This window comes from Paenibacillus flagellatus, from assembly GCF_003217775.1.
Lineage (GTDB): Bacteria > Bacillota > Bacilli > Paenibacillales > NBRC-103111 > Paenibacillus_AB > Paenibacillus_AB flagellatus.
The window spans coordinates 114,301-155,647 of sequence record NZ_QJVJ01000016.1 but is presented as its reverse complement, the minus strand read 5'-3'; the positions used below and the strand labels follow the sequence as shown (position 1 = coordinate 155,647).

The window sequence follows — 41,347 nt, the reverse complement described above, 5'->3', positions numbered from 1 at the left end:
GCAATCCGTTTGGTGATGATGGCGGAGGGGATCCACGCGTTCCCATCCCGAACACGACCGTTAAGCCCTCCAGCGCCGATGGTACTTGGACCGCAGGGTCCTGGGAGAGTAGGACGTTGCCAAGCGGGTTACCTTATTCCCTGATAGCTCAGTCGGTAGAGCACTCGGCTGTTAACCGAGTTGTCACAGGTTCGAGTCCTGTTCGGGGAGCCATATGGAGAGATGTCCGAGTGGTCGAAGGAGCACGATTGGAAATCGTGTAGGCGTCAAAAGCGTCTCGAGGGTTCGAATCCCTCTCTCTCCGTAGCAACAACTTTAGCATGGCCCGTTGGTCAAGGGGTTAAGACACCTCCCTTTCACGGAGGTAACAGGGGTTCGAATCCCCTACGGGTCACTTTCTCTTAATTAACACTTGCTTTTTGGATGAAGATTTGTTATATTAAACATTGTGACTTTAACATTATGGACGCTTAGCTCAGCTGGGAGAGCATCTGCCTTACAAGCAGAGGGTCGGCGGTTCGATCCCGTCAGCGTCCACCATATCGTTTTTTACTGACGCGGGGTGGAGCAGCCCGGTAGCTCGTCGGGCTCATAACCCGAAGGCCGCAGGTTCAAATCCTGCCCCCGCAATGAACATGGAGCTGTGGTGTAGAGGCCTAACATGCCTGCCTGTCACGCAGGAGACCGCGGGTTCGAATCCCGTCAGCTCCGCCATTATGTTCTTGACATGACAACCTCATAATCATGAGGCTCGGTAGCTCAGTTGGTAGAGCAGAGGACTGAAAATCCTCGTGTCGGCGGTTCGATTCCGTCCCGAGCCACCACTTAGGTTAGCACGGCGAAGTCGGTGCGAACCCAAGCATGAGCCGGTGTAGCTCAATTGGTAGAGCAACTGACTTGTAATCAGTAGGTTGGGGGTTCAAGTCCTCTCGCCGGCACCATTCATGGAGGATTAGCGAAGTGGCCAAACGCAGCAGACTGTAAATCTGTTCTCTGACGAGTTCGGTGGTTCGAATCCATCATCCTCCACCATTTTTAATTACGTTCGGTATTACCGATCCAATATAGGGGCATAGTTTAAAGGTAGAACAGCGGTCTCCAAAACCGTTAGTGTGGGTTCAATTCCTGCTGCCCCTGCCAGTCGAATACAGCGTGGCGGTCGTGGCGAAGGGGTTAACGCACCGGATTGTGGCTCCGGCATTCGTGGGTTCAAGTCCCATCGATCGCCCCATTTTTTACTCAGTATTGGGGATTAGCCAAGCGGTAAGGCAACGGACTTTGACTCCGTCATTCCTAGGTTCGAATCCTAGATCCCCAGGTTTTCCAGATTGTGCGCCAAAGCGGCAATCTTCATGCGGACGTGGCTCAGTGGTAGAGCATCGCCTTGCCAAGGCGAGGGTCGCGAGTTCGAATCTCGTCGTCCGCTCCATTTTCATTTTCGGCGCCATAGCCAAGTGGTAAGGCAAAGCTCTGCAAAAGCTCTACCCCCAGTTCGAATCTGGGTGGCGCCTCCACAATCGTTTTCATATGTGCCCTTAGCTCAGCCGGATAGAGCGTTTGACTACGAATCAAAAGGTCAGGAGTTCGAATCTCTTAGGGCACGCTTCTTTTGCCGGTGTGGCGGAATTGGCAGACGCGCGCGACTCAAAATCGTGAGGGAAACCGTGGGGGTTCGAGTCCCTTCACCGGCATCGCACAGAGCGCTCAAGATCGTATGATCTTGGGCGCTCTGTTTTTATTTGGCTACTGCTTCTTGGAATCCGTGCGAAGACAATGCGGCCGTGCCGGCCCGCATTCCCGGCGTTGGAGCGTGCCTAAAGCGCTAGAGCCTGCTTTTGACGGACTTGGCGTATTCGGAAGGAGTCATATCGGTCGACCGCTTGAACGCCTTGGAGAAGACATGCACGCTGCTGAAGCCGAGCAGGGCGGCGATCTCGGTAAAGTTGCACGACGCTTCGCGGATGAGCTGCTTCGCTTGCTCGATCTTGAGCAGGGCGAAGTATTCCATGACGCTGTGTCCCGTGTTGCGCTTGAACGCATCCTTCAAATGTGTCTTGGAGACGCCCAGGGCGTCGCTCAGCTGCGCAAGCGTCACCGGAGAGCCGATGGATCGTCGAAGCAAATCGATCGTCCGGCGGGTCACGTCGTCGTCGTCCTTCGCCTTGGCCGGCAGGACGAGCGGTTTGGCCTCCGAATACCAAGCGTCCGCCCGGCGCAGCAGGCGCACCAGCAGCGTTTCGAGATACATTCGCACCATCTGTTCCGCTCCGATCGGAGCGTCTTCTCGACGAACCAACGGATGCCGGAACGGGAACTCGAACGCCGCCATCCCTTCCTTGACGACACACGCAAGCAGATTGCGCTCCTCATCGTCAAGACGAATCACCGCGTCGGCGAACCGATTCATCGCATCGGAGCGGCAATCGAACGTCATGACGATGACGTTGGGCGCTTTGTCGTTCTGCGCGTAAAAGCGATGAAATTCGTTCGGCTTATGGAAAATGATAGTCCCTTGGCCGATCCGGTAAGAGCGGTCGTCGGCCCACACCTCGAGCTCGCCCTTATCCACATATAAAAACTCCCAAAAGTCGTGGGATTCTCCGCGGAAGACGTAATGCTTGCCGAATTCGAAATAGTACATCGTAATAATGCTCGGGATGTCGATCGCCGGTTGAAGCCGGGTTCTTTGAAAAGTGATCATACGGTTCCTCGGGACGGCTTTTCTTTTCATCATACCGCATTACCCGCTCTCCCGGAAGCGGACAACCGCTACGCGATCATGGCAAAAATTTCGGCTGATGAGACAAAGATTTGCCGGCCGTTTGTTTCTACAATGGGGGTGTAACCATTAGCGCTACGCTACCAAAAGGAGGCGTCACCGATGAAATTGGGGGTAATCGGCTACGGCGGCCGGATCAAGTCGGTCATCCAATCGATCCGAAAACAACATGCCGAATGCGTCGTCGAGGCGATCGCGGACATTCGTCAAGATGCGCTCGGCCCGAGCGAGGCGGGGCAGGTGCGACAGTACGCCACCCCGGAACAGATGCTGGCGGAAGAACGACTGGACGGAGTGTTGATCGGAACGCGCTGCTCGCTGCATACGGACATGGCGTTGAAGGTGCTGCCGACCGGCATTCCGCTGTTTCTGGAAAAGCCGGTAGCCACTACGATGGCCGATGTCCATCGACTCAAAGCGGGGTATGAGGCCGGGAAAAGCAAGGTGGTGGTCTCGTTTCCGCTGCGGGTGACGTCGATCGTACAGCTGGTCAAGGAAATTATCGATTCCGGCAAAATCGGTACGGTGGAGCATGTGCAGGCCGTCAATAACGTGCCGTACGGAGGCGTCTACTTCCACAACTGGTACCGCGACGAGAACGAGACGGGCGGACTGTTTTTGCAGAAGGCGACCCACGACTTCGACTATATCAACTATGTGCTCGGGCGGAAGCCGACGCAAGTATGCGCCATGACGTCGAAGCAAATTTTCAAGGGCACGAAGCCGGCGGGCTTGAAATGCGTCGATTGCGACGAAAACCGGACTTGTCCGGAAAGCCTCGTCCACGGACACGAAAAAAACAACAACTGGGAATATTGCTGCTTCGCCGAAGATACCGGCAACGAGGATTCCGGCAGCGCGCTCATTCGGTACGACACGGGCATGCATGTGTCGTATTCGCAAAACTTTTTCGCGCGGCGTTCGGCGGCGGCCCGTGGAGCCCGATTCATCGGCTACAAAGGAACGGTCGATTTCGACTTCTACACGAACGAGGTTAAAGTGATTTTGCACCAAAGCGCGCGCGTCGAAACGCACCGATTCGAATCGACCAACGATCATTTCGGCGGGGACGCGGCTCTCGCGCAAAATTATATCGATTTGATGCGCGACGAGGCCGAATCGGTCAGCCCGCTCGAAGCGGGATTGGACAGTGCGCTGCTGTGCCTGAAAGCGAAGCAATCCGCGGAAACCGGTACGTTCCAATCGATAAGCTGGCAATAACGCAAGCCAGTCGGACAATGGCCAAAAGCCGCCCTTTCTCGAAGGAAGGGCGGCTCTTTTTGTCGGAAAGAAGGTCGGTTTCGTTATCGCTTGTTTGAAATTTCTTTAAAGTTTTTTTGATTCGGCCTTTAACTAACGGATTGGAAAAAACGATATAATGATGTCAATAGGATGCAGTCGCGGATGGTTTTGTCGAATAGTGAGGACGCTCGCCGGCCGGTTTTGTCGTTTTCCGCGATAACGCCCGCTCCAAGGCGAGCTTCACGCGATCTTTCAACAGCGGCTTGGCGATGAAATCGACCGCACCCGCCCGGACGGATTCGATGACCTGATGATGGTGGGACATGGCGGAGATCATGACGACCTTCGCGCCCGGATCGAGCCGGATCAGCTTGCGCAGCGCGGTAATGCCGTCCATCTCCGGCATCGTAATATCCATGGTGACCAGGTCCGGCTTGACGATGTTGTATACGGCGACCGCTTCCGCGCCGCCGGCAGCCTCCGAGGCCTCCCAGCCGAGCTCGACCACGATATCTTTAATAATCGCCCGCATAAAAGCGGCATCGTCCACGATCATGACTTTGGGCATACCGAGCCCTCCTCCGTTCGCGAATCCGTGATGCGATGGCAATGGTGCACTTCCATTAAAGCGCATGAAGACCCGGTTGACCAGTGACCGGGGTCATGATTGCGGTCATTGAAATTTCCACCATTTGGGACAAAAGGAGCGAGACCGGATGCCTAGAATCCTGATTGCCGACGAACAGACGCTCATGCGCGAAGGGTTGAAGATGATCCTCGATCCGGAGGAGGATATGGAAGTGGTAGCGCTAGCCGCAAGCGGAGCGGAGGCGTACGAGCTGGTCGCGCGGCATCGGCCGGACGTCGTCCTGATGGACATTCGGACGTCGGAGGCGGACGGCATGGCGTCCACCCGCAAAATCAAGAGCGATTATCCCGATACGGTCGTCCTCTTCCTGACGACGTCCGCGGACGACGGAAATATCGTGGACGGCTTCGCCAGTGGGGCGAGCGGCTTCCTGCTCAAGGACATGCAAGGCGTGAAATTCGTCAATGCGGTACGGGACGCGGCGAAGGGCGAGCTGATGGTGCCGGCCGTCATCGCGGCCAGGCTCGCGACCAAGCTGTCCGGCCTGTTCGCCTCGACGCATTCGGAGCTGCTGGCCAACCGGTGGCGAAGCCGGGGGATCGCCCTCTCCGAACGGGAAAATCAAATCGCGATGCTGCTCGTACAAGGCTACAACAATCGACAAATCGCGAAGGCGCTCAATTTCAGCGAAGGCACCGTCAAAAATTACATCAGTTCGATTTACGGCAAAATCGGCGTCCGTGATCGTCCGAACGCGATTTTAGTTTTGCAGGACAAAGAGCTAAGGCGGTCCGCCGTTCCCAACGGTTGAAGAAGGGATATTGGCGGGTCTGTACTTCAAAAAAGACAAGCGGTCAGGTAGGTGTACCCGAGTGGAAATCGATAACCTGATCGGCTGCAAACTGAAAAAAGACCTCATGATGGGGAACGGCCTCGTGTTGATTCCCGGCGACACCGTGTTAACCAGGGAGCATGCCGAGTTTATTCGACGACATCACATCCCGCTCGATCGGCTGGAGCTGGTGGACGCCTCCGAAGAACCGACCAACGAGCCGCTCATTTTCCGGGCGACGGAAGAAATTCGGGAAGTGTTCCACTATATGCGCCGCAAAGAGTCGGTGCCGATCGAGGAAGTGCGACGGAATATCATCCCGACGATTCATCAGGCGTCGGAGTTCCCGAGTCTGTACAGCGTTTTGTCGGGCCTGCAGGCCAAGGACGACTATACGTACCGCCACAATATCGGCGTCGGCGTCATCGCCACGCTGATCGGCAAGTGGCTGAAGATGGGCGAGGAAGAGCTCGGCCAGCTGACGACGGCGGCAACGCTTCACGATGTGGGGAAAATCCGCATCCACGACGATATTCTGAACAAGCCCGGACGCTACACGGAAGAAGAGTATGCGATTATGAAAAAGCATACGGTGTTCGGCTACGATATTATCCGCAACACCGCCGGCGTGGACCCGGTCACCGCATTGGTAGCGCTTCAGCATCACGAGCGCGAGGACGGGCGAGGCTACCCGCACGGCATCCCGGGGAGCAAGATCGCCTATTTCAGCAAAATCGTCGGGGTCGCCGACGTCTTTCACGCGATGACGTCCAAAAGGGTGTACAAGGAAGCGACGCCATTTTACCAAGTGATGCAGCAAATGGTGACGGACGGCTTCGGCAAGCTCGACCCGGTCATCTGCAACGTATTCGTCCAACGGATGATGGACATGTCCGTAGGCAGCGAGGTGCTGCTCACGGACGGACGGCAGGCGAGAATATTGATCGTGCATGCGGGAGACCCGATCAACCCTACGGTTTTGGCCGGGAGTGAATATATCGATCTGCGAAAGCGGCACGAGCTGAATATCGATCGGCTTGTCGGATAGGGAGGACGCCATGGACATGAAACGAAACGATACTTTCGGGCGAGCCGCGTCCGAGCTGTTGGAGCGAAGCGACGTGCTGCGTCATCTGCTGCAAGCCGTCGCCGATACGATGATCATTCTCTACGATTCCGGCGAAATCGCGCATGCCGTTTCGCATCATCCGGTTTTGTCGGCGCCGCCTACCGTCCGCGAGCTTCTGGAGCGCGTTCACGACGGCTACCGGAACGACGTGACCCGGGCTTTTTTTCGGGTCAAGGCGCGAGGCAAGCCGTTCTCGGCTCAATACCAGTATCGATCGGACAACGGAGACTGGATCTGGGTCGAATCGACCGGCATCCCGATGGCGGGGGATCATGAAGATCTTTCCTATATCGCCGTATTGACGAAAGACATTACGAAGCAGAAAAGGACGGAGGAATCGCTGCGCACGATGGCGTTCCACGATTCGTTGACCGGATTGCCGAACCGCCGGCTGTTCAAGGAGCATTTGCTCCACTCGCTCGCTCAGGCGAAGCGCAACCGCGGTCTGCTCGGTCTGCTTTACCTCGATATCGACGACTTCAAGCGAATCAACGACACGATGGGACACGAGACGGGGGACGAGTTTTTGAAGGCGTTCGCGAAACGGGTGAAGGGGTGCATTCGCGAAATCGACATGGTCGCGCGGATGGGCGGAGACGAATTTACGGTTCTGCTGCCGACGGTCGATTCCGCGGCCAACGTGGATAAAGTCGCGAAGCGCATTTTGGCCGCCATCTCCGCGCCGTGGGAATCGCACGGCCATCAGTTCCACGCGACCGTCAGCGGGGGAATCGTCGTCTATCCGGAGAACGGGGAGGATGCAACCACGCTGCTCCGGCATGTCGATATGGCGCTGTACAGCGTGAAGGGCTCCGGCCGCAACAATTTCGTCTTTTATGACCCGGCGATGCCGGAGGGGGGCTCCGCGAACTAGCGAGTCCGTCAAACAGCCTGTGGGGAACGGGCTGTTTTTTCGTTTTTCTTCCAGACCGGCGGGGAACGTGTCGGAACGGCCGGAAAGGTGATACAATACTAGAAACGGATTCGAGAGACGGAAGGGGGGCGGAAGCGTATGGACAACCGACTCGTCGACAAGTTCGGGCGGGTGCACGATTATTTGCGCATTTCCGTGACGGACCGGTGCAACCTGCGCTGCGTGTACTGCATGCCGGAGGAAGGGATGGAGTTCGAGCCGGACGAGCGGATCATGACGTTCGAGGAAATCGAGGCGGTCGTCCGGGTGCTGGCGCGGCGAGGCGTGCGCAAGCTCCGTTTGACCGGCGGGGAGCCGCTCGTCCGCAAACGGTTGGAGCAGCTCGTCGCAATACTGTCCGCCATACCCGGCATCGAAGACATCGCGCTTACGACGAACGGCATCCATTTGGCGCCGCGGGCCGAGAAGCTGCGCGAAGCCGGGGTGACGCGCGTCAATATCAGTCTCGACTCGCTTCGGGCCGACCGGTTCGCACTCGTCACGCGGGGCGGCGACATCCGGAAAGTATTGGCAGGCCTCGAGGCAAGCGAGCGTGTCGGGTTCGATCCGATCAAGCTGAACGTCGTTCTGATGAAAGGCATCAACGACGACGAGATCGGCGACTTTCTGCGGATGACGATGGAGCGCCCCCTGACGGTCCGCTTCATCGAATACATGCCGATTGGGCACGACGACGACGGCTGGCGCAGCCGGTATTTGCCGCTGTCGGCGGTGCTCGAGCGCTGCGCCGAGCTCGGCTGGACGGCCGAGCCGACGGAAGCCGTGTACGGCAACGGACCGAGCCGCAATTACCGGATTGCCGGCGCGCGCGGTTCGTTCGGGCTGATCCACCCGGTCAGCGATCATTTTTGCCAGACGTGCAACCGGCTGCGGCTGACGGCGGACGGCAACATCAAGCCGTGCCTGTATTGGACCGACGAATTCAACGTGCGCAAGGCGATCGGGGACGACGAGGCGATCGAGCGGCTGTTTCTCCGCGCGCTGGACATCAAGCCGGAAAATCACGAGATGGCGCAGGCGCTCGCTCGGGAGGATCAGTCGCATACGCCGACGACCCGGCGCATGTCTCAGATCGGAGGCTGAAGCGGAGCCGCATGGCGCCGATGCGCCGCCGCCCGCGGTATCCACTCTCGCGGATCGGCGGCTACGGAAGACCGTACGCGGCGGCATCCCGGCGTTTTAGTAGAAGATCGGCAGGGTGAAGCAGATCGTGCAGCCGCGGCCGACTTCGCTCTCGGCCCATATGCGTCCTCCGTGGTATTCCACGATTTCTTTGGCGATCGCGAGCCCGAGGCCGCTTCCTTTGTTGGAATTGTTCCGCGGCGTTCCTTTGTAGAACCGGTCGAATATGTAGGGCAAATCTTCCTGGGCGATACCGGTCCCGGTGTCCGCGACCTTGACGAGCAGGTCGTCCTTGAACGCGCGTCCGCTTCGCTTCTCGAAGCCGATCGAGATCGTCCCGTCCAGCTTCGAATGTTTCAGGGCGTTGAAGATCAAGTTTGCGAACACTTGATCGAGCCGGTCCGGATCGACGTTCAGGATGACCGGATGGGACAGCGTGCTGCCGACCTCGAACCGGACGCCGTGGGCGTTCACGTCGAGCTCGAACTTCTCCTTCACCTGCCGGACGAGAGCGGACGCCGGCACTTCCCGCATCCGGAACGCCGCTTGGCGGGACTCGAGCTGGGCCAGCTCGAATAGATCCTGGATGAGCCGGTTCAGCGTCAGCGACTTCGAATGGATGAGCCGCAAATATTTGCTCGTCTCGTCCGGGTCGGTGACGACCCCGTCCAATATCGCTTCGATGTAGCCTTGAATCGACGTGATCGGCGTCCGCAAATCGTGGGACACGTTGGTCAACAGCCGGATGCGCGACCGCTCGATTCGCTCCAGGTTTTCGTTCATCGTCTCCAGCTGCTGCTTCGAACGCTGCAGCGACAACGTCCGCTCGGCAATTTTCTCCTCGAGGCCGTTGTTCCACTCGGTCAGCCTCCGGTTCAGCTTCTCCAGCTCCTCGGCGTGCCGCGTCGCCTCGCGAATCGACCGCTTCAACGTGAGCAGCGTCTTGACCCGGGTGAGCAGCTCTTTCTTGTCGATCGGCTTCATCATGTAATCGTTGACGCCGGCGTCGAACCCTTCATAGACGATTTCCTGCTGCTTTTTCGAATATAGCATCAAGATGGGCAAGTCCAGCATCGAATAGTGAAGCCGTATCGTGCGGCACGTCTCGAACCCGGACATCTTCGGCATGATCGCGTCGAGAATGACGAGGTCGATTCCCGGCGTCTCGCGAATCGTCCGGATCGCTTGCTGCCCGGTCGTCGCGGTCAGTACCGAATACGACTCGGGCGACAGCCGATTGTAGAGTAGCTGGAGCTGGGCGGGATCGTCGTCCACGATCAGGATGCGCGCCGTCCTCCCGCCCGTGTCGTGATCGCGCCCCATGTGCGCGATTACATGATCGAGGGTGCGCAAGCCTTGGTCGATGTCGCCATCCGGCATCGCGTGCGCCTCGGCGCGCGGCAGCGTGAACCGGAACGTCATCCCCCGCTCCGCCGTCGGCTCGGCGACAAATTCGCCGCCGTGCAGCTCGACGATCTCGCGTGTCGTCGCCAGATGATATTCCGTATCGCCGGCTCCGGGCTTAACGGCCGCGTCCGTCTCGCGCAGCTCGTGCGGCTGCTCCTGCGTCGGCGGAGCGCTTTCGGCCGCGACGACCACCTCGACCATGGCGCCCCGTTCCCGTGCCGATACCGAGACGAGGCCGGAACGGATCTGCCGGGCGGAGTAGGCGATCAGATGGACAAGCAGCTGCTGCAGGCGGGATTCGTCGGCGGAGACGTACGGAATGTCCGGACCGACAGCGTTGAGCAGCCCGATGTTGCGGCCGGCGGCGAGCGATTTGTTGGCGGAGAGGACGATCTGTGTCATTTGCTGCAAATCGACCGGCCGTTTGAGCAGCGCATCGACCGTTTTATCGCGAAGCTGGTAAAAGTCGGTCAGGTCGTCGACGAGCGCCGCCAGCTTTTTGCCGCTCTCCGCGATGACCGACAAATTCGAACGCTGCGCGGGCCCGAGCCCCGTTGCCGCGCTTTCGAGCATCGATTCGGCGATGCCGACGATCGTGCCGAGCGGGACGCGGAGCTCTTGGGACGTATGGTTCAAGAAGTCGAATGTGCCGGAGAACGTCCGGGCGAGCATGTAGCTTTGGGCAAGAACGAAGACGAGCAGGCCGTACGGCGACCAGCTGCCCGTCCCGATCAAGCCGTCGTAATACAGCACATCGTTGACGACGCTGGCGACGTAGATCGCGCCGGCCGCCGCGAACGGGACGGCGCCGTTGCGGCGGCGTCGGATCGCTTGGACGAACGCGAAGAGCGCGTAAAGAACGGCGGCCAGCATGAACGCCTGGAAGCCGTACAACAGCCGCGTATAAACCGAGGCGGGGAACGCGAGCACCGTCGTAATGGAGACGGCCGCGCCGATTTGGGTATACCGGACCCAACGCTTCGATATTTCGGCCGGAAAAGCGTGGTACAAAAACAGGATGAAGACGGGGGGAGCGGCCAGCATCGTCGCGTATTCGATTTTGCGGGCCGGCTCCCAAGGGAAATCGGGGGCGATTCGGCCGATCCACATTTCCCCGACGAACAAAATGCGAATGCACGTGATAAGGCAGTACAATCCGAAAAACAAGGCGAGCTTGTTTTTTCTCCGGTATAAGTAAAGGCCGAAATGATAAAGGCCGGCCAGCAGCAGGCAGCCGAACAAAAACGACTCGAACGCGCTCGCGCGAACGGCCCGTTCGGTCATGAGCTTATCCGGGCCGAGCTCGATCGCCTCCCAGATGCCGCCTTTGCGCTGAACGAAATTAGACAGCTGGACGACGATTTCGGCGTTCGGTCCCGCGGCATGGAACGCGACGGTTTGTACCGACTCGTCAGGCTCCATCTCGTCGCGCGCGGGACCGACGCGCCCGCTTTCGGCGACGGGACGTCCGTCTACCCATAGGCGGTAGGCGGAGGCGATGGCCGGCACCTTCAGCGCCAGCAGATCCGCTCCTTCCGGCAGATGGACGGTCAGCCGAAACGTCGCATAGCCGAAGCCGGCCGGCGATCGGGAGCCGGAAGCTTGCTTGTCCCACGCTTGGGGTACGGTGAAGTAATCGGGGGCGGGCCAGTCCGCACCGGCGATCCGGCCGGGCTCGAGCAGACGGCTCCAGTACGCCTCCCATTCGCCGTTCAGCTGGATCGGGCCGGACCGGCCGAAGTTCCACGACGATGCGTCCAGGACGCCTCGCTCCGCTTTCGGGGGGGGGGAGTGGGCCGGTTGAAAAGGCGAATAGACGGCCAAGGTAAGAAGCAGCAGCACGACGGCCGTAATGATCGGATTGAGCCTCTTGTTCATCGTTCTCCTCGGTGGGGTGTCGAATAATGGCGGCGTTACCACCCTATTTTAGCATAAAATAGGAGAAAACCGGAGAACATGTCGTTCTCCGGCCTCGTCAGGATGTCGCGTGAAGCGTCGCTTAGATCCACCCCGCACGGCTAACGATGACAAGCAGGATGAAGAGAACCAGAATTACACCCGTCGTTGTGAAGTAACCGCCAACAGCACTCATTCGGCATCCTCCTTTCCGGAACAGATAATATACCATATTCGCTGTACCGGATCGCGGTATGGACGGATGCCCGGGTGGGGCGCCCGGATTTCGGAAAACCGGTTCCGATTCCGGGTCTTGGAGCAAACGAAAAACGGCCGCCCGCGAACGGACGGCCCTGCAGCCGGTTCGTTTCGTGGGGAGAGCCGCCTTGCGGCGCGCTCCGCCGAACGAAAACCGGTATTTTTTCTCGAGCTTGCGGCGGTGGAGTCGACCTCAAAACGCGCTGCCGCCGAACAGGAAGCGGTACTCCCAGCTCTTGCCGACGATGCTGTCTGTTCGAACGCCCCCCGAGCTGATAGAATAGGTGTGAAGCACTTCGCCGTTGCCCAAGTAGATGCCGACGTGGGTCACCCGGGCGGACGACTTGTCGATTCCGCTGTAGTCGGACGCCTTCGAGCCTTGATACGACATGAAAAACATCAGGTCGCCGCGCTTCAGCTGACGCCAGTCGGTCGTCGCTTTGCCGATCCCTTTCACGTATTGGGCTTGGCTTCGGGAATCGCCGGGCAGCTGCAGACGGATGCCGTCGAGGAACGATTGCCGGACGAAATCGGAGCAATCGAACGTCGTCGTCGTATAGCGGCTGGAGCCGAACTCGTAAGGGGTTCCCCAATATTCCATGCCCGCATCGATGACCTTCTCGACCGCGACGGCCGGGTCCAATTGCTTGTACGCCTCCACGTATTGGCTGTCGATGTAAGTCGGGCTCGTGCTGACGTAGCCGACGGTTCCGTTATGGTCGATCGCTTTGTACCAATAGCTGTTCGGCTTGTCGATGATGAGCAGCTTCTCGCCGCTTTGAAGGTAGCGGATCCGGGAGTCGTCGGTGGACGGGCCGGCACGGAACGACACCGATTTGACGACGGTCGCGTTCGGCGTTGCCGGGAACGCCGCTTCTTCCTTCGTATCTTCGTCGGACGTCTCGTTCGGTTCGGCGGATTGGCCGAACGTCGTGCTTATGTATTTCGCGTTCGTGCTGATATAGCCGGTTACGCCGTTCTTATCGGTGATTTTGTACCAATAGGAGTTCGTCTTCTCCGTAATCCACACCGCTTCGCCCGGCTGCAGGTAGCGGATCCGCTCGTTATCGGTCGAAGGCCCGGTCCGGAACGAAACGGAGCTGACGATCGTGCCGTTCGGCTCGGCCTGGACGGGGGGCGGCTGAAGCTCCACATATTTATCCGAGGAGCTGACGTAGCCGGTTTGGCCGTTGGCGTCGCGGACGTTGAGCCAATAGTCGTTGACGACGGACAAGACGTCCAGCACTTCGCCGGGCTGCAAATACCGGATTCGGGAAGAGTCGGTGTCCGGCCCTGTCCGGAAATTGACGGTTTGCACGACGCTCGCCTTGGCGGCCGTCGCCGGGGTCGAGGCGGCCATCGCGCCGGAAGGGAGGACCGACGATGCGAGGACGAACAGGGTGCCAACGGTCAAAAGCTTTTTCTTCATGAAAACGCCTCCTCTTGGACGTATGCGATTGTCGAACGGTGGAACCGGTTCCGTCGGTTGCAACGCTTACACCCACAATATAACATATCGCTTGTCCTCCATTTAGTTGTAAAAAATGACAGCCGCCCGCGAAAAACGGCCGGTCGAGCCGTTATTTTGGGTACCCGGATGCGGGGAATTCGGAGGCAACCTTCTCGAGTACGACCGGGTTATAGTTCTTTCGAATCAATTTTGTCGAAATTCGGCCGAAAGCATTCTTCGAATTTGTGTCGGTGACTTTAGTACCGTTTTTATTGCGCGGGCTTCGTGCCCGTAACGCAACGATGGAAAGTCGGGCAGACGGACGAGACGGAGCCCGCGGAAAGGAGGACGGTCGTGAACGAAATTCGCACGTTGAAGCCGGAAGAGCTGGACGACAGCATCACGTTGTCCTGCTTCGCCTTTCAATACGACGTAACGCCGGAGGAGAGAGAGGATCGGAAGCGGCGGATGAACCCGGATCGGATCTGGGGGTATTTCGTCGACGGACGGATGGCGGCGAAAATGCACATTCACGATATGCGCATGTACGTGCAAGGCGTTCCCGTGCGCATGGGAGGAGTCGCCAGCGTGGCGACGTGGCCGGAGCACCGGCGCCGGGGGATGGTGGCGCAGCTTCTGGAGCGGGGTCTTCGCGAAATGAAAGAGGACGGGCAGACGCTGTCGTGCCTCCATCCGTTTTCGGTGCCGTTTTACCGCAAATACGGCTGGGAGCTGTACGCCGATTACAAGAAGTACGAGCTGACCGCGGGTCAGCTGCCGGCCTTCGATACCGGCGAGGGGCGGATCGAACGGACGGACGGCGACTGGGCGCTGCTGAACCGGGTATACGACAAATACGCGCGGCAGTACAACGGGACGCTCATCCGCGACGAAGCCTGGTGGGTTCACACGGTTTTCAGGCAAAAAGGGAGACAGGCCGCCGTCTACTTCGACGGGACGGGCGAGCCGCGTGGGTATGTGCTGTACAAGGTCAAGCAGCGGGTGATGGACGTCGGGGAGATGGCTTTCTCGGACGAGGCCGCGCGAAAAGCGCTATGGCGGTTCATCGCCAACCACGATTCGATGTGCGATACGGTCAAGCTGACCGCTCCGGCCGACGACGACTTGCCGTTTCTGCTGCCGGACCCGCGAATCGGGCAGGAGACGGAGCCGTATTTCATGGCCCGGATCGTCGATTTCCGTTCGTTCGCGGAGGGATATCCGTTCGTCGCTACGGGACGGGAAGAGAGGCTGGTCGTCAAGCTGGCCGATCCCCTAGCACCGTGGAACGACGGGACGTTCCGCCTGGCCGTCGATCCGTCCGGACGGGCGACGGTCGAGCCGGCGCCGGGTGAAGACGGGACGGCCGTCGCTTCATGCGGTATCGGGACGATGACGGCGATGCTGATGGGGTACAAGCGGCCGCGCTTTCTGCATCGCGCGGGACTGCTCGCGGGTGATGCCGGCGAAGCGGAGCGGTGGGAGCGGCTCGTGCCGGATCGGATCGGATATTTCCCGGACTACTATTAAGCACCGCTGACGGAAGCGGGCTGAGGAGGTCGGATTGATGAAGGTGAAACGAATCGTTGCGAATATCGAGACGAACCGGATCGAGGACGCCGCCCGATTTTACCGGGATGCGCTCGGCCTCGAGCTGTGGATGGACCACGGCTGGATCGCCACATACGGCGCAAGCGGGGAGATGAACGTCCAGATCAGCTTTGCCTCGCAAGGGGGCTCGAATACGCCGACGCCCGACCTGTCGATCGAAGTGGACGACGTCGACGAAGCGCTTGCCCGCATGAAGGAGGCCGGGTTTCCGATCGAATACGGCCCGGCCGACGAGCCTTGGGGAGTGCGGCGGTTTTACGTCCGGGACCCGTTCGGCAAGCTCGTCAACGTTTTGGCTCACGCCGAGTGACTGATTCGAGCGGCGCCTTCGGGTATGCAAGCAAAGGCGTAACCGTGAACGGAGCCGAAAGAGCCCTTCGGGGCTCTTTAAGCTTTCCAGAAACGGTCCCGCAGGGAAAAGCCATCCTTATGCGGCGGGGCGGTCTTCGACCTTCCCGGGCTTTGAAAAGCTTTGATTACGGTCTTGCCGCTTCGGCAAGACCTTTGTTTTTCCGCTTGCCCCACGGTTTTTTGACGGATATCAGCACGACGGTTACCAGTAAAAGCAATTGGCCCGCACCGAAAAGAAGAAGCATAAGCCGGTCATGCAAATACGCAGGGCTGTTAAGGGCGGCCATCCGCTCGGTTAGCGTAATCCGAATGGCATCCTGCACCCAGATGTTGAGTACGCCTCCTGATGCGATAAGGATCAATGCGATCACTTCTTTGGAAATAATCCAATAATATTTCGTCAGCCCCCAATGGGTCCGCACGGACAGGACGATCCCCGTAATGACGACTCCTAACGCGCCCGGAATAATGAGAGCCAGGTCGAAAATATGCATGAAGGAATGCGCCGCGTACAGGAACTCCCCGCTCGACGTCAGGTGAATGAGAACAATCATGACAATCTGGGTACAGCCGCCTCCGATCCACATCGCGGTAAACAGCAGATGGGAAATGAGCCACCCGTTTTTTTGATTTTGCGTAAATTTTTTGGACATGACGCACACTCCTTTTTTTGTTCGGACGTGAAATGGTATAATGGGTTTAGGTGTTTTATCTCTCGAGATAAATTATTTATCTCGCGAGATAAGATAATTATAAGCAGGGAGGTTTTCCGATGTCAACAAACGAAAGGGAAAATCTGCTCCACCTTCTCAATGAACAATTGAGGCATTTCAGCACCGATACCATTTTGTTTCATCAAGCCGTGGCCGAAAAGCTCGGATTAAACTCGACGGACCATAAATGCTTGGACATTATATTGCGGAATCAACCGATTACGGCGGGGAAGCTTTCGGATTTGACGGGGCTGACGACCGGAACGGTTACGGGAGTGATAGACCGCCTCGAAAAAGCGGGGTATGTGTTCCGTGAAAAGGACCCGGAAGATCGCAGAAAAGTGATAGTCCGCGTCCATATGGAAAAGGCGGAGGGCGAAATCATGGCGCACTTGCAATCGTTCGGACAATCGATGAAAGCGATGCTCGAGCAGTATGATAACGAACAAATCAAGCTCCTCTTCGACTTTTTCGAAAGGAGCCGGGATATTACCCGGAACGAGACGTTGAAGCTCAAAAAATAAAACCTAGGGAGAGATGCGATTGGCCGCCGATTTGCCCAGAGACAATGCAAGGCGGACCAGCATCCCCCCCGCGGACGGTTCCAATCGGCATCATTCACGGATCCAAGAATATATTTCTTCCGTGAACTTTTTCGAAATGACCATTCTGACCGACCATGGCAAATAGCGGCAGCACCTCCCCGCATTCGCTCCTCGAGCCGCCTTCTCCGCAAACTTCCGCCAGGGTAGGTATTCCAAGGAGGCTCTTAATGATGAGGAAGAGTAGAAATTCGGGTAGAAGGTCCGCCGTAATTGCCGGGGTGCTGCTAATAGCCGGGTTCGTTACGGGTATAGGAAGCGTCGTTCCGGTTATCGATGGGGCGGATTACCTCGTCGAAGCTTCCGCCAATGGCAGTCAGGTACTAATAGGTGCGTTTTTCCAGCTGTTAATGGTGGCTGCCTATGCCGGTATTCCCATTTTGCTGTATCCGATTCTAAGAAAGCATAATCAAGGCTTGGCTCTCGGATCCGTCGCTTTCGGCATCATTGCGGGTGTGTTCATTATTATTGGAGTCATCGTTCTTCTGCTGCTATTGACCTTAAGCCAAGAATTCGCAAAAGGCGGAGCTCCGAATATATCGTACTTCCAGGTCCTGGGCGGGTTGCTGCGGGAAGGACGCGATTTGGTAAACCATGTGGCAACGACACTGTCGTTTGTATGGGCTATGTTCTTGTTTAACCGCATATTTTACCAGGCTCGATTGGTTCCACGCTGGTTGTCGGTTTGGGGGCTTCTTGGATCGGCATTGTCCATAGCGGCAAGCTTATTGTTTATGATACGCTTCATCGGTCTGGATGCAGCCTACATGATGTTGAACATTCCGATCGCCTTTCAGCAATTGGTTTTGGCGATATGGCTAATCGGTAAAGGATTTAACCCAACGGAACGGGATTCCGTCTCTTGATACCTTATCGAGGGTTTCCGTCTAAAAGCACCGGATTCGGGCAATCGCTCGAAATACCTGCATGTTTTCCCGCTAACGTCCCTCCGTCCGGAACCGTTCCACGTATGGCCCGACATTCGCGCCGATGACAAACACGCGAACGGAGCCGTCCCGCCCGAGCAGCAGAAGCCGCGTATCTCCCGGCGCCTTCGGATCCCACATCGCGTAGAGTTCCTTTACTTCGCCCCGGTACCAAACGCTGTCCGTAAACAACGGCGGCTCGAACGGCACCTTCACGATATAGCCGCTCCGCGGCTCGGGGCGGAGCCCGCCCCAAACGCCGCGGATCGAAGCGATCCACGAGGCGGCCACCCGGCGCAGCTCCGGCGTATTCGGCGCGGTGCGGATCACCTCGCCCCGGCTTACGTCGAACAGCTGCGCGGGCTCGGGCGCCCGACCGGCGCTTTCCGCCGCCGATTCCGCCCCGGCCGACGGCATCCCGGCCGAGACGGCCGCCGCGGCTTCCCCGCCCGGCGCGCATGCAAGCGCCACCGCCAACCACCCTATGAGCAGCCGTCGACCGGCTGCTTGCTTCGCATCGCTTCCGTTCATCCTCGTCTCTTCCTTTCGAATGCGCAGGCCGTACTTGTGCGGCCGTATCTTCCATAGCCGGACATCGTTCGCTACGATTACCGTTTCCCCGACATCGCCGGTTTATGCGGCGCCGGTGTATCGGCCGAAGCCGGTCCGGGCGCGGAATCCGCACAGCGGCGCGGGCGGACGGGCCGTCCGCGGGTCGTAACGGGCGGTACCTCGAGACGGTCTTCGGCGCCCGACCTAGGTCCAGTGTCAAAAACCGTCGCGGGTCCGTTTTGACCGACCCCGGATTCGCCTACAATGAGTACATAAGCGAACGACATACACGAAAGGCGGTGAACACATGAAACTGAACAAAAACAGCGGACTCGCGATTCTTCTGATCGCCTGCGGTGCGCTGATCCTGCTCGGCAAAGTCGGATTCGGCATCGGCCACCTGATGAGCTACCTGCTCCCGGTCGCGATGCTCGGCCTCGGGTACCTCGGAATCCGGAACGGCAGCAAGTTTTTCGGATGGGTCATCTTCGTAATCGGCCTGTTCGCGCTGATCGGCAAGTTTTCCGGCCTGTTCGCCATCCTCTTCGCGGCGGGGCTGATCTACTTCGGCATCACGATCCTGAAGAAGAAGCAAAGCATGCTATAATCGCCCGATATGCCGGTACTTACACATAGATTCGCAATCGAAAAGGAGGATGCCCGATGAGCCTGATGAGGCGGATGAGAGACATCACCGTCGCCACGCTGAACGAGCGGCTGGAGCAGGCGGAAGACCCGATCAAGCTGATCGATCAATACTTGGCGGCTCAAAAGGAACAAATCGTAGAATCGGAGAAGCTGCACTGCCACATGATGGCGCACGCCGGATCGCTTCGCCAGCAAGTCGCTTCGGCGGAGCAATTGAGAGACAAGCGCGAGCAGCAAGCGATGATCGCCCTGAAAGCGGGGGAGGAGCACGTCGCCAAGATGGCGCTTCAAGAGAAGCTGCTGCAGGAAGAGAAGTACGAGCAGTTCAAAGGGTTGTACGAGCAAAGCAAGCAGGCGATCGTCGAGCTGGAGGAGCAAATCGACCAGTACAAGCGAGATTTCGACGAAGTGCTGAGCAAACGGCAATATTACATGGCCCGCCTCGAGTCGGTCCGGCTGCAAAAACGGATGAACGAATCGATGCGCGGCGGCTACCCCGGGGTCAACGGCCGGACGTTCAGCCGGCTCGAGGAGCGCATCTCCGACCTGGAGATCGAAGCAAAGTCGCTGCGGGACGTCCGCCAGCTCGGACGGGAGCTCGCCCATGCGGGAAGCGCGATGCAGCAAACGCTGGAGCATGAGCTGTCCCAGCTGCGCAACAAGCTGGAGAAGGAAGGTTGGTTGAAATGAAGAAGCTGTACCGTTCCCAGCGGGACAAAAAGCTGTTCGGCATATGCGGCGGCTTGGCCGAGCTGCTGAACGTGGACTCGACGCTGCTGCGGCTCGTCATCGTCGTGACGACCTTCTTCACGGGCGGCGCCCTCATTCCGATCTACCTGATCGCGGCGCTCGTCATCCCGAAGGAGCCGACGTTCGACAATCCGCTGATGAGCGGCGCGGGCTGGACGCACTACGGTCACGGCGCCGGCCATACGGGCTACACCGCTACCCCGGGCGGCTACGGCTTCAACGGCGCGGCGGGCTACGCGGCGGCTCCGAAAGCGGCTCCGGCTGCGGTCCCGCAGACGGAATCGAATATCGATCACATGATGAAGGACATCGAGAGCAAAGCGATGTGGAACGAAATACAAGACCTGAAGGCCAAACTGGCCAAATACGAGAAGGGAGACGTGTAAACAATGGGAGTTTTCAAACGGATCAAGGATATGACGAAGGCATCGGTGCATGAGCTGTTGGATAAGGTGGAGGACCCGGTCGTCATGCTGAACCAGTACATCCGCGACATGGAGGAGGAAATCGCTCAAGCCGAAGTGACGGTCGCCCGTCAAATCGCCAACGAGCGCAAGCTGCTGGAGCGGTTGAACGAATCGGTTCGGCTCAGTGCGGACCGCGAGGCGAAAGCGGCCGAGGCGCTCAAAAACGGCCACGAGGCGCTCGCTCGCCAGGCGCTCGAGGAGAAGCTGTACTACGATCAGAAGACGGTCGAATATTCCGACATGCATACGCAATCGAAAGGCCAAGCCGACGAGCTGATGTCGCAGCTGCACGCGATGAAGGACGAGTTCTACAAAATGCGCAACAAGCGCAACGAGCTGGCCAGCCGTGCGGAACTCGCGAAGGCGAAGAAGCAAATGGCGCAGGTGACGACGACGAATTCGATCGAATCCGGCAACGCGTCCCGCGGCTTCCAACGGATGGAGGAGAAAATCATCCAGCTCGAGGTCGAAGCCGAAATCGCCCGCACGCCTTACGTCCCGGCGTCCGCGCTCCAATCGGTCAAGACGATCGACGCGGCGAAGCAGCAAAAAATCGACGAGCAGCTGCTCGCATTGAAAGAAAAGCTGTCCGTGAACAGCGCAGCCGCCGAATAATCTTTTGAAGCGGTAGACGAATTGTGATATTCTAATCAGGGAACAAAGCCATAGGGCGGAGCGAAACGCGCTATGGCTTTTCCCGTATACCGCTTCGGGCACAAGGCGAACGCAAAGGAGGTGCGGCAATGGAAAATCGCAACCGCAACACGGCAATCGTGCTCATCGCGGCGGGGCTGTTCATCTTGATCGAGCATTACGTCAGTTTTTTTACCATTGCCGCCCTGTTGTTCATCGCCCTCGGCATCTATAAAATCCGATCGTCCCCGGACAAGACCGGTTATGTGCTGCTCGCCGTCGGAGTCATACTCGTGTTCAGCAGCCACTTCACGTTTATCCTGTCCGTGGTGCTTATCTCGCTCGGACTGTTCTATATGAAGTCGAAGCAGGCGCACCGGGACGATTCCTACACCCAGAAGCAGAGCATTCTCGAGAGCTTCAAGCGGGACAAGGAGCCGTGGGAGCTGAAAAATACGAGCATGTGGAACGTAGTCGGCGAGATCTATATGGACATGTCGCTCGTCATGCTCGACCAGAAGGAAACGACGATCGTCCTGCAAGGCGTGTTCGGGGACGTCGACATCGTCGTGCCGGAGTTTCTCGGCGTCAGCGTGCAAGCTTCCGCGCTCGTCGGGCAAATCAACGTCGGCAACGAGAAGGAGACCGGGCTCGTCAACAAAGTGGTTTGGCAATCGCCGAACTACGAGACGAGCGATCAAAAGGTGAAGCTCCTGGTGTCGTATCTCGTAGGGGATATCGACATCAAGATCGTATAAATAGACTGCGCATCGGGTTGCGAGGAGGGTCGGGCTTGAACAAAAAATTGACGAACATGATATGGCGCAGCATGGGCGAGTCGATCCTTCTCAGCCTTTTTTTGTTCGGTACGGTCGTTTACGTGCTTAATTATTACGGTTACATAAGGCCGTTCACCGATTGGAAGGAAGGCATCAAGATCAGTCTTATTCTGATCGGCATCGTCGCCGTGACGGGCGCCGGATACGGCTATTGGGCGAGCAGCCGGACGACGCGCCGGCTCGAGCTGCTGCAGGACGCGATGCTGCATCTGGAGAAAGGCAACTTCCGGCCGATCCCGCCGCTCGGCCAGGACGAAATCGGGCGTATCGCCGACCAGCTCGGCCGGATCAGCACGAAGTGGGAGGAGCAGGTCACGTCGCTCCAGCGGCTGTCGACGAACAACGCCGAGCTTGCGGAGAAGGCGAAGCTGACCGCGGTCGTGGAGGAGCGGCAGCGGCTCGCGCGAGAGCTGCACGACGCCGTCAGCCAGCAGCTGTTCGCGATCTCGATGACGGCGACGGCGGTCGGCCGGACGCTGGACAAAGATTTCGACCGGGCGAAGCGGCAAATCGCGCTGATCGAGGAGATGTCCTCCGTCGCCCAGTCGGAGATGCGGGCGCTGCTGCTCCATCTTCGGCCGGTCCATCTGGAGGGCAAGCGTCTGTCGCAAGGGCTCATCGAGCTGCTGCAGGAGCTGCAGGCGAAGGTGCCGATCGAGATCGCTTGGGATATGGACGAGGGGATCCGGCTGCCGAAAGGCATCGAGGACCATCTGTTCCGGATCGTGCAGGAGGCGCTGTCGAACACGCTGCGCCATTCGAAGGCGACGCAGATGGAGCTGAAGCTGTACCGGCCGGGGGACAGCATCCGTCTCTCGATCCGCGACAACGGCGTCGGCTTCGAGCTGGACGAGAAGAAGCACGCGTCGTACGGCCTGCAGTCGATGAAGGAGCGGATCAACGAGGTCGGCGGGTCGATCCAGTTCGTCACCGCGCCGGGCAAAGGAACCCGGATCGAAATCCGCGTGCCCATTTTGACCGAAGAAGATGGAGGAGGAGCAACCGATGGAATCGGAGATCAAAGTGCTGTTGGTGGATGACCATGAAATGGTGCGCATCGGCTTGGCGGCCGTGCTCGGCACCGAGGACGGAATCGAGGTGGTCGGCGAAGCGAGCAACGGCGCGGAAGGCATCCGGCTCGCCCAGGAGTACAATCCCGACGTCGTCCTGATGGACCTGGTCATGGAAGGGATGGACGGCATCGAGACGACCCGCAAGCTGCTCCAGCAAATGCCGCATATCAAGGTCATCGTGCTGACGAGCTTTTTGGACGACGAGAAAATGTACCCGGTTATCGAAGCGGGCGCGTTCAGCTATTTGCTCAAAACGTCGCGCGCCTCGGAAATCGCACAAGCGATCCGTGCGGCCGTCAAAGGACAGTCGGTGCTCGAGCAGCAGGTGGCGGCGAAGATGATGAACCGGTTCCGCCAGCCGAAGCCGGCCGCCGAGCCGCATCACGAGCTGACCGACCGGGAAATGGAAGTGCTGCGGCTGATCGCCGCCGGCAAATCGAACCAGGAAGTGGCCGACGAGCTGTTCATCGGCATCAAGACGGTCAAGTTCCACGTCACGAACATATTGGCGAAGCTTGGCGTCGATGACCGGACGCAGGCGGCCATTTACGCGTTCAAGCACGGCATCGCCGAATAAAGGGGCTCTTCCGGCGTCCCGTCGGTCCGGCGGGCGGAACGGAACGCGAGGACCGGATCGGACCGATTGTTTTCGCAAACCGAGTCTTTAAGAACGACAGGGACGTTTCATCGCCGCTTGCTCACGCCTTCCGCACGCTCTCATCTCCGGTGAGGGCTTATTGGCGTTTGACATGAAAATATATGTTATATACTATGATCTATAGAATGTGCAGCCGCTTAGCGGAAATACGCCGACGAAGGACGGAGTTGTCCGATGGACCGACCGAATACGACGCCGCTCATTATCCAGAAGCAGAACATTAGCGAAGAGCTGGTCAAATATATCAAGCAGCAAATTATCGGAGGAGAGCTGAACCCGGGCGACCGGATCGTGGAGACGAAGCTGGCACGAGAGCTCGGCGTCAGCCAGACGCCGGTGCGGGAAGCGATTCGGCATCTGCACGGGGAAGGGATCATCACGATCGTGCCGAACAAGGGTCCGATGGTCCGCACGTTGGATATGAAGGACGTGTTCGAAATTTATTCGGTGCGCTCGATGCTGGAAGGGCTTGCGATTCGTCTCGCCACCAGGAACGCGACCGACGAGCAGATCGCCGAGCTGGAATCGTTCTACGAGCAGATGAAGCGGAAGCTGCATGACGATTCGGTGAAGTTTTTGCTTCACGACTCGTCGCATATTCACCGCACCATTATCGAGATGTCCAACCATACGCGGCTCATCTCGATGTATCAATCGATCTCGTTCCAAATTTCGCTCGTCAACCGGCTGCTCGGCACGAAGTCGACCAAGCGCAAGGAGGTGGACGAGCATTTGGAGCTGATCGAAGCGCTCAAACGGCGCGACCCGGATCATGCGGAGGAGACGATGCGCCGTCATATTTTCCGGTCGTACCGGGAGTTCGTCCAATTGAACGAGCAGAAGGAGCAGCCCGTCGAATACGACGAGAAGCTGTGGCTATGACAGGCCCTTGGCGGGAGCCTGTCTTTCTTTTTGTTCGGGCCTCGAACGAAACGAGTCGGGTTCATATGGAACCTTTTCATTGGATTAAATCCAATCGCAGGTCGGAGTTTGCTCCGGTCGAGGTTCGGCTATTGGACAAATCCAATCGGGCGAGAAAGAGGTAAGGGAAAAGACGGACTACCGGTGATCCTCTTCCATTTGAAGGTTGTCATTTGGTTCTCGGTGATTGCTTGATTTAGAAAATAGACGATTGACGATATAATATATATTATATATAATCTTTGATGTGAGAACACCGAAAGCCGAAAGGGGCTGGCTCCTGATGATGCACAATTCGCTGTTGATCCGCGACTTGTTGAAAAGCGCGAACGGCAACCCGCTGCATCGCGGACGTCGCGATCCGCACCGTCTGTATAAGGCCGGAGTAGAGGCGGTCGAGCTCGAAGAAGGACGGATTGCGCTTCGGGGAAGCTGGAGCGTTTCGCTCGCCCCCGGCAGCAAGCCCGGTTGGGCGGAAGCGGCCGACGACTTGCGCGACGGGCTCTCGAAGCTCAGCGTACGGATCGACGCAACCGCTTCCAATACGGTGACGCTGTCGGTGGACGAAGCGCTGCCCGACGGGGCGTTTCGCCGGACGGCACGCCCGCATGCCGTCACCATCGGCGCGAAGGACGCCCGGGGACTGTGGGCGGGCGTCGTCTACACGGAGCGGGAGATCGCCGTCCGGGGTTCGGCGGTCATCGACGCAGGCGACATCGTCAAGACGCCGTCGTGGCCGGTGCAGATCAGCCAGGCTCCGTTCGGCTCGAACTACTTGGTGCCGGACCTGTCCGCCGACTATTTATCCGACGATGCGTTCCGGATGCTCGCCCATTTCGGGGCGAACGGGATGACGATTTACGGGGATTGGCTCTTGTACGTCCGGAACGAGAAATACCCCGAGCTGAGCAGCCCCGACTACGAGCGGAACATCGCGACGCTGCGCGATGCCGTCGACCGGGCCGGGAAGTACGGCGTGAAGCTGTATTACGTGGCGGTCAGTCCCAAGTTCGCCGAAGACCATCCGCTGTTCGTCCGCCGTCCGGGCTTGAAGGGAGCCAGAATCGCGCCGGGACAGTCCGGGACGAAGATCCATAATCTGTGCTCCTCCGACGCGGAGGCTTTGGAGCTGCACGGGGAGACGATGGCGAGCTTGTTCCGGGAGGTGCCGGAGCTCGGCGGACTGATCCTGATCATAGGCGGGGAATCGTACTATCATTGCTTTATGCGTCCCGACAAGACGGGGCTGCCGGCCGGAACGAAGACGAATTGCCCCCGCTGCGCGGCGCGCAAGCCGGAGGACGTGGTAGGCGACCTGCTGCGGGTGACGGGGGAGGCGGTTCGTGCGGCGAACCCGGACGTTCCGGTACTTGCATGGCCGTACAGCGCGTTCGCCTGGTCCGGCGACCCGGCCCAGCTCGAGCTGCTGCGCGGCATGGCGCCCGAGGTCGGGCTGCTGACGACGATCGAGAAGGACCAATGGTACAAGAAGGACGGCTATTCGAAGCAAATATGGGACTACAGCGTCGATTACACCGGCCCTGCGGACAATACGCTTCGACAGGCGGAGGTGACGCGGGAACGCGGACTGCGGCTGTTCATCAAGCACGAAACGGCGCTCGGCCTGGAATTTATCCAGTTCCCGTACGTGCCCGCCTTGCAGCGGCTCGGAGAGAAATGGGCCAACGTAAGCGGGCTTCGGCCGGACGGGGTGCTGCAATCGTGGATGTTTTTCGGCATGTGGGGATCGAGAGCGGAGGAGTTGGGCTGGTGGACGTCGTGGCGTCCCGATGTGCCGCAGGCCGAGGCGATCGAGCGAATGGCCCGCCGCGACTTCGGCGCCGCCGCCCCTGTGCTGATCGAGGCGTGGCGGGCGATGAGCGAGGCGGTCTCCCGTCTGCCGTGCATTCCGACTTATTTCAAAGGGCCGGAATTTATCGGGCCGGCGCATCCGCTGCTATTCGAGCCCGACGAGCCGGTGCCGGAATTGTTCCATTGCTACTTGTACTACTTGCAGGAGCTGGAGGAGACGTTCTCCACGACGGTCAGCGAGGTGAAGCATTCGCTCGTCCTGGAGAAGCTGCCGGTCGCGTACTGGTCGTCGATCGTGCGGCCGGACGAAGGGCGGGAGCTCGTCCCGCTCATGCTGGACGAATACGAGGCGGCGGCCGCGTGTGCAGCCCGTTCTTACGCGCTGGTCCGCGACTTGCCGGAGCCGGACGACGATGCCGGCCGCATCGCGCTCGCGGAGGAGAAGCTGCTCATCGAGGCGGTAAGCCGCACGATGGCGACGATGCGGCATTCGTACCGGTTTCTGCGGGCGAAAGCGGAGTATGCCGATCGCGGCGACCCGGAGGCGATGCGGGATATGGTCGCGGCGGCGTCCGCCGAGCTGGACAACGCGCGGGCGGCGAGAGCCGTCTGGGAGAAGGCGCCGTGGCTGAACATCGGCTTGCGGGTCGACGGCAAATATCCCGACAATCTGGAGATGCTGGACGCCAAAATCGCCATGCTCGAGCGCGGGCTGGCCGTGCGAGCGGAAATCGCCGCGGGAGCGTCGCCGGCTTCGGAGGAGCAAGGAGGACGGTATGGCGACTGAAGCGCTAGGGCACGGCGGGGACGAGAACGAAAGCGGGATTCGGCAGGCGAACGGGAACGGGGACGCATCCGTGCCCGGGAACGGCAAGCATCCCGCGCTTCCCGTCTTGGAAGACATGATCCGCATCCAAAGCGTAAACCCGTACTTCGACGAGTCGGGAGAAGGCGAGCGGGCGATGGCCGACTACGTCGAGCGCCGCTGCCGGGCGGCGGGACTTGCGGTGACGAGGCAGAATGTGTTTCCCGGCCGGGACAATCTCATCGTCGAGCTTCGCGTCGGCAAGCCCGACAAGACGCTGCTGCTCGAAGCCCACATGGATACGGTAACGCTCGGCGGCATGCCGGACGCGCTGATGCCGACGTACCGCGACGGTCGGCTGTACGGCCGGGGCGCTTGCGACACGAAAGGCTCGCTCGCCGGGATGTTGTACGCGATGGAGCGGGCCGCCCGCAACCCGGAGGCCGTCGGCGGCGATCTCGTGCTGTGCGCGTCGGTGGACGAGGAGCACGCGTACAAAGGGCTGCTCGCCTTCCTCGAGCTCGGCTTGCCGGTCGCCGGCGCCGTCGTCGGCGAGCCGACGGAGCTCGGCATCGCCGTCGCGAACAAAGGCTGCGTCCGCGTGGCCGCAACGACGCACGGCAAGGCGGCGCACAGCTCGATGCCCGCGGAGGGCGACAGCGCGATCATGCAGATGATGCGCGTCCTCCGCTTCATCCGCGAGCGGCTCGAGCCGGAGCTGGCGTCGCGCGCGCACCCGCTGTGCGGCAGCCCGACGATCGTCGTCGGGACGATCCGCGGCGGGACGCAGATCAATATCGTGCCGGACCGGTGCGTCATCGAGATCGATCGGCGGATCATCCCGGGCGAGCGACCGGAAATCGTCGAGCGGGAGCTGGCGGAACGGCTGCGTCGGGAGCTTGCGCCCGAAGGCGTGAAGCTGACCGTCGAGCGGCTGCTGCTCGACTGGGCGCTCGACACGCCGCACGATGCGGCTATCGTGCGGGCCGCACAAGCCGCGGCGGCCGCGATCGGCCTCGACGACAACCTGCGCGGCGTCACGTACGGCTGCGACGCGAGCAAGCTGCAGGAGCTGAAGGGCATCCCGTCGATCGTCTACGGGCCGGGCTCGATCGCTCAGGCGCATACGAACGACGAATGGGTGCCGGTGTCCGACGTGGAGCGGGCGGCGGAGTTTTATTGGCGGCTCGCGCAAACGTTCGGGCGGCTGTGATCTACGGATTGGGAGGAGCATCCTCATGCGGCTGTCAACGCGCGTTCATCTGGTCGGAAGCGGGCGGCACGGCCTGCAGACGACGCATTGGATCGATTGCAACGTTTATTTGCTGGACGGGGGTTCCGAATGCGCGCTCATCGACGCCGGCGGAGGCGTGGAGCCGGAGTGGATCGAGGCGAATATCGCCGCGGCGGGCGTGGCGCCCGAGAAGATCGGGAAGCTGCTCCTCACGCACGTCCACGGCGACCATGCGGCCGGCGCCCGGCATTTCCGCGACCGGTACGGGGCCGAGGTGATCGTGGCGGCGGAGGCGGCCCCGTGGCTGGAACGAGGGGACATGGAGAAGAACAGTCTGCGGGCGGCGATCGCGGCGGGCGCATACCCGCAGGACTACCGCTTCCCTCCGTGCCCGGTCGGGCGCACGGTCGCGGAAGGCGACCGCATCCGGGTCGGCGAGCTCGAGCTGACCGTGCTCGATACGCCCGGCCATTCGCGCGGACACGTCAGCTACTTGTGGGACGGCGGGGACGGCAGAGCGATTTTCGCGGGAGACGTCGTTTTCGCCGGGGGGAAGATCGTCCTCCAGTCGACTTGGGACTGCCATATCCAGGATTACGCGGCGACGACGGCGAAGCTGCACGACCTCCGTCTCGACGTCCTGTACGCCGGACACGGCGCCCCCGTCATGAAGGAAGCGTACCGGCACGTCGAGCGCGCCCACGAATGCTTCCGGCGGCTCGATCTCCCTCCGAACCTGTAACCCCTGCTTCGACAAAAGGAGGCGCATGCAATGGAAGCCTTAATCGACCGGTCCGCCTTTCTCGGCCTGGATCAACGCACCTGGTTTTACGGCGGGGCCGAATCGCCTCCGCTGCGCGGCATGGCGGAAGCGGCGAAAGCCTATATCGCCAACCGCGCGAACGGCCCGGACGGCCGTCTGCAAAACGCCGAGGTGGAGCTGGCCTGCAAGCGGAATATCGCCGCCATGCTCGGAGGAAGGCCGGAGCAAATCGCCATTTTGTCGAACGCCTCCGAGGCGATCTCGATGATCGCGACGTCGGGCGATTTCCGCGCGGGCGACAACATCGTCCTGCACGATCTCGAGTTTCCGTCGGGCGTCCTCCCTTGGCTTCGCTTGAAGGAGTCGGGCGTAGAGGTGCGAGTCGTCCCGAGCCGCGAATGGAACGTGACGGCCGACGATTTGCTTGCGCCGGTGGACGAACGGACGCGGATGGTCGTCACGAGCCACGTGAGCTACATGTCCGGAGCGCGGATCGATTACCGAAGCGTATACGCCGGGCTGAAAAAGACGCAGGCGCTGCTGCTCGTCGACGCGACGCAGTCGCTCGGCGTCGTGCCGATCGATATGAACGAGGCCGATTTCGTCGTGGCGAGCTCGTACAAATGGCTGCTCGCCGGGCACGGAGCCGGCATCCTCGCGGTCAACCCGGAGCGGGCCGGCCGGTTCCGGCCGCGCTACGTCGGCTGGCGAAGCGTCGAGGACATGTTCAGCGAGAGCCGGTTCGAATCGTTCCGGTTCATGCCGGACGCGAGACGGTTCGAGGGCGGCTACCCGAGCTACCCGACGCTGTACGCGATGAAGGCGTCGACCGAGCTGCTGCTGTCGGTCGGCATCGACAACATCGAGCGCCACGTCTTGGCGCTGGGCGGCGAGCTGATCGCAGAAATGAAGCGGATCGGCTTCGCCCCGATGACGCCGCTCGCGCCGGATCGGCGGGCCGGCAACCTTTCGTTCGTCTGTCCGGACGGCGAGCGGCTCGCCGAGACGCTCCGCAAGCGGGGGACGTACGTATGGGGCGGCGACGGCCGGCTGCGCGCCTCGATCCATCTGTACAACGATTCGAACGACGTGGCCACGCTCGTCCGCCAGCTGTCGGCGATCGCGGAGGAGAACGCGTCCTGACGAAGGGTGCGATCGTACGGGAACGGGGGGCTGTTATGGATGGACGCGATCCGCTGACAACGGGAACGAAATCCAATAACGGAAACCGAGGCAAGTCGGGCGAAACGGTATGCCGGTTTGCGGCAGGAGGCCATCCGAGATGACAAAGATGAAAGCGTTGGTATGGACCGATGCGGAGCGGATGGAATGGCGGGAAACGGAGCTTCCCGCGCGGAAGCGGGGCGAGGTCACGGTCCGGGTCGAGGCGGTCGGCATATGCGGGTCGGAAATCGAAGGCTACTTGGGCCATAACAGCCTGCGCGTGCCGCCGCTCGTCATGGGCCACGAGTTTTGCGGCACGGTGGTCGAGGCGGACGGGGAGACAGGTGCTTCGGGAGCGGAAGCGCAAGGGGTGGCGAATTCCGGGGGGAGGGCGGCCGAAGCGGCGGTCCCCCTTCCGGACACCGTTTGTCCGCCATTGGCGGTCGGGCAGCGGGTCGTCGTCAACCCGCTCTCCGCGTGCGGCGCGTGCCCGTCGTGCCGTCGGGGGCTGCCGCAGCTGTGCGCGCAGCGGTCGCTCGTCGGCGTCCACCGGCCGGGCGCGTTCGGGGAACTCGTCCACGTTCCCCGCTCCGCGGCCGTGCCGGTGCCCGCCGGCATGAGCCCGTTCCGCGCGGCGCTCGCGGAGCCGCTTGCCTGCTCGCTGCGGGCGACGCGCCGGGCGCTCGAGCGGCACCCGTTCGCGGGCGCGCTCGTGTTCGGCGCCGGCGGCATCGGGCTGCTGTGCGCGATGACGGCGAAGCGGCTCGGCGCGTCGCGCGTGCTGATCGCCGACACGAACGCGAAGCGGCTCGCGATGGCGGCCGCGCTCGGCGTCGGCGAGACGGCGAACCCGCGCGAGGAGGACCTCGCCGATCGCGTGCGCGACGTGTTCGGCGCCGGGGGGCTCGACGCCGTCATCGACGCGGCCGGCTTTCCGCCTACGCGGGAGGCGGCGATGCGGCTCGTCCGGCCGGGCGGGACGGTGATGAACATCGGGCTCGGCATCGACGGGACGATGCTGCCGATCAACCATCTTATCCGCAGCGAGATCGAGGTGCTCGGGTCGTTTTGCTACTCGAATCAAGATTTCCACGATGCGGTACGTCTGCTTACGGAGGGGCGCATCACGGAAGAAGGGTGGACCGAGGTGCGGCCTTTGGCGGCGGGCGGCGAGGCGTTCGCCGATCTCGTGGCGGGCCGGGTCGACGTCGGCAAAATCGTTTTGCAGCCGTAGGTGGAAAGGGGGCGGCAAGGCGAGGCGCGGATTTAACGTGCAAATGTACGCTGGTTTGCGAGCACGCGCCGATTGACGGCAAATAAGGTACAAACGCGCACCATCCCGGCACCGCCGCGCTAGCCGCCATCCCGGCAAGGACGCGGGATACGAAGCGCTCCCGCTCGTCCCGATCCTCACATCAAAAGCCGCCTCGTCGGGCGGCTTTTGACGTTCCCTGCGGTTCCCGGTACAATAGCCATAAACAAGGCGGGCGAACGACCGCCGCATACAGTGGGGAGAACGGATATGAACGGTACGCAGTGGACGGTGCTGGTCGTCTTTTTGGCGGCGACTTTAGGGTTTCTATGGGTCATGAGCAACAAGTGGAAAAAGTAGAGGGAACGGCGGAGGGAAGACGTTTCACCAACCGCAAGGCTCCCACATACACTACCGTATAGCTTGCCCGGCGCATCGTCGGCGGGCGGCTTCCGCGCGTTCGCATAACGGCGGAGACACGGACGGGAGGCTGGGGAGCCATGATACGAAAGCGCAATCCGCGGCGGGACGACCGGATCATCCTGGACTTGGTCAAGCGGGAGCTGTTCCCGTACACGCTCCGGACGATGCCCAACTTGCGGTGGGACCCGAGCGACGTCCGGAGGCGGCTCGAACGGAACGTGACGTTCGTAGCCGTCCCGGGACGGGGGAGCGCGGTCGGCTTCGCGTCCGTCCGGAAAGTCGGCAAGGACGTATTCCTCGACATGCTGGCGGTCGATCGGAACAGCCAAGGAAAAGGCTTGGGAGCGGAGCTGCTTCGGGAATCGGAACGGTACGCCCGTTCCCGCGGCGCCACGACGATCCGTCTGTACGTGGACGAGACGAACGATAGGGCGCGATTGTTTTACGCCCGCCATGGCTATGCGGAGGAAGGCTACTATCCCGTCCTCCGCTGCTTCGGCATGGGCAAAATGTTGAATACGTCCGGCGAGTCGCCGACGGGAGGGTACGGCCGGACCGGGCGGGCGCCGATCCCGCGGGGCGAACGGCCGCCGGCGCGATCGGGGCGAAGAGGCCGCCGGCTCTTATGAGCGGCGGCCTCACGCCCGGCCCGGTCTCGCCTTGCGCATGGGCTCGGCCCCGCGCCGGCCGGCGCCGTCAACCGCCGCCGCCCGTTACCGGCAGCGTGACGGCCAGCCGGCAGCCGTCCGCCCCGCCGTCCGGCTCGCCCTCGTCGCCGGCGGCGGGCGAGGCCGGTCCGATCCGGACCGAGCCGCCGAGCAAGTGCACCCGCTCCATCATCGCGGTCAAGCCGAACCCCGGCTTCGCGTCGGCGAACGGCAGGCCGTCGTTCGACAGCCGCATGCGCACGTCGCCGTCGCCGACGCGGATGTCGAACTCGAACCGGCGGCACCGTCCGTGCCGGATGCCGTTGGTCAAGCCCTCCTGCAGCGCGTGGTACAGCACGCGCCGGGTCAAGCCGTTCAAATACGGCAAATCGCCGAACGACGCATCGACGACGACGCCCGTCGCTTCCTCGGTTTCGCGGATCAGCTCCTTCATCGCCGGGACGAGGTCGAACGACGCGCCTTCGTCCTTGAGCATCCGGACGGATTGGCGAATGTCGTTCAGCCCCCGGCGGACGAGCCGCTGCGCGTTTTCCAGTTTCTCGATCGATTTCGGCAGGTCGCGCTCGGTCAGCTTGCGCGCCGCCTCCAGCTGCACGATCGCCGCCGTCATCGTATGGCCGACGACGTCGTGGATTTCGTGCGCGATCCGGTTGCGCTCCTCGAGCACGGACAGCTCGGCGAGCGCCTCCGCCGTCTCGCGGACCGACCCGGCGAGCGACCGGTTCGCCTCCTCCAGCTCCTTCGTCCGCTGCTCGACGAGCCGCTCGAGCGACCGGTGGAACTGCAGCAGCCGCAGCTGGATGCCGACCCGGGCGAACAGCTCCCGCTGGGCGAACGGCTTCGGCAAATAATCGTTCGCCCCCGAATCGAAGCCTTCCGCCAAATCCGCCACCCGATTGCGTGCCGACAGCAAAATAACGGGCAGCTCGTTCTGGCCCCATCGCTCGCGTATACGCCGGCACACCTCGTAGCCGGTCATGTCCGGCATCATGACGTCGAGCAGGACGAGGTCGGGCCGGACGGAGCCGCCTTCGAGCAGGGCGAGCGCCTCCGGGCCGTCCTTCGCCTGCACGAGCCGATAGCCGCCGGGCTGCAAATAATTGTGCAGCACCCGGATATTGACCGGCTCGTCGTCCACGAGGAGCAGGACCGGCGCTTCGGCTTCGCCGTCCCATTCGTCCGGCATCGCGGCGCCTTCCATCGTCGCGCCGGCCGCCGCCGTTTCCGGCTCTTCCTCGAGAACGATGCGCGACATTTCCGCCGACTCCGGCCCGCTCACTTGCTCGGGCGCTTCATCGGCGGCCGGCAGCCGGATCGTCACGACGGTGCCGCGGCCGACCTCCGACTTCGCTTCGATCGTACCGCCCGACAGCTCCACCAGATTTTTCGTGATGGACAAGCCGAGGCCGGTACCGCCTCCCGTTCCGTCGTTGGCCGCAAAAGGCTCGTAGAGCACGTCGAGCTGATCGGGTGCGATGCCTCTCCCGGTATCCTCGACCGAAATCGAGATCATCGCCCCGACCCGCTCCGCCTTGACCGTCACGACGCCGCTGTCCGTGTACTTGACCGCATTGCCGACGAGGTTGTACAGCATCTGCTCCAGCCGGTTCGGGTCGGCCCATACGAACGGACGCACCTCGTCGAGGTGCAGCTCGGTATGCAGTCCTTTCCGCTTGGCGGCGGGGGCGAGCATCGCGAGCACGACGCCGGCGATGCGCCGCAAATCGGCCGCCTCCGGCTGAAGCCGGATGTCGCTGTGCTTCAGCCGGTACAAATCCAAAATGTCGTTGACGAGCCGCAGCAGCCGCTTCGAGCTGTCCAGCACGAGCCGCAAATCGGCGCGGATCCGGTCGTCGAGCGGACCGGCGGCTCCCTCGATCAGCGACTCGGTCAGCCCGGCGATGCCGTGCAGCGGCGTGCGCAGCTCGTGGGACGTCGTGCGGAGGAAATCGTCCTTCAGCCGGTCCATCCGGACGAGCGTTTCGTGCTGGGCGGCCAGCTCCTCGGCATTTCGCACCGATTGGCGGTATACGTCCAGAAACCGCTGCACGAGCACCATGACGAGGCAGCCCATGAAGACGAGCAGCCCGACCGGCAGCACCTCCAGAAGCTTGTTGTACAGATTCGGCGAAAGGCGGATAATCGTCGTCGCCATCGACGGCGAGGCGACCATGACGATATGGTTCAAAAACGACGCGACGAGCACGCCGTAGCCCGTCAGCAGCCACCGGACCGAAGGGGTTCGGTTCGTTCGGACATGACGGATCAGCGTAACCGTCACGACCGAAAAGACGGGTACGATGCAGTAGGGGATATAGTCGACGAGCAGCTTTCGGTAAAGGAGCGAGTCGGTGGCGGCGGCGATTGCGGTCGCGATCGAGTAGGCGAGCCAGAAGCCGACGGCCGCCGTGCGGATCCGCTTGAACGTCGCCCCCAGCGCTTCGGCGTAGAAGCCGACGAACCCGAGTATGCCAAGCGGGATCGCCATGTCCCGCCAATAATACACCGCATGAAGATCGCCGAACCATTGCGGTGTCGAACGCAGCCAGTACAATCCGGCGCCGGCGGAAAGGGCGAACAGCGCGAACCACATGTAAATCCGCTCCCGCCTCCTCGCGAACAGGAACGCGGACACGGCTCCCGCCAGCAGCAAAGGAACGGCGTACAGAAGAAGACGGGAGTCGTACGGCGTCTGCGCCGCCAGGAAGACGGAGCGCTCGCCGATCGCGTTCCATCCCCGGATGAGCGTCATGCGGTCCCACGGCAGCCGCAGCGTCAGCTCCTTGCCCGCATCCTGTGGCTCGAGCCGGACGGGGTGGGCCGAGAAGAACGGGTTGACGTAGCGCATCCGGCCGTCGGGGTTGAACGCGTAGACGCTTCGTCCGTCGATAAACGCTTCCAACCCTTGGACGTTCCGGAACACGAAGTACGGGTCGCGCCACGGCAGCTCCGGCACGGTCCGGCGCAGCCATAGCGTCCCTTCGTAATCCGCGAGGCCCGCCATCGCCCCGGCGTCGAGCGGTTCCCAACGGTCCTGCGCCCCGGACCGTTCCCCCCGGAGCATTTGCCAGCCGCCCACGGACCGGGCGCTCCAGTCCTCGTACGGAATGAACCGGCTGTCCCAGCCGCCGGACGAAGCCCCTTTCGGCAGAGAGACCAGCGCGGCGAGGCAGACGATCGACAGCAGTATCGCCGAGAGCGCGGAGATCAGGCTTCCGCGGCGGTCTTTGCGGAAGGGAGGCGGGTTACTTGGCATCTTGCAGCAGCAGCTCCTTCAGCTTGGCGATGGCGGCCTGCCGCTCGCTGGTGCCGATTTTGTTGTAGATGACGCTGATATAATTGCGGACCGTTCCTTCGCTCATGAACAGGGCGCCGGATATTTGCTTGTTCGTATGCCCTTCGAGCATGAGCAAAATGATTTTGCGCTCCCGCTCGGTCAGCTTCAGCCCTTGCCGCTTGAGCTCTTCCTCGTCGAAGGCGTCGGACGATTCGTCGGACAGCGTGGCGAGGCGCGACGCCAGCTTGGCGGCGATCGGGGCCGGCATGATCAGGTCGCCGTTGACCGCTTCGCGGACGGTTTGGACGATTTTGTCGGACGGCATATCTTTCAGCAGAAAACCGTTCGCGCCTCCGGCCATGGCGTTTACGATGAATTTGTCCTCGGCGAACGTCGTCAGCATGAGCACGACGGTGTCGGGGTAGTCCTTTTTGATTCGTTTCATGCTCTCGATGCCGTCCATGACGGGCATTTTGATATCCATCAGCACGAGCGTGGGACGATGGCGGGCGACCGCCTCCAGCGCCTCCAGCCCGTTTTCGGCCGAAGCCACGACGGACATGTCCGTCTCCAAATTCAATATCGTCTGCAAGCCTTCCCGCAGAAGCGTTTGGTCATCGGCAATGAGGATGCGTATCATGAAGCGGTAACCTTCTTTCTTGGGGGATCGGTGCGGCGCATCTACTACCATACATCGGCATTTCGCCCCGTTTTCCTTATGGTCATACCCCCATTATGACAAAAGAAATGACATTCCGTCACTAGCTGCGTCATCTTTCCGCCGATACGATGAACGGGAAGGGGAGCGAAGGCGACCCCGAAAACGTTGGAGAGCCGAGAGGAGAATGGGAATGAAGGGAAGGAAAAAGCGGGCGAAGCCGCTTCGTTCGGTCGCGCTGGCGCTGACCGGCGCCCTGCTGGCGGCGCAGGCGGCGTTTGTCCCGCCGGCGGCGAATGCGGACGCCGGTACGGCGCTTACCGTTTACGACGACGCGCTGTCGGCGGATTTCGTCGATTACGGCTGGGCCGAAACGGATCTGGCGGAGACGGGCATCGTGCATGGAGGGAGCCGGGCGATCCGGCTCGATCCGGACGGCGGAAAGGCGCTTTATTTTTATAAAGACCGGATCATGAACGCGGACGAGTACGACTCGCTCCGGTTCTGGATTCACGGAGGAACGGCCGGCGGGCAGCAGCTGAAGCTCGTCCTGTCGCTCGGCGGGCAAGGCGTGACGGAGCGCCAAATCTCCGATCTGCTGCCCGGCGGGGTGAAAGCCGGACAATGGTCGGAGGTGAGCGTGAAGCTCGCCGACGTCGGCGCCGTCGGCTTGCTGGACGGCATTTGGCTGTGGGGAGACGGCGAGCAGGAGCCGGTCTACCTCGACGATATCGCGTTCGTCAAAGGCTCGGGCGGAACCGGCACGCAGCAGCCGGGCGGCCAACAGCCCGGCGGGCAGCAACCCGGCGGGCAACAGCCGGGCGGCCAGCAGCAGCCCCAGCTGGTCGGCTTGAGCTTCGCGGAGCCCCTTGCGAAAGTTCGCGCGGGGGATCGGCAGCCGACGCAGCTGACCGCATCGCTGTCCGACGGGACGCACCGCGACGTGACGCCCGAGGCGGAATGGTCGTCCGCCGACGAGGCGGTGGCCCAAGTGTCGGCCGGGCTCGTCATCGGCAGGACGCCGGGGACGACGACGATCAAGGCCGTCTACGGCGGCGCGGAAGCGCTGCTGCCGGTCGAGGTGCTGCCGTACGTGCCGAGCCAGGGCATTCCGATCGAGCCGGTCGACGGCGTGTACGTATACGACGACGCCCTGAACGGACAGTTCGCGGATTACAGCTGGGCGCAGCGCAGCCTGGAGGAGAACGGGACGATCCGCTCCGGCAGCCGCTCGATCCGGTTCGAGCCGGACGGGGACGGCGCGCTGTACTTGTACAGCGACCGCATTATTTCGACAAAGGATTTCGAGAAGCTGCAAATCTGGGTGAACGGCGGCGCGACCGGCGGCCAGAAGGTGAAGCTCGCGCTTCTGTCCGGCGGCCAGCCTGCGGCGGAGCGGTCGCTCGACGACTTGATTCCGGGCGGCATTCCGGCCGGCGGCTGGTCGAAGGTCGAGCTGATGCTCGCCGACCTGAACTTGCCGAACGGCATTTTCGACGGCATCCTGTTCGCCGGGGCGAACGGCGGCGATCAAGCGGCGGTTTATCTCGACGACATCGCGCTCGTGAAGAAATACGTGGCGCCTCCCGCCGTCGTGGAGGTGCGGATGAACATGCACCAGCTCGTGCTGCTGCCCGGCGAGACGTTCCGGCTGGACGCCGAAGCGTTTCTCGAGACGGGAGCGACGGACGTCGTAACGGCGAAAGCGGAATGGCAGTCCGACCGTCCGGACATCGTCCAAGTCGAGGGCGGAGCGCTGACGGCACACGGTACGGGGATCGCCAAAATAACGGCGGCCTACAAGACGTTCACGGCTTCCGCCTACGTCCAGGTAGCGCAGATCGCTCCGGAATCGGTCTACGAGGACGGCTTGTCCGCCGGCTACTACAATCGGAGCTGGCACGATAAAGACTTGGCCAATACCGAGCAGGCGCACGGCGGCGACCGGTCGGTCAAGTTCGAGCCGGACGGCTGGGACGGCGTCTGGTTCGGCAGCGAGACGAAGCGGGAAATCGCCGACTATTACGGCCTCGAGTTTTGGATTCACGGCGGGACGACCGGCGGGCAGAAGCTGAAGGTGCACGCCTACGACAACTACACGGCGCTCGGCGCGATCGACCTGGCCGACTACGTGCCGGGGGGATCGCTTCCGGCCGGGCAATGGAGCCGCGTCATCGTCAATTTTGCGGATATGGGGCTGACCGACGGGCAGTTCGACGGCGTTATTTTCCAAGCGGGCACCGAGAGCGACCAAGCGGCCGTCTACATCGACGACGTCTACCTGCTCCGCAATACGCAGGCGGGCCGGCTGCCCCAGCCGGAGCTTCCGGCGGTGAAGATCGGCATCGACACGTCGGCGGACCGGCGGGTCGTGAGCCCGGACATTTACGGCATCAACTTCAACGACATGCATCCGAACGACTCCGAGCTCGCCTTCCCCGTCCAGCGGTGGGGCGGCAACAACACGACCCGGTACAACTGGGAGCTGGACGTGGCGAACCGGGCGTCGGACTGGTTCTTCATCAACTATCCGTACGACAACGATCATCCGGAGCAGCTCCCGCACGGCTCCACGTCCGATAAGTTCGTCGACGACGTGCTGGCCGACAACGGCAAAGTGCTGCTTACCGTGCCGACGATCGGCTGGACGCCGAAGGAGCGGGCGGTCCACTACGGCTTCTCGCAGCAAAAGTACGGTCCGCAGCAAGCGCGCGCCGACGAGCTTCGGGATGCGGGCAACGGCGTCCGTCCGAACGGCGACCTCGTCACGAACAACGATCCGGAGGATACGTCCAAGCGGATCGGGCCTGACTTCGTCACCCGGTGGATGGATCATCTGAAAGGCCGCACGGGAGACCGGATCAACTTTTACGCGCTCGACAACGAGCCGGAAATTTGGCACGTGACGCATCGCGACGTTCACCCGAACGCGCCGACCTACGACGAGATTTGGGGCTTCACGGAGAAATACGGGGCCGCGATCAAGGAGAAGGACCCGGACGCGCAAATTTTCGGACCGACGTCCTGGGGCTGGTGCGCTTACTTCTATTCGTCGGCGGATAACTGCGCGGACGGCCCGGACCGTCAGGCGCACGGCGGCAAGCCGTTCCTCGAATGGTACCTGCAAAAGGTGAAGGAGTATGAGCAGGCGCACGGCGTCCGGCTCGTCGACTACCTGGACGTACACTTCTATCCGCAGGAAAACGTAGTGACGTCCGGCGAGGAAGGGCCGATCGCGGCGAAGCGGCGGTTCCAGTCGCTGAAATCGCTGTACGACCCGAACTTCGTCGACGAATCGTGGATCCAGGAGCCGATCAGGCTCATTCCGCGGATGAAGGAGATGATCGAGAGCAACTTGCCGGGTGCCAAGCTCGCCATCACCGAATACAACTTCGGCAACGGCGACGGCATTACCGCCGGCTTGGCCCAGGCGGAAGCGCTGGCGATCTTCGGGCGCGAGGGCGTCGATCTCGCCACCCGCTTCGGCGCGATGAAGGCGGGCACGACGATCGAGGACGCGTTCAAGCTGTATTTGAACTACGACGGCCAAGGCTCGAAGGTCGACGGCACGAGCGTCCGGACGAAGTCGAGCAACGCGGATGCGGTCGGCGCCTATACGATCGAAGGCCGGGACGGCCGCTTGTACGTGCTGCTGTTCAACAAAGACACGGTGGCGCGCCAAGCCGACGTGAACGCGAATGGGTCGGTCGGCGGCCAAGCGCAGCTGTACCGGTTCGACGCGAAATCGCACGTATCCGCCGCCGGCGAAGCGACGGTCGGCGAGGACGGCGGCTTGTCGGTCCGGCTCCCGGCCCGTTCCGCGACGCTCGTCGTCTGGAACCCGTAACACGGCTTTCGAATTCGAATGCGCATCAACGACGAAGCCCCCGTTCCTCGAAGGAACGGGGGCTTCGGGCGTTGCGGCGGAAGGCGTACGACCGCATGGAGGAGCTGTCAGATGAACAGCAGGAACAGCAGGGCGATCGCGGCCAAGTCGAGCGCGATTCGTCCTCCGAACGGGTACGGGTAAGGATAAGGGGATGGATACGGGTATCCGTATCCGACTTCGGCCGGAAAGGCGGAAATGGCCGCTTGCCCTGCGGGTGCGCCTTTTTTCGCTTTGCCGGATTTCGGTCGGGCCGACGTGCTCGCCTTGCCTTTCGACCGTTTGACGGAGCCGGACGTCTGCGACGTTTCCGGCGTATCGTTCAAGATGAGCTTGCCGCCGGAAACGCGGCTGATGACGCCGTAGTGGCGGGTGCCGTCGTGCAGCACGGCGCATACGGGCATGCCGATAAAACGGCTGCACGATTCTTCGGTGACGGGATCGATTCGGTTCATCGGTATGTTGCACCTCCCTGTTGTGCACTCTCGGTATAGGCTATTCACCGGTGCCGGGCGGCGCATGGTCAACCGCCCAGCGGATGCGCGCCCATTTTTCCAAAGGCGTGCGGGCGGGCCATGGATTGTCGCGTTGCGATATGCTACACTACTATACATAACGGCCGGGACCGTCCGGACGAATATACATAGGAAAGAATGATGGAGCATATGACGATGACGGATCTGGGCGATCGCGGAGCCGATCGCACACTCTTTTTCATTTTCGGGGCCACCGGCGACTTGGCCCGCCGGAAGCTGTTTCCGGCCTTTTACAGCTTGTACCGCGAAGGCAAGCTGTCCGAACGCTTCGCGGTCATCGGGCTCGCCCGCCGTCCGCGGACGAACGAGCAATTCCGCGAGGACGTCTCGGTGTCGATCCGGGAATTCGCCCGCTACAAGGCGGAAGAGGACGAGCAGTGGGAGAAGTTCGCCAGTCACTTCCACTATATGTCGCTCGACATCAACAAGCCGGAGGCGTTCGGGCAGCTGAAGGAGCTGGCCGATCGTCTGGACGACAGCTACGACA

General features: G+C 61.2%; 34 protein-coding genes, 16 tRNA genes, 1 rRNA gene and 1 pseudogene (1 of these 52 cut by a window edge). 42 read left to right on the top strand and 10 right to left on the bottom strand.

The window, feature by feature from the left end:
- Positions 1–8 precede the first annotated feature (8 nt).
- The 17 genes from rrf (at position 9) to DLM86_RS27960 (ending at position 1,691) form a co-directional block, all read left to right on the top strand.
- Positions 9–125: ribosomal RNA gene (rrf, locus tag DLM86_RS28040) — 5S ribosomal RNA — on the top strand.
- 12 nt (positions 126–137) lie between these two features.
- Positions 138–213, top strand: a tRNA-Asn gene (locus DLM86_RS28035).
- A gap of 3 nt (positions 214–216) precedes the next feature.
- Positions 217–304: transfer RNA gene (locus DLM86_RS28030), tRNA-Ser, on the top strand.
- Between the two features lie 18 nt (positions 305–322).
- A tRNA-Glu gene (locus DLM86_RS28025) sits at positions 323–394 on the top strand.
- 70 nt (positions 395–464) lie between these two features.
- Positions 465–540: transfer RNA gene (locus DLM86_RS28020), tRNA-Val, on the top strand.
- A 16-nt stretch (positions 541–556) separates the two neighbouring features.
- Positions 557–630, top strand: a tRNA-Met gene (locus DLM86_RS28015).
- Between the two features lie 7 nt (positions 631–637).
- Positions 638–714, top strand: a tRNA-Asp gene (locus DLM86_RS28010).
- Positions 715–748: 34 nt separating this feature from the next.
- A tRNA-Phe gene (locus tag DLM86_RS28005) sits at positions 749–824 on the top strand.
- Between the two features lie 41 nt (positions 825–865).
- Positions 866–941: transfer RNA gene (locus DLM86_RS28000), tRNA-Thr, on the top strand.
- A 5-nt stretch (positions 942–946) separates the two neighbouring features.
- Positions 947–1,032: transfer RNA gene (locus DLM86_RS27995), tRNA-Tyr, on the top strand.
- Between the two features lie 34 nt (positions 1,033–1,066).
- Positions 1,067–1,140, top strand: a tRNA-Trp gene (locus DLM86_RS27990).
- Between the two features lie 15 nt (positions 1,141–1,155).
- Positions 1,156–1,231 (top strand) — tRNA-His (locus tag DLM86_RS27985).
- A gap of 15 nt (positions 1,232–1,246) precedes the next feature.
- Positions 1,247–1,318 (top strand) — tRNA-Gln (locus tag DLM86_RS27980).
- Positions 1,319–1,354: 36 nt separating this feature from the next.
- Positions 1,355–1,429 (top strand) — tRNA-Gly (locus DLM86_RS27975).
- Between the two features lie 11 nt (positions 1,430–1,440).
- Positions 1,441–1,514 (top strand) — tRNA-Cys (locus tag DLM86_RS27970).
- Between the two features lie 15 nt (positions 1,515–1,529).
- A tRNA-Arg gene (locus DLM86_RS27965) sits at positions 1,530–1,603 on the top strand.
- An 8-nt stretch (positions 1,604–1,611) separates the two neighbouring features.
- Positions 1,612–1,691 (top strand) — tRNA-Leu (locus tag DLM86_RS27960).
- A gap of 131 nt (positions 1,692–1,822) precedes the next feature.
- Here DLM86_RS27960 and DLM86_RS27955 read toward each other — a convergent pair.
- Positions 1,823–2,701, bottom strand: a complete 879-nt coding sequence (locus DLM86_RS27955) for an AraC family transcriptional regulator (RefSeq protein ID WP_245954976.1) — start codon at positions 2,699–2,701, stop codon at positions 1,823–1,825.
- Between the two features lie 180 nt (positions 2,702–2,881).
- Between DLM86_RS27955 and DLM86_RS27950 the strand changes: the two genes are divergently transcribed.
- Positions 2,882–4,000 carry a Gfo/Idh/MocA family protein gene (locus DLM86_RS27950; RefSeq protein WP_110843361.1) on the top strand — a complete coding sequence of 373 codons (1,119 nt, stop codon included), beginning with the start codon at positions 2,882–2,884 and terminating at the stop codon, positions 3,998–4,000.
- A gap of 238 nt (positions 4,001–4,238) precedes the next feature.
- On the opposite strand, the pseudogene DLM86_RS27945 reads toward DLM86_RS27950, so the two are convergent.
- Positions 4,239–4,589, bottom strand: a pseudogene (locus tag DLM86_RS27945) (response regulator); the annotation flags it as partial.
- A gap of 148 nt (positions 4,590–4,737) precedes the next feature.
- Here DLM86_RS27945 and DLM86_RS27940 point away from each other — a divergent pair.
- The 4 genes from DLM86_RS27940 to moaA all read left to right on the top strand — a co-directional run bounded on the left by DLM86_RS27940 (position 4,738) and on the right by moaA (position 8,588).
- Complete coding sequence (locus DLM86_RS27940) at positions 4,738–5,421, top strand: response regulator (RefSeq protein WP_110843359.1); 684 nt, start codon at positions 4,738–4,740, stop codon at positions 5,419–5,421.
- A 61-nt stretch (positions 5,422–5,482) separates the two neighbouring features.
- Positions 5,483–6,490, top strand: a complete 1,008-nt coding sequence (locus tag DLM86_RS27935; protein WP_110843358.1) for an HD-GYP domain-containing protein — start codon at positions 5,483–5,485, stop codon at positions 6,488–6,490.
- A 16-nt stretch (positions 6,491–6,506) separates the two neighbouring features.
- Positions 6,507–7,445: a sensor domain-containing diguanylate cyclase gene (locus tag DLM86_RS27930; RefSeq protein WP_158289694.1), complete on the top strand. Its 939-nt coding sequence runs from the start codon at positions 6,507–6,509 to the stop codon at positions 7,443–7,445.
- Positions 7,446–7,583: 138 nt separating this feature from the next.
- The gene (gene moaA, locus DLM86_RS27925) at positions 7,584–8,588 is read left to right on the top strand and encodes a GTP 3',8-cyclase MoaA (RefSeq protein ID WP_110843356.1); all 1,005 of its coding nucleotides are present in this window, start codon (positions 7,584–7,586) and stop codon (positions 8,586–8,588) included.
- Between the two features lie 96 nt (positions 8,589–8,684).
- Here moaA and DLM86_RS27920 read toward each other — a convergent pair whose 3' ends face one another.
- From DLM86_RS27920 to DLM86_RS27910, 3 genes are all read right to left on the bottom strand, one after another.
- Complete coding sequence (locus DLM86_RS27920; RefSeq protein WP_110843355.1) at positions 8,685–11,912, bottom strand: ATP-binding protein; 3,228 nt, start codon at positions 11,910–11,912, stop codon at positions 8,685–8,687.
- 121 nt (positions 11,913–12,033) lie between these two features.
- Positions 12,034–12,126: a sporulation protein YjcZ gene (locus DLM86_RS32870; protein WP_110843354.1), complete on the bottom strand. Its 93-nt coding sequence runs from the start codon at positions 12,124–12,126 to the stop codon at positions 12,034–12,036.
- 255 nt (positions 12,127–12,381) lie between these two features.
- Positions 12,382–13,617 carry a C40 family peptidase gene (locus DLM86_RS27910; protein WP_110843353.1) on the bottom strand — a complete coding sequence of 412 codons (1,236 nt, stop codon included), beginning with the start codon at positions 13,615–13,617 and terminating at the stop codon, positions 12,382–12,384.
- A gap of 375 nt (positions 13,618–13,992) precedes the next feature.
- Between DLM86_RS27910 and DLM86_RS27905 the strand changes: the two genes are divergently transcribed.
- Positions 13,993–15,168, top strand: coding sequence for a GNAT family N-acetyltransferase (locus tag DLM86_RS27905; protein WP_245954975.1), 1,176 nt, complete (start codon positions 13,993–13,995; stop codon positions 15,166–15,168).
- Between the two features lie 37 nt (positions 15,169–15,205).
- Complete coding sequence (locus DLM86_RS27900; protein ID WP_110843352.1) at positions 15,206–15,559, top strand: VOC family protein; 354 nt, start codon at positions 15,206–15,208, stop codon at positions 15,557–15,559.
- A gap of 166 nt (positions 15,560–15,725) precedes the next feature.
- On the opposite strand, the gene DLM86_RS27895 is transcribed toward DLM86_RS27900, so the two are convergent.
- On the bottom strand, positions 15,726–16,253 hold the full coding sequence (locus DLM86_RS27895; RefSeq protein ID WP_110843351.1) for a hypothetical protein: 528 nt from the start codon (positions 16,251–16,253) through the stop codon (positions 15,726–15,728).
- 119 nt (positions 16,254–16,372) lie between these two features.
- Between DLM86_RS27895 and DLM86_RS27890 the strand changes: the two genes are divergently transcribed.
- Both DLM86_RS27890 and DLM86_RS27885 read left to right on the top strand, forming a co-directional pair.
- Entirely contained in the window at positions 16,373–16,837 is a 465-nt protein-coding gene (locus DLM86_RS27890; RefSeq protein ID WP_110843350.1) for a MarR family winged helix-turn-helix transcriptional regulator, read from the top strand.
- Between the two features lie 248 nt (positions 16,838–17,085).
- Positions 17,086–17,781 carry a DUF4386 domain-containing protein gene (locus tag DLM86_RS27885; RefSeq protein WP_110843349.1) on the top strand — a complete coding sequence of 232 codons (696 nt, stop codon included), beginning with the start codon at positions 17,086–17,088 and terminating at the stop codon, positions 17,779–17,781.
- A 72-nt stretch (positions 17,782–17,853) separates the two neighbouring features.
- Here DLM86_RS27885 and DLM86_RS27880 read toward each other — a convergent pair whose 3' ends face one another.
- Positions 17,854–18,372 (bottom strand): hypothetical protein, encoded by a 519-nt coding sequence (locus DLM86_RS27880; RefSeq protein WP_110843348.1) that lies wholly within the window; start codon positions 18,370–18,372, stop codon positions 17,854–17,856.
- Between the two features lie 328 nt (positions 18,373–18,700).
- On the opposite strand from DLM86_RS27880, the gene DLM86_RS27875 reads away from it, so the two are divergent.
- The 14 genes from DLM86_RS27875 (at position 18,701) to DLM86_RS27810 (ending at position 32,464) form a co-directional block, all read left to right on the top strand.
- Positions 18,701–19,000: a LiaF transmembrane domain-containing protein gene (locus DLM86_RS27875; RefSeq protein ID WP_110843347.1), complete on the top strand. Its 300-nt coding sequence runs from the start codon at positions 18,701–18,703 to the stop codon at positions 18,998–19,000.
- 56 nt (positions 19,001–19,056) lie between these two features.
- Entirely contained in the window at positions 19,057–19,731 is a 675-nt protein-coding gene (locus tag DLM86_RS27870; protein ID WP_110843346.1) for a PspA/IM30 family protein, read from the top strand.
- On the top strand, positions 19,728–20,177 hold the full coding sequence (locus DLM86_RS27865; protein ID WP_110843345.1) for a PspC domain-containing protein: 450 nt from the start codon (positions 19,728–19,730) through the stop codon (positions 20,175–20,177). The genes DLM86_RS27870 and DLM86_RS27865 overlap by 4 nt, the downstream gene beginning before the upstream one ends.
- Positions 20,178–20,180: 3 nt before the next feature.
- Positions 20,181–20,873 (top strand): PspA/IM30 family protein, encoded by a 693-nt coding sequence (locus tag DLM86_RS27860; protein ID WP_110843344.1) that lies wholly within the window; start codon positions 20,181–20,183, stop codon positions 20,871–20,873.
- A 128-nt stretch (positions 20,874–21,001) separates the two neighbouring features.
- Positions 21,002–21,649 carry a cell wall-active antibiotics response protein LiaF gene (gene liaF, locus DLM86_RS27855; protein ID WP_110843343.1) on the top strand — a complete coding sequence of 216 codons (648 nt, stop codon included), beginning with the start codon at positions 21,002–21,004 and terminating at the stop codon, positions 21,647–21,649.
- A gap of 56 nt (positions 21,650–21,705) precedes the next feature.
- A complete protein-coding gene (locus DLM86_RS27850; RefSeq protein WP_110843368.1) occupies positions 21,706–22,770 on the top strand; it encodes a sensor histidine kinase in 1,065 nt (354 codons plus the stop codon).
- Positions 22,736–23,380 (top strand): response regulator, encoded by a 645-nt coding sequence (locus tag DLM86_RS27845; protein ID WP_110843342.1) that lies wholly within the window; start codon positions 22,736–22,738, stop codon positions 23,378–23,380. Before DLM86_RS27850 ends, DLM86_RS27845 begins: the two co-directional genes overlap by 35 nt.
- A 255-nt stretch (positions 23,381–23,635) precedes the next feature.
- Entirely contained in the window at positions 23,636–24,343 is a 708-nt protein-coding gene (locus DLM86_RS27840) for a GntR family transcriptional regulator (RefSeq protein WP_110843341.1), read from the top strand.
- 322 nt (positions 24,344–24,665) lie between these two features.
- A complete protein-coding gene (locus DLM86_RS27835; RefSeq protein ID WP_110843340.1) occupies positions 24,666–26,981 on the top strand; it encodes a hypothetical protein in 2,316 nt (771 codons plus the stop codon).
- Positions 26,971–28,212, top strand: coding sequence for a M20 family metallopeptidase (locus DLM86_RS27830; RefSeq protein ID WP_110843339.1), 1,242 nt, complete (start codon positions 26,971–26,973; stop codon positions 28,210–28,212). The genes DLM86_RS27835 and DLM86_RS27830 overlap by 11 nt, the downstream gene beginning before the upstream one ends.
- A 25-nt stretch (positions 28,213–28,237) precedes the next feature.
- Complete coding sequence (locus DLM86_RS27825; RefSeq protein WP_110843338.1) at positions 28,238–28,975, top strand: MBL fold metallo-hydrolase; 738 nt, start codon at positions 28,238–28,240, stop codon at positions 28,973–28,975.
- A gap of 30 nt (positions 28,976–29,005) precedes the next feature.
- Positions 29,006–30,139: an aminotransferase class V-fold PLP-dependent enzyme gene (locus DLM86_RS27820; protein ID WP_110843337.1), complete on the top strand. Its 1,134-nt coding sequence runs from the start codon at positions 29,006–29,008 to the stop codon at positions 30,137–30,139.
- 139 nt (positions 30,140–30,278) lie between these two features.
- The gene (locus tag DLM86_RS27815; protein ID WP_245954973.1) at positions 30,279–31,394 is read left to right on the top strand and encodes a zinc-dependent alcohol dehydrogenase; all 1,116 of its coding nucleotides are present in this window, start codon (positions 30,279–30,281) and stop codon (positions 31,392–31,394) included.
- 518 nt (positions 31,395–31,912) lie between these two features.
- Positions 31,913–32,464, top strand: coding sequence for a GNAT family N-acetyltransferase (locus DLM86_RS27810; RefSeq protein WP_110843336.1), 552 nt, complete (start codon positions 31,913–31,915; stop codon positions 32,462–32,464).
- A gap of 67 nt (positions 32,465–32,531) precedes the next feature.
- Here the strand turns inward: DLM86_RS27810 and DLM86_RS27805 are convergent, their stop codons facing one another.
- Both DLM86_RS27805 and DLM86_RS27800 read right to left on the bottom strand, forming a co-directional pair.
- Positions 32,532–35,759: an ATP-binding protein gene (locus DLM86_RS27805; RefSeq protein WP_110843335.1), complete on the bottom strand. Its 3,228-nt coding sequence runs from the start codon at positions 35,757–35,759 to the stop codon at positions 32,532–32,534.
- A complete protein-coding gene (locus DLM86_RS27800) occupies positions 35,749–36,420 on the bottom strand; it encodes a response regulator transcription factor (RefSeq protein ID WP_110843334.1) in 672 nt (223 codons plus the stop codon). Before DLM86_RS27800 ends, DLM86_RS27805 begins: the two co-directional genes overlap by 11 nt.
- 211 nt (positions 36,421–36,631) lie before the next feature.
- Here DLM86_RS27800 and DLM86_RS27795 point away from each other — a divergent pair, with 211 nt between their 5' ends.
- On the top strand, positions 36,632–40,285 hold the full coding sequence (locus tag DLM86_RS27795; RefSeq protein ID WP_158289693.1) for a glycoside hydrolase family 44 protein: 3,654 nt from the start codon (positions 36,632–36,634) through the stop codon (positions 40,283–40,285).
- A 107-nt stretch (positions 40,286–40,392) separates the two neighbouring features.
- Here DLM86_RS27795 and DLM86_RS27790 read toward each other — a convergent pair whose 3' ends face one another.
- A complete protein-coding gene (locus tag DLM86_RS27790) occupies positions 40,393–40,779 on the bottom strand; it encodes a hypothetical protein (RefSeq protein WP_110843332.1) in 387 nt (128 codons plus the stop codon).
- 216 nt (positions 40,780–40,995) lie between these two features.
- Between DLM86_RS27790 and zwf the strand changes: the two genes are divergently transcribed.
- Positions 40,996–41,347 carry the beginning of a glucose-6-phosphate dehydrogenase gene (zwf, locus tag DLM86_RS27785; protein ID WP_245954971.1) on the top strand. Its footprint extends 1,199 nt past the window's final position, so only the first 352 of its 1,551 coding nucleotides appear in the window; the start codon lies at positions 40,996–40,998; its stop codon lies beyond the right edge, outside the window.

Bases quoted from the DNA above. Each gene is read 5' to 3' on its own strand.
- liaF (WP_110843343.1), top strand. From the start codon at position 21,002: ATGGAAAATCGCAACCGCAACACGGCAATCGTGCTCATCGCGGCGGGG.
- DLM86_RS27875 (WP_110843347.1), top strand. From the start codon at position 18,701: ATGAAACTGAACAAAAACAGCGGACTCGCGATTCTTCTGATCGCCTGC.
- DLM86_RS27895 (WP_110843351.1), bottom strand. From the start codon at position 16,253: ATGTCCAAAAAATTTACGCAAAATCAAAAAAACGGGTGGCTCATTTCC.
- DLM86_RS32870 (WP_110843354.1), bottom strand. From the start codon at position 12,126: ATGAGTGCTGTTGGCGGTTACTTCACAACGACGGGTGTAATTCTGGTT.
- DLM86_RS27860 (WP_110843344.1), top strand. From the start codon at position 20,181: ATGGGAGTTTTCAAACGGATCAAGGATATGACGAAGGCATCGGTGCAT.
- DLM86_RS27955 (WP_245954976.1), bottom strand. From the start codon at position 2,701: ATGATCACTTTTCAAAGAACCCGGCTTCAACCGGCGATCGACATCCCG.
- moaA (WP_110843356.1), top strand. From the start codon at position 7,584: ATGGACAACCGACTCGTCGACAAGTTCGGGCGGGTGCACGATTATTTG.
- DLM86_RS27910 (WP_110843353.1), bottom strand. From the start codon at position 13,617: ATGAAGAAAAAGCTTTTGACCGTTGGCACCCTGTTCGTCCTCGCATCG.
- DLM86_RS27930 (WP_158289694.1), top strand. From the start codon at position 6,507: ATGAAACGAAACGATACTTTCGGGCGAGCCGCGTCCGAGCTGTTGGAG.
- DLM86_RS27845 (WP_110843342.1), top strand. From the start codon at position 22,736: ATGGAATCGGAGATCAAAGTGCTGTTGGTGGATGACCATGAAATGGTG.
- DLM86_RS27830 (WP_110843339.1), top strand. From the start codon at position 26,971: ATGGCGACTGAAGCGCTAGGGCACGGCGGGGACGAGAACGAAAGCGGG.
- DLM86_RS27850 (WP_110843368.1), top strand. From the start codon at position 21,706: ATGATATGGCGCAGCATGGGCGAGTCGATCCTTCTCAGCCTTTTTTTG.
- DLM86_RS27920 (WP_110843355.1), bottom strand. From the start codon at position 11,912: ATGAACAAGAGGCTCAATCCGATCATTACGGCCGTCGTGCTGCTGCTT.
- DLM86_RS27790 (WP_110843332.1), bottom strand. From the start codon at position 40,779: ATGAACCGAATCGATCCCGTCACCGAAGAATCGTGCAGCCGTTTTATC.
- DLM86_RS27805 (WP_110843335.1), bottom strand. From the start codon at position 35,759: ATGCCAAGTAACCCGCCTCCCTTCCGCAAAGACCGCCGCGGAAGCCTG.
- DLM86_RS27870 (WP_110843346.1), top strand. From the start codon at position 19,057: ATGAGCCTGATGAGGCGGATGAGAGACATCACCGTCGCCACGCTGAAC.
- DLM86_RS27890 (WP_110843350.1), top strand. From the start codon at position 16,373: ATGTCAACAAACGAAAGGGAAAATCTGCTCCACCTTCTCAATGAACAA.
- DLM86_RS27810 (WP_110843336.1), top strand. From the start codon at position 31,913: ATGATACGAAAGCGCAATCCGCGGCGGGACGACCGGATCATCCTGGAC.
- DLM86_RS27820 (WP_110843337.1), top strand. From the start codon at position 29,006: ATGGAAGCCTTAATCGACCGGTCCGCCTTTCTCGGCCTGGATCAACGC.
- DLM86_RS27825 (WP_110843338.1), top strand. From the start codon at position 28,238: ATGCGGCTGTCAACGCGCGTTCATCTGGTCGGAAGCGGGCGGCACGGC.
- DLM86_RS27840 (WP_110843341.1), top strand. From the start codon at position 23,636: ATGGACCGACCGAATACGACGCCGCTCATTATCCAGAAGCAGAACATT.
- DLM86_RS27835 (WP_110843340.1), top strand. From the start codon at position 24,666: ATGATGCACAATTCGCTGTTGATCCGCGACTTGTTGAAAAGCGCGAAC.
- DLM86_RS27865 (WP_110843345.1), top strand. From the start codon at position 19,728: ATGAAGAAGCTGTACCGTTCCCAGCGGGACAAAAAGCTGTTCGGCATA.
- DLM86_RS27815 (WP_245954973.1), top strand. From the start codon at position 30,279: ATGACAAAGATGAAAGCGTTGGTATGGACCGATGCGGAGCGGATGGAA.
- DLM86_RS27795 (WP_158289693.1), top strand. From the start codon at position 36,632: ATGAAGGGAAGGAAAAAGCGGGCGAAGCCGCTTCGTTCGGTCGCGCTG.
- DLM86_RS27885 (WP_110843349.1), top strand. From the start codon at position 17,086: ATGATGAGGAAGAGTAGAAATTCGGGTAGAAGGTCCGCCGTAATTGCC.
- DLM86_RS27900 (WP_110843352.1), top strand. From the start codon at position 15,206: ATGAAGGTGAAACGAATCGTTGCGAATATCGAGACGAACCGGATCGAG.
- DLM86_RS27950 (WP_110843361.1), top strand. From the start codon at position 2,882: ATGAAATTGGGGGTAATCGGCTACGGCGGCCGGATCAAGTCGGTCATC.
- DLM86_RS27800 (WP_110843334.1), bottom strand. From the start codon at position 36,420: ATGATACGCATCCTCATTGCCGATGACCAAACGCTTCTGCGGGAAGGC.
- DLM86_RS27940 (WP_110843359.1), top strand. From the start codon at position 4,738: ATGCCTAGAATCCTGATTGCCGACGAACAGACGCTCATGCGCGAAGGG.
- DLM86_RS27880 (WP_110843348.1), bottom strand. From the start codon at position 18,372: ATGAACGGAAGCGATGCGAAGCAAGCAGCCGGTCGACGGCTGCTCATA.